Source organism: Peribacillus sp. B-H-3, assembly GCF_048572925.1.
GTDB lineage: Bacteria > Bacillota > Bacilli > Bacillales > DSM-1321 > Peribacillus.
In genome coordinates, this window is the sequence record NZ_CP183879.1 from 2,143,431 (window position 1) to 2,201,101 (window position 57,671).

The 57,671-nt window shown below is 37.7% G+C and carries 50 protein-coding genes and 8 pseudogenes (2 of these 58 cut by a window edge); 43 read left to right on the forward strand and 15 right to left on the reverse strand.

Going from position 1 to position 57,671, the window contains the following annotated elements; genetic code table 11:
* Both mutS and mutL read left to right on the forward strand, forming a co-directional pair.
* Positions 1-1,578: the 3' portion of a DNA mismatch repair protein MutS gene (mutS, locus tag ACN6MY_RS10575; RefSeq protein WP_419883892.1), read on the forward strand. Its footprint begins 1,032 nt before the window's first position; only the last 1,578 of its 2,610 coding nucleotides appear in the window; its start codon lies beyond the left edge, outside the window; it ends in the stop codon at positions 1,576-1,578.
* Between the two features lie 30 nt (positions 1,579-1,608).
* On the forward strand, positions 1,609-3,561 hold the full coding sequence (gene mutL, locus ACN6MY_RS10580) for a DNA mismatch repair endonuclease MutL (protein WP_419883893.1): 1,953 nt from the start codon (positions 1,609-1,611) through the stop codon (positions 3,559-3,561).
* Positions 3,562-3,657: 96 nt separating this feature from the next.
* Here mutL and ACN6MY_RS10585 read toward each other — a convergent pair whose 3' ends face one another.
* From ACN6MY_RS10585 to ACN6MY_RS10615, 7 genes and pseudogenes are all read right to left on the reverse strand, one after another.
* Positions 3,658-4,092, reverse strand: coding sequence for a S1 domain-containing RNA-binding protein (locus ACN6MY_RS10585; protein WP_071350681.1), 435 nt, complete (start codon positions 4,090-4,092; stop codon positions 3,658-3,660).
* Between the two features lie 905 nt (positions 4,093-4,997).
* Positions 4,998-6,404 carry a PQQ-dependent sugar dehydrogenase gene (locus tag ACN6MY_RS10590; protein WP_419884137.1) on the reverse strand — a complete coding sequence of 469 codons (1,407 nt, stop codon included), beginning with the start codon at positions 6,402-6,404 and terminating at the stop codon, positions 4,998-5,000.
* A gap of 217 nt (positions 6,405-6,621) precedes the next feature.
* Positions 6,622-7,209 carry a hypothetical protein gene (locus ACN6MY_RS10595; protein ID WP_419883894.1) on the reverse strand — a complete coding sequence of 196 codons (588 nt, stop codon included), beginning with the start codon at positions 7,207-7,209 and terminating at the stop codon, positions 6,622-6,624.
* Between the two features lie 2,108 nt (positions 7,210-9,317).
* Positions 9,318-9,498: pseudogene (locus tag ACN6MY_RS10600) on the reverse strand (IS110 family transposase); the annotation flags it as partial.
* 389 nt (positions 9,499-9,887) lie between these two features.
* Positions 9,888-10,904: a hypothetical protein gene (locus ACN6MY_RS10605; protein WP_419883895.1), complete on the reverse strand. Its 1,017-nt coding sequence runs from the start codon at positions 10,902-10,904 to the stop codon at positions 9,888-9,890.
* Positions 10,905-11,362: 458 nt separating this feature from the next.
* Complete coding sequence (locus ACN6MY_RS10610) at positions 11,363-11,860, reverse strand: GNAT family N-acetyltransferase (RefSeq protein ID WP_419881737.1); 498 nt, start codon at positions 11,858-11,860, stop codon at positions 11,363-11,365.
* Positions 11,861-12,006: 146 nt separating this feature from the next.
* The gene (locus ACN6MY_RS10615; protein ID WP_419881738.1) at positions 12,007-12,513 is read right to left on the reverse strand and encodes a MarR family winged helix-turn-helix transcriptional regulator; all 507 of its coding nucleotides are present in this window, start codon (positions 12,511-12,513) and stop codon (positions 12,007-12,009) included.
* A gap of 297 nt (positions 12,514-12,810) precedes the next feature.
* On the opposite strand from ACN6MY_RS10615, the pseudogene ACN6MY_RS10620 reads away from it, so the two are divergent.
* The 6 genes and pseudogenes from ACN6MY_RS10620 to ahpF all read left to right on the forward strand — a co-directional run.
* Positions 12,811-13,056 (forward strand): annotated as a pseudogene (locus ACN6MY_RS10620) (catalase-related domain-containing protein); the annotation flags it as partial.
* Positions 13,057-13,826: 770 nt separating this feature from the next.
* Positions 13,827-14,081: pseudogene (locus ACN6MY_RS10625) on the forward strand (group II intron reverse transcriptase/maturase); the annotation flags it as partial.
* Positions 14,082-14,547: 466 nt separating this feature from the next.
* Positions 14,548-14,832: a hypothetical protein gene (locus tag ACN6MY_RS10630; RefSeq protein ID WP_419883896.1), complete on the forward strand. Its 285-nt coding sequence runs from the start codon at positions 14,548-14,550 to the stop codon at positions 14,830-14,832.
* Between the two features lie 98 nt (positions 14,833-14,930).
* A complete protein-coding gene (locus ACN6MY_RS10635; protein ID WP_419884138.1) occupies positions 14,931-15,119 on the forward strand; it encodes a Ger(x)C family spore germination C-terminal domain-containing protein in 189 nt (62 codons plus the stop codon).
* 564 nt (positions 15,120-15,683) lie between these two features.
* Entirely contained in the window at positions 15,684-16,247 is a 564-nt protein-coding gene (gene ahpC / locus ACN6MY_RS10640; RefSeq protein ID WP_419883897.1) for an alkyl hydroperoxide reductase subunit C, read from the forward strand.
* 13 nt (positions 16,248-16,260) lie between these two features.
* Positions 16,261-17,789: pseudogene (gene ahpF, locus ACN6MY_RS10645) on the forward strand (alkyl hydroperoxide reductase subunit F).
* Between the two features lie 266 nt (positions 17,790-18,055).
* On the opposite strand, the pseudogene ACN6MY_RS10650 reads toward ahpF, so the two are convergent.
* Positions 18,056-18,255 (reverse strand): annotated as a pseudogene (locus tag ACN6MY_RS10650) (cell wall hydrolase); the annotation flags it as partial.
* Positions 18,256-18,734: 479 nt separating this feature from the next.
* Here ACN6MY_RS10650 and ACN6MY_RS10655 point away from each other — a divergent pair.
* The 7 genes from ACN6MY_RS10655 to ACN6MY_RS10685 all read left to right on the forward strand — a co-directional run bounded on the left by ACN6MY_RS10655 (position 18,735) and on the right by ACN6MY_RS10685 (position 26,877).
* Positions 18,735-19,772: an NAD(P)/FAD-dependent oxidoreductase gene (locus ACN6MY_RS10655; protein WP_419883898.1), complete on the forward strand. Its 1,038-nt coding sequence runs from the start codon at positions 18,735-18,737 to the stop codon at positions 19,770-19,772.
* A gap of 145 nt (positions 19,773-19,917) precedes the next feature.
* Positions 19,918-20,967: an iron-siderophore ABC transporter substrate-binding protein gene (locus ACN6MY_RS10660; RefSeq protein WP_419883899.1), complete on the forward strand. Its 1,050-nt coding sequence runs from the start codon at positions 19,918-19,920 to the stop codon at positions 20,965-20,967.
* A gap of 1 nt (position 20,968) precedes the next feature.
* Positions 20,969-22,003 carry a FecCD family ABC transporter permease gene (locus ACN6MY_RS10665; protein ID WP_419883900.1) on the forward strand — a complete coding sequence of 345 codons (1,035 nt, stop codon included), beginning with the start codon at positions 20,969-20,971 and terminating at the stop codon, positions 22,001-22,003.
* Positions 22,000-23,037, forward strand: coding sequence for a FecCD family ABC transporter permease (locus tag ACN6MY_RS10670; RefSeq protein ID WP_419883901.1), 1,038 nt, complete (start codon positions 22,000-22,002; stop codon positions 23,035-23,037). Before ACN6MY_RS10665 ends, ACN6MY_RS10670 begins: the two co-directional genes overlap by 4 nt.
* Positions 23,037-23,840: an ABC transporter ATP-binding protein gene (locus ACN6MY_RS10675; protein ID WP_419883902.1), complete on the forward strand. Its 804-nt coding sequence runs from the start codon at positions 23,037-23,039 to the stop codon at positions 23,838-23,840. Before ACN6MY_RS10670 ends, ACN6MY_RS10675 begins: the two co-directional genes overlap by 1 nt.
* Positions 23,841-23,902: 62 nt before the next feature.
* On the forward strand, positions 23,903-25,678 hold the full coding sequence (gene nagZ / locus ACN6MY_RS10680; protein ID WP_419883903.1) for a beta-N-acetylhexosaminidase: 1,776 nt from the start codon (positions 23,903-23,905) through the stop codon (positions 25,676-25,678).
* 392 nt (positions 25,679-26,070) lie between these two features.
* Positions 26,071-26,877: an aldo/keto reductase family protein gene (locus ACN6MY_RS10685; protein WP_419883904.1), complete on the forward strand. Its 807-nt coding sequence runs from the start codon at positions 26,071-26,073 to the stop codon at positions 26,875-26,877.
* Positions 26,878-27,862: 985 nt separating this feature from the next.
* Here ACN6MY_RS10685 and ACN6MY_RS10690 read toward each other — a convergent pair.
* On the reverse strand, positions 27,863-29,557 hold the full coding sequence (locus ACN6MY_RS10690) for a M3 family oligoendopeptidase (protein ID WP_419883905.1): 1,695 nt from the start codon (positions 29,555-29,557) through the stop codon (positions 27,863-27,865).
* Between the two features lie 198 nt (positions 29,558-29,755).
* On the opposite strand from ACN6MY_RS10690, the pseudogene ACN6MY_RS10695 reads away from it, so the two are divergent.
* The 4 genes and pseudogenes from ACN6MY_RS10695 to ACN6MY_RS10710 all read left to right on the forward strand — a co-directional run bounded on the left by ACN6MY_RS10695 (position 29,756) and on the right by ACN6MY_RS10710 (position 33,121).
* Positions 29,756-29,995 (forward strand): annotated as a pseudogene (locus ACN6MY_RS10695) (transposase).
* Between the two features lie 785 nt (positions 29,996-30,780).
* Positions 30,781-31,434 (forward strand): MOSC domain-containing protein, encoded by a 654-nt coding sequence (locus ACN6MY_RS10700; RefSeq protein WP_419883906.1) that lies wholly within the window; start codon positions 30,781-30,783, stop codon positions 31,432-31,434.
* Between the two features lie 337 nt (positions 31,435-31,771).
* Complete coding sequence (locus ACN6MY_RS10705) at positions 31,772-32,149, forward strand: VOC family protein (RefSeq protein WP_419883907.1); 378 nt, start codon at positions 31,772-31,774, stop codon at positions 32,147-32,149.
* A gap of 696 nt (positions 32,150-32,845) precedes the next feature.
* Positions 32,846-33,121, forward strand: a complete 276-nt coding sequence (locus ACN6MY_RS10710; RefSeq protein WP_419883908.1) for a hypothetical protein — start codon at positions 32,846-32,848, stop codon at positions 33,119-33,121.
* A 44-nt stretch (positions 33,122-33,165) separates the two neighbouring features.
* Here the strand turns inward: ACN6MY_RS10710 and ACN6MY_RS10715 are convergent.
* The 3 genes and pseudogenes from ACN6MY_RS10715 to ACN6MY_RS10725 form a co-directional block, all read right to left on the reverse strand.
* Positions 33,166-33,591, reverse strand: a pseudogene (locus ACN6MY_RS10715) (IS1595 family transposase); the annotation flags it as partial.
* Positions 33,592-34,141: 550 nt separating this feature from the next.
* A pseudogene (locus ACN6MY_RS10720) lies at positions 34,142-34,623 on the reverse strand (DinB family protein).
* 408 nt (positions 34,624-35,031) lie between these two features.
* Complete coding sequence (locus ACN6MY_RS10725; protein ID WP_419883909.1) at positions 35,032-35,379, reverse strand: hypothetical protein; 348 nt, start codon at positions 35,377-35,379, stop codon at positions 35,032-35,034.
* Between the two features lie 219 nt (positions 35,380-35,598).
* On the opposite strand from ACN6MY_RS10725, the gene ACN6MY_RS10730 reads away from it, so the two are divergent.
* From ACN6MY_RS10730 to spoVK, 6 genes are all read left to right on the forward strand, one after another.
* On the forward strand, positions 35,599-35,823 hold the full coding sequence (locus ACN6MY_RS10730; protein WP_419883910.1) for a hypothetical protein: 225 nt from the start codon (positions 35,599-35,601) through the stop codon (positions 35,821-35,823).
* Positions 35,824-35,891: 68 nt separating this feature from the next.
* On the forward strand, positions 35,892-36,428 hold the full coding sequence (locus tag ACN6MY_RS10735; protein ID WP_419883911.1) for a hypothetical protein: 537 nt from the start codon (positions 35,892-35,894) through the stop codon (positions 36,426-36,428).
* Positions 36,429-36,529: 101 nt separating this feature from the next.
* Positions 36,530-36,724, forward strand: a complete 195-nt coding sequence (locus tag ACN6MY_RS10740; protein WP_419883912.1) for a hypothetical protein — start codon at positions 36,530-36,532, stop codon at positions 36,722-36,724.
* A 766-nt stretch (positions 36,725-37,490) separates the two neighbouring features.
* Positions 37,491-38,444: a tRNA (adenosine(37)-N6)-dimethylallyltransferase MiaA gene (miaA, locus tag ACN6MY_RS10745; protein WP_419883913.1), complete on the forward strand. Its 954-nt coding sequence runs from the start codon at positions 37,491-37,493 to the stop codon at positions 38,442-38,444.
* Positions 38,445-38,476: 32 nt separating this feature from the next.
* Entirely contained in the window at positions 38,477-38,710 is a 234-nt protein-coding gene (gene hfq, locus ACN6MY_RS10750) for an RNA chaperone Hfq (RefSeq protein WP_071350667.1), read from the forward strand.
* Between the two features lie 399 nt (positions 38,711-39,109).
* On the forward strand, positions 39,110-40,063 hold the full coding sequence (gene spoVK, locus ACN6MY_RS10755; RefSeq protein WP_419883914.1) for a stage V sporulation protein K: 954 nt from the start codon (positions 39,110-39,112) through the stop codon (positions 40,061-40,063).
* Between the two features lie 298 nt (positions 40,064-40,361).
* Here the strand turns inward: spoVK and ACN6MY_RS10760 are convergent, their stop codons facing one another.
* Positions 40,362-40,973, reverse strand: a complete 612-nt coding sequence (locus ACN6MY_RS10760) for a trimeric intracellular cation channel family protein (RefSeq protein WP_419883915.1) — start codon at positions 40,971-40,973, stop codon at positions 40,362-40,364.
* Between the two features lie 223 nt (positions 40,974-41,196).
* Between ACN6MY_RS10760 and hflX the strand changes: the two genes are divergently transcribed.
* The 9 genes from hflX (at position 41,197) to ACN6MY_RS10805 (ending at position 48,844) form a co-directional block, all read left to right on the forward strand.
* The gene (hflX, locus tag ACN6MY_RS10765; RefSeq protein ID WP_419883916.1) at positions 41,197-42,450 is read left to right on the forward strand and encodes a GTPase HflX; all 1,254 of its coding nucleotides are present in this window, start codon (positions 41,197-41,199) and stop codon (positions 42,448-42,450) included.
* A gap of 12 nt (positions 42,451-42,462) precedes the next feature.
* The gene (locus tag ACN6MY_RS10770; protein ID WP_419883917.1) at positions 42,463-43,737 is read left to right on the forward strand and encodes an aminotransferase class I/II-fold pyridoxal phosphate-dependent enzyme; all 1,275 of its coding nucleotides are present in this window, start codon (positions 42,463-42,465) and stop codon (positions 43,735-43,737) included.
* Between the two features lie 184 nt (positions 43,738-43,921).
* Positions 43,922-44,326, forward strand: a complete 405-nt coding sequence (locus ACN6MY_RS10775; protein ID WP_419883918.1) for a MerR family transcriptional regulator — start codon at positions 43,922-43,924, stop codon at positions 44,324-44,326.
* Positions 44,327-44,370: 44 nt separating this feature from the next.
* Positions 44,371-45,705, forward strand: coding sequence for a type I glutamate--ammonia ligase (glnA, locus tag ACN6MY_RS10780; RefSeq protein WP_419883919.1), 1,335 nt, complete (start codon positions 44,371-44,373; stop codon positions 45,703-45,705).
* 823 nt (positions 45,706-46,528) lie between these two features.
* Positions 46,529-46,795, forward strand: a complete 267-nt coding sequence (locus tag ACN6MY_RS10785) for a spore gernimation protein GerQ (RefSeq protein ID WP_419883920.1) — start codon at positions 46,529-46,531, stop codon at positions 46,793-46,795.
* Positions 46,792-47,160 carry a spore coat protein gene (locus ACN6MY_RS10790; RefSeq protein ID WP_419883921.1) on the forward strand — a complete coding sequence of 123 codons (369 nt, stop codon included), beginning with the start codon at positions 46,792-46,794 and terminating at the stop codon, positions 47,158-47,160. The genes ACN6MY_RS10785 and ACN6MY_RS10790 overlap by 4 nt, the downstream gene beginning before the upstream one ends.
* Positions 47,161-47,178: 18 nt before the next feature.
* Positions 47,179-48,315 (forward strand): zinc-dependent alcohol dehydrogenase, encoded by a 1,137-nt coding sequence (locus ACN6MY_RS10795; RefSeq protein ID WP_419883922.1) that lies wholly within the window; start codon positions 47,179-47,181, stop codon positions 48,313-48,315.
* 17 nt (positions 48,316-48,332) lie between these two features.
* A complete protein-coding gene (locus ACN6MY_RS10800; protein WP_071350657.1) occupies positions 48,333-48,548 on the forward strand; it encodes a hypothetical protein in 216 nt (71 codons plus the stop codon).
* Entirely contained in the window at positions 48,545-48,844 is a 300-nt protein-coding gene (locus tag ACN6MY_RS10805) for a spore coat protein (protein ID WP_419883923.1), read from the forward strand. The genes ACN6MY_RS10800 and ACN6MY_RS10805 overlap by 4 nt, the downstream gene beginning before the upstream one ends.
* Before the next feature lie 46 nt (positions 48,845-48,890).
* On the opposite strand, the gene ACN6MY_RS10810 is transcribed toward ACN6MY_RS10805, so the two are convergent.
* Positions 48,891-49,985 carry an L-dopachrome tautomerase-related protein gene (locus ACN6MY_RS10810; protein ID WP_419883924.1) on the reverse strand — a complete coding sequence of 365 codons (1,095 nt, stop codon included), beginning with the start codon at positions 49,983-49,985 and terminating at the stop codon, positions 48,891-48,893.
* A 149-nt stretch (positions 49,986-50,134) separates the two neighbouring features.
* On the opposite strand from ACN6MY_RS10810, the gene ACN6MY_RS10815 reads away from it, so the two are divergent.
* The 7 genes from ACN6MY_RS10815 to ACN6MY_RS10845 all read left to right on the forward strand — a co-directional run bounded on the left by ACN6MY_RS10815 (position 50,135) and on the right by ACN6MY_RS10845 (position 56,022).
* Positions 50,135-51,631, forward strand: coding sequence for a spore germination protein (locus tag ACN6MY_RS10815; protein ID WP_419883925.1), 1,497 nt, complete (start codon positions 50,135-50,137; stop codon positions 51,629-51,631).
* Positions 51,628-52,749: a GerAB/ArcD/ProY family transporter gene (locus ACN6MY_RS10820; RefSeq protein WP_419883926.1), complete on the forward strand. Its 1,122-nt coding sequence runs from the start codon at positions 51,628-51,630 to the stop codon at positions 52,747-52,749. Before ACN6MY_RS10815 ends, ACN6MY_RS10820 begins: the two co-directional genes overlap by 4 nt.
* The gene (locus ACN6MY_RS10825; RefSeq protein ID WP_419883927.1) at positions 52,750-53,814 is read left to right on the forward strand and encodes a Ger(x)C family spore germination protein; all 1,065 of its coding nucleotides are present in this window, start codon (positions 52,750-52,752) and stop codon (positions 53,812-53,814) included.
* A gap of 277 nt (positions 53,815-54,091) precedes the next feature.
* The gene (locus ACN6MY_RS10830; protein ID WP_419883928.1) at positions 54,092-54,379 is read left to right on the forward strand and encodes a hypothetical protein; all 288 of its coding nucleotides are present in this window, start codon (positions 54,092-54,094) and stop codon (positions 54,377-54,379) included.
* Between the two features lie 56 nt (positions 54,380-54,435).
* Positions 54,436-54,687 (forward strand): histidine kinase dimerization/phospho-acceptor domain-containing protein, encoded by a 252-nt coding sequence (locus ACN6MY_RS10835; RefSeq protein WP_419883929.1) that lies wholly within the window; start codon positions 54,436-54,438, stop codon positions 54,685-54,687.
* A gap of 768 nt (positions 54,688-55,455) precedes the next feature.
* Positions 55,456-55,596: an FbpB family small basic protein gene (locus ACN6MY_RS10840; protein ID WP_419883930.1), complete on the forward strand. Its 141-nt coding sequence runs from the start codon at positions 55,456-55,458 to the stop codon at positions 55,594-55,596.
* A 36-nt stretch (positions 55,597-55,632) separates the two neighbouring features.
* A complete protein-coding gene (locus ACN6MY_RS10845; protein ID WP_419883931.1) occupies positions 55,633-56,022 on the forward strand; it encodes a sporulation protein in 390 nt (129 codons plus the stop codon).
* Between the two features lie 263 nt (positions 56,023-56,285).
* Here ACN6MY_RS10845 and lexA read toward each other — a convergent pair whose 3' ends face one another.
* Positions 56,286-56,909 carry a transcriptional repressor LexA gene (lexA, locus tag ACN6MY_RS10850; protein WP_071350650.1) on the reverse strand — a complete coding sequence of 208 codons (624 nt, stop codon included), beginning with the start codon at positions 56,907-56,909 and terminating at the stop codon, positions 56,286-56,288.
* Positions 56,910-57,065: 156 nt separating this feature from the next.
* Between lexA and yneA the strand changes: the two genes are divergently transcribed.
* Both yneA and ACN6MY_RS10860 read left to right on the forward strand, forming a co-directional pair.
* Complete coding sequence (yneA, locus tag ACN6MY_RS10855) at positions 57,066-57,377, forward strand: cell division suppressor protein YneA (protein WP_419883932.1); 312 nt, start codon at positions 57,066-57,068, stop codon at positions 57,375-57,377.
* A gap of 16 nt (positions 57,378-57,393) precedes the next feature.
* Positions 57,394-57,671, forward strand: the 5' end (the start) of a protein-coding gene (locus tag ACN6MY_RS10860) for a YneB family resolvase-like protein (RefSeq protein WP_419883933.1). Its footprint extends 376 nt past the window's final position; 278 of the gene's 654 nt are visible here — the first part of the coding sequence; it begins with the start codon at positions 57,394-57,396; its stop codon lies off the right edge, out of view.

The following is a 57,671-nucleotide window of genomic DNA, read 5'->3' on the forward strand; positions in this document are numbered from 1 at the left end:
CGGGTAGCTTTTGGAAATGTTAATGCCAGGGACTTAATACAGCTGAAACGCTCTTTAATGCAGCTTCCTGCCTTGAAGGAAATTCTATCTTCCCTGAAGAACGTGGATATGAAGCTTCTTTCTGAAAAGCTTGATCCATGTGAAGATGTCACAAGTTTGCTTCAAAAGTCTCTTGCGGAAAATCCGCCTCTTTCTGTAAAGGAAGGAAACATTATACAAGACGGATATCACGGGGAGCTTGATGAATACCGGGATGCCAGCCGCAACGGGAAAACCTGGATTGCAAGCCTTGAACGGGAAGAGCGTGAAAGGACAGGGATCAGGTCTCTTAAAATTGGATATAATCGTGTTTTTGGCTATTATATAGAAGTGACAAGAGCTAACTTGCACCTGCTTGAAGAAGGAAGATATGAACGCAAACAGACACTGACAAACGCAGAGCGTTTCATCACACCAGAGCTTAAAGAGAAGGAAGCGCTGATTCTGCAGGCGGAAGAAAAAAGCACGGGCCTTGAATATGACTTATTTCTTCAAATCAGGGAAGAAATCAAATCACACATTCCGCGGCTGCAGGCAATAGCTAAAAAGGTAAGTGAACTTGATGTTCTGCAATGCTTTGCAACCATTAGCGAAGAAAGGCACTACGTAAAGCCGGATTTTTCACAGGACAGGACCATCATGATCAAGGACGGCCGCCATCCTGTAGTAGAAAAAGTACTTCAATCCCAGGAGTACGTACCGAATGATTGCCGCATGAATTCAGAAAGAGAATTATTGCTGATCACTGGCCCTAACATGTCAGGTAAGAGCACATATATGCGGCAGATTGCTTTAACATCCATATTGGCTCAGATTGGCTGCTTTGTTTCAGCGAGTGAAGCAACATTGCCTATATTTGATAAAGTCTTTACCCGGATTGGAGCAGCAGATGACTTAATTTCAGGGCAGAGCACCTTCATGGTCGAAATGCTTGAAGCTAAAAACGCAATAAACAATGCGACAGAAAACAGTTTGATATTATTTGATGAAATAGGCCGGGGAACCTCTACCTATGACGGTATGGCTCTTGCACAGGCAATCATTGAACATATTCATGATAAAATTGGCGCAAAAACACTATTTTCAACGCATTACCATGAATTGACGGTACTGTCGAAAGAACTCGGACGTCTTGAGAATATCCATGTCAGCGCAGTGGAGCAAAACGGACATGTGGTATTCCTTCATAAAATAAAAGAAGGGTCTGCAGATAAAAGCTACGGCATCCATGTGGCGAAGCTGGCAGAACTGCCACCTTCTCTTATCCAGCGGGCAAATGAAATTTTAGAGAAGCTCGAAAAAGAATCTTTTATTGAAAAAAATAAGGATAATCCTGAGGCAGAAACCGTGCATGAAGCAAGCTCTATAGAAAGTGATGCCCAGCTATCCTTTTTTACAGCTGAAACAGCAGCTGTAAAAAAGTCAGCTTCCCCCAAAGAGAAAAACGTCCTTGAAGAATTAAAAGGACTAAACCTTCTTGAAATGACGCCGCTTGAAGCATTAAATGAGATGTACAGGCTCCAAAAAAAATTAAAATAACAGGAATAATAAAGAAACGAGGCGAGTGTTATGGGCAAAATATTGCAGCTTGACGAAGCATTATCAAATAAAATAGCTGCAGGAGAAGTTGTAGAGCGTCCTGCATCTGTAGTAAAAGAGCTTGCAGAGAATGCAATTGACGCCAATAGCTCCATCGTGGAAATAGAATTAGAAGAGGCAGGACTGGCTAAAATCAGGATCATTGATAATGGTGACGGAATCCTGCCTGATGATGTGGAAAAGGCGTTCAGGCGCCATGCAACAAGCAAAATAAAGGATGAAAATGATTTATTCAGGATACGGACACTTGGATTCAGGGGAGAAGCACTGCCGAGCATTGCCTCTGTTTCTCATTTTGAATTAAAAAGCAGCACAGGAGAAGGTCCGGGAACACGAATTTTCCTAGAGGGCGGGTCTGTCAGGGAGCTAGAAGCTTCTTCAAGCAGAAAAGGTACAGATATCACTGTATCAAGCTTATTTTATAATACACCTGCACGCTTAAAATATATGAAAACCATTCATACTGAACTAGGTAATATTACCGATGTTGTGAATCGGCTGGCATTATCTCATCCGGAGGTATCTTTCAAGCTGACACACAATGAAAAAAAACTCCTGCATACAACCGGTAATGGAGATGTCCGCCAGGTGCTTGCCAGTATCTACGGCATGAATATCGCAAAGAAAATGATCCCTGTTGAAGGAAGCTCTCTCGATTTCAAAATTTCAGGCTATGTGGCCCTCCCGGAAATTACCAGGGCTTCGAGAAACTATATATCTACGATGATCAACGGCAGATTCATTAAAAACTATGCATTGGCCAAGTCCATAATGAACGGCTATCATACCCTTTTGCCAATAGGCCGATTTCCTATTGTTCTATTATCAATAGAAATGGACCCCATTCTTGTTGATGTAAATGTCCACCCATCAAAAATGGAGGTGCGGCTGAGTAAGGAAGCTGAATTGGATCAGCTGGTTACCGATATGATTAAGGGTGTATTTAAAAAGGTATCTTTAATTCCAAGCGGCTTTGTTCCTCCTAAAAAGGAAAAACCAGTTTCAGAGCAAACTTCACTGGATTTGGAGCATGCCGTACAGCAGGGAAAACAAGTGCTCCAGGAGGCAAAAAAACAGTCGGAGCTTTTAAAGGAAGCGCTTGTTAAAGAACAACCAAGCGAGCACTCTTTTTCCGGCTTTACAGGCATTGAGGAATTAAATGAACAAATCCATCGCGACGAAGATCCCAGCGGATACTCCGGGGAATTGTCTTCCTTCCGCGAAGATCAAACTCGAGTCATTGAGGCTGAAAAACCGGATGAGCATATTTTCCAGACGGCCGAGGCATTTATGACAACAACAATGGAACAGGAAGAATATGTATACCAGGAAACAGCAGAACGGGTGCCTCCTATGTATCCAATTGGCCAGATGCATGGCACATATATCTTTGCACAAAATGAAAAAGGCCTCTACATTATTGACCAGCATGCTGCCCAGGAGAGAATCAAATATGAGTATTTCTCCGAAAAGGTGGGCACTGTTGAAAAAGAGCTGCAAGACATGCTCATACCAATAACTCTTGAATACTCAACAGATGAGTGCATCCGGATCAATGAGAATAAGGAAGAACTGGAAAAGGTAGGAGTCTTTTTGGAGGAGTTCGGCTACAACTCTTACATCGTCCGTGCTCACCCTCAGTGGTTTCCGAAAGGAAATGAAAAAGGAATCATGGAGGAAATGATCGAACAGCTGCTTTCCATGAAGAAAGTGGATGTTAAAATGCTAAGGGAAGCAGCAGCCATTCTCATGAGCTGCAAAGGCTCCATTAAAGCGAACCGCCATTTGCGCAATGATGAAATACAAGCCCTGCTTGACCAGCTGCGAAAGACGGCGGATCCTTTCACATGCCCGCACGGAAGGCCGATTATTATTCAATACTCGATTTATGATATGGAAAAGATGTTTAAAAGGGTTATGTGAAAAAATTTAGAAAAAACAAAGAAGGCAAGCCTGGCATAAACCAGGCTTGCCTTTATCTATAGGTGATGCTATAGGATTTGCTGGAAAGAGCAGCAGTTATCCGCGTCTTCCGCCTCTTCCGCCACGTTTTGTCTCAGTGTTGCGTTTGAGGGAGGATAGATTTTCTTCACTGGTTTTTAAAAAACGGGCCATTTTATCTTCGAAATTTTCTTTTGGCTTGAAATTTCCTTTTGAACGGCTATCAGGTCTTGCCTGGCGAGGCGGACGCTGTGAATAAGATGGCTTTTGCCCTTCAGGCCTGTCAATTGCCTTTTTGATGGAAAGAGCAATTTTTCCTTCTTTTTCACTAATAACTTTTACTTCAATCAGGTCGCCCACTTTTAGGTGATCATTTACATCTTTAACATAGCTGTCTGCTACCTCGCTGATATGAACAAGTCCGGTCGATCCTCCCGGAAGTTCAATAAATGCTCCAAAATTAGTGATTCCTGTAACTTTTCCTTGTACCTTGCTGCCTACTTCTACTGACATATAAATAATGTTCCCCCTCAATGATTTTAAAAACACTTAATTATAACAAACTATGTTAAAAAGAATCAACTATTGTAGGTTTTGTTCCGTTTTTTCTAAGAAAAAATTCAAAATCCGCACTTAGTCTACTAATTAACAGCAGTTTAACCAGTGGTGCTGACTTGTAAAGCGGCAATATTTGTTTGTACAATAGTTCATTGAATTTTTAGTGGTTCTGTTAATGCTTAAGATGATTTTGCCTTAGTGATTGAAGCGGGAGGTGCGTGAGCCTTAAGATCTTTGCTTAGGCAGGAATCCTGAACTAATGAGGAACGATTCTCGTATTCAGCTTGGCATAGTGACAATCGGCCTGATTTGACTTCTAATTTCATTTAAATCAATTATATGATCGGTTACCAAACGCATATATTCGTTCTTATGGAAGGCGGCTTTTAGGCCAACTACTCAGCAGAAGAAGCGGTTTAATTAAGCGATTCAGGCGGAGTGGAATTGATGGGTGATTCTTCTTGTGGTGCTTTGATTTAGTCAGCGCATTAACAGGTGAGATATATGCTTTACAGCTATATTTATGCAGAAGCATGATGATGGTTTTGAGGCACTTTTTCGTAAGAAGAGAAAGGCATTCTTCTGGTATTAAAACATTATTGCGCAAATGGTGAGCAACTGTCATTACACATATAATCACTTTATTAAGGGCTGGTGAGGGGCTCTTTTTATTTGCATCGTCAAATTATAAAAGAATACTGCTTACACTAGAGTGTGGGGCCGGGTATACAAGCCCGATCCCTAAAATAAAAAGTCAGCCATAAAATGCATAGAATGATTAGGAAAATACTATTTAAAGGAGAGTTGAGCCTTTAGTCCAGCTGCTTTTAGAGCCTGTTACAGCAATAAAACAATTTTAATTATGGAACAATTTCAAAAATAGTTCCTTGGTTATAATCAGTCACTTTCATAGATCCATACACTCCTAAATATAGTTTCGTTTGATTCAAATTCGTTCCCAGACTAACATAATACGCTGATTGAGAACCAAAATCATAATCGGTTTCAATAACACTAAAATCATTTAATTTACCATCTGTTCTTACTCTGCTATAAGCTAAAACACCTCTCACTGAGGCTTGGGATTCTCCGTGCCGGGCAAGATCGGTAAACACAACGCTCCCAGTTAAAGCGGGGATTTCATTCCCCATATAAGGCTGGACTCCTGTAAGTGCAGTTCCTCCAAACTTGTCAGGCCGGGAATCTTTGTGGAAATAACTGGTTAAAGGCTGAAGGCGCATTACTGAAATTTTTGCTGCTTCATCGTAATAAGCAATTGTTATCTCATTCAAATTTGGACTTTCAGAGCAGCCCCTTATGATCGAAGTAGGAAAGGCGCCTTCCCATCCCCGCCAGCCAAAGTTAATTAATCCTTCCTGGTCAGGTGAATATTTAGAAGTTTGAATAAGCTGAGTAACCGGCAGCGATTTATTATGAACGAATGAAAAAATCGATTCTGTGGAATCCTGGCCGACATTTCCTGCATATTTGATATACTGATTATAAAACCTTTGAAATGAAATGCCAGGTATATTTCGAACGCCTTTGGCAATTACGGTGAGCGTTTCCTGAACAGCTTTGGGAAGTTCAGTAAAGCGCGTGACTGCTGGTGGGTTATTGATAAATGTATTCTTATATACATCAATTTCGATTATTTTACCAGCAATTTCATTATCATTCTGGCTTAAATTAAATGGATCAAAGCCTGATCCGCCATCTCCGGTTGTTAATACAAGTTGTCCTGTTTCAGGTGAAAAGTTTAAGCTATTGACACCATTATGATTTAAAAAGGGTCTTCTTAAGTTAAGTAATGTTCGTCGTTTCTGAGGGTGACCGTTTGTCGGTAGAATCCATTCTTCAACGGTATCGATATGATCATATCGAGTTTCTCTGTTTATCCACCTAAGGTTTAAAGTTCCGGAATCACACGGGTTAGGCTTGAAGCGTTCAGAAAGAGCTCCTGGACCCTGTGTTCCAGTAAGGGAATAATGCAGATAAAACAGACCGTTATAATAAAATTGGGGATGAAATGCGAGCCCGAGCAGCCCCCGCTCATCATATCCGCCAGAAGCACCTAGTTTTATGATACGCGGACGAATATCTAAGAAAGTCTTTATTACACCGTTGGCTATGCAAAAGATCTCTCCTGCCTGGGTTGCAATAAATAATGTTTCAACTGAGTCACCTGGAAGTATAGTTGTTTTCAAAACAGTGGGTAAATTTATCTTACTTACAATGGGCCGTAAACTAACCTTAGTTTTTAGCAACAAACTCTACACTCCTTTTTACTTAAAAGAATATGATTAGAACTGTTTCATTCAGTACAAAATTTAGTGCGGGGAGTCTGATACCCAAACAGCGGACTTATAGAGATAAAGAGATTGTCTATCGACGGCTTTTTTTGAATAAATAGAGCAATACTTAAAAACATTGCACAAAAAACGGGGGGCTTGATCGGAGGCCTGGTATCGGTAATGACATGAATCATTTGTTATGTTTTTTAGCCGGTAGGTAAATCATCAATCGGTTTAGTATGAATAGGCCGAATTCTGCCCACGCCCAGCAATATAAAAAACTTGAAACCAATATTACTAGGATTGCTTCGTAGTTGAGTATTGTAACAGCGGGACCAAGTATAGGGAATTTAAATAAGCAAATAAGAATCAGAATACCGCATAGTAACGATACTGCAGAAAAAGACACTCTAAGGAATCTTTGTTTAAAAACTTTGAATGTTAATCCAAGTGTAATTCCCAGCAGTCCAGTAGTGAAAGTGAAGACTATTAGTTCACTAGGCTGCAAAAGCAGCAGTAACAAGATAGCCGAAAAATATGAGAGAAAACCATGTTTTATTGAAATTACAATTGAAATGAAAATGGGTAATGTAGCAAATGGACTTATACCATATCCTATCCCCGGAAAAAAACCGCCAGCAGATTGAAATATTGCTGCAAAACAGCTGAAAACAGATGCGATGATGAGTATCCTGATGGGCGATGAATTATTTTGGACAAAAGAAAAGCGGTTAATTTCTAGTTGCGGCCTGAACCAGTAACGTACAGTCCAAAACATTTCACTCGCCCCTTCAACTTTACTCTTTATCTATCCTTACTTATATACGCCATTGAAGCCTTATTATGCAATAAAATGGCATAGCTGAATTAAGATAAAAAGAAGACGGCAAATATCGTTCAATCGATTGATTGCAGAATAGGACGTTTGCAATAGGAGTGATTCACGAGCTTTGCATGAGGTGAAACATGGCAATAATGTTGTGATGGTGGCTAAACGTAAAATAAGCGGAACTTCCGGAGAAGGGAATAATGACGGATAACCTTTCAATAAAAAGGCTAAAGCAATTCGATTATCAGCTTTAGAGGGGTTTGCAAGGCTTTAGAATGTGCACCTGCAGATCGTTTTTTGGAGAACATAGAAAACAAGGCTCCCTATTTTTATAGATTGTCCATTCATAAATAGGATTTTTACATATTGTAATAATAAATTATATTGAAAGAAAGGTAATTATATGGGAGAAAAAAATGATTTTAATTTATCTTCGTCATATCCTTCATAGTGCTGCTTTGAACCCTTTATAAGCCCTAGCCCCATTACTTCATTTAATCCTGTTCCACAATATCCCAAAATTGATAAAACAGCATTTATTAGTCAGTTTTCCAGTGTCATAGGAGGGGTAACTATTAAAAATAATGTTTATGTAACCCCAAATGTAAGTATACGCGCAGATGAGGGAACCCCATTTTATATAGGTTCAAATACTAATCTCCAGGATGGAGTAATTTTACATGGGTTATTGAATAAAAAGATTACGTCTGGAGGAAAAAAGTACTCCATATTTATTGGCAATGACGTGTCCATAGCCCATCGTGCTATTAATGGATTATGAAAGAAGTTTAATTAAACGGCCTTATACGGAAAGCCTGGAAAAAATGAAGATTTGGCTGAATAAAAAATAACAATTGCAGGAGCAGAATTACCGGAGGGCGGCTATTTATAGCTGCCCTCTTCGGCGTCTTGAAATTGAGGACCCGTCTTTTATTGTATGAGAAGCCCTATATCCAGATGAAAAACAAAGATTGTCGTATTAAGAAAAGGATTGTTTCTTTAATATAATCTGGAAATAATTTTTTAAAATGAAAAGATGTTGTTTGCTTCTTTACCTTCTTCTTCCCTGCCTCCCTCGTTGCTTTAATTTGAGGATTAAATCATGGTCACTTTTCCACTTTTCCTTGTTTTTTAGATAAGTAGAGAGAAGAGGGGGGAGGTGCTTCCTTAATGTATATTTTCCTAGAATGTTGGAGATATTGGGTAATACCTATTTGAAGTGAGGAAGGATGAAAGATAATGACGAATAAAAAACAGAATAAAGCTGTATCGGAGAAATTAAAAAAGGCCGTCACCCAAGCTAAAAAAGCAGGGGTGAAGCTGGTCTCTGTAAAGGTTAGATAATAATTAAAACTAGTCTATTTTAGACTAGTTTTAATTATTTGCATGGATTTTAGGGAAAAAATGATGCTTCCTACGTAAATTTCAATCTTAAAAATATCTTTGGTTCTGTAATGCAGATTTACGAAGTTGAAGAAAGGCAAATAGATGCTTATGAAAATACATGCTTATAAATAGGTAAATCATAAACTGTATATATTTTATGATTTACCTCGATAGAATAAATATTAGTCATCCCAGACATTAATTAATGAATTAATAAAATGTCTACATTTAAGAGTTGATAATTTAAGTTTTATAATTTACTTTGTTAGATTTTAATAGTGAAAAATAAGTAAAAGTAAGGAAGAACGTGTTAATTGTTAATGAATACTTTTAAGTTCGTGTCCCAAATTTAATTACACCACAGTTGAAATGTTCAGAAGTCGTAAAAAAAGACCTCATTAAGAGAACTTGCCCCAGTTACTAAAATGAATTTGTCATTCATTTTTGGTATTAAAAATTGGACAACTTTAATGCTGAAAACAGCCACCTCCATAAGGGTGTTGCCTGTGGCCGACTCGTTCTTCAACTAAACTAGCTAATAGGAGTCAAGAACTTTTATTAAAGTATATTTTCTTCCGTGTTATACTTTTTGAAGACACACCAAATAACCCTTCAAATACCAATTGGAAAGTTTTTCATAAGCTGCTTTTTTCTTGTTCATTAAGCCAAGTCTAGGAATTGCATATAATCCAGTGTAAAAGCTTATTGACACAAGTATCATCGCTACTTTTGAAGGCTTTCCTTCATTTCGTTTTCGATCATAATACTCTTTTAGCTTCTTGTTCCTGGAGCTTCTTATACCGCATAATACGGCATATACAAAGCGTGCCGTAAACGGCTAGAACCTCTTTTGATGGCTTTGAAGTGACTGTGAAAACGAAAAATAACCAGTAAAAACAAATATGTTTAATTATAAGAGCCGAGGAGATACATTTCCTTTGCTCTTTTTACTTTCACTTGGGAACAGCATAATCTTAAGTGATCGGTGACAATAAAGTTGTTTAATTTCAGTGCTATAAACTCTCATAACACCGTCCGTAAATATGGGCGGTGTTAAATAAAGTTGTTTAATTTTCATGTAAAACACTTTTTCTATACCAAAAATAAAACAAAAAAGTCGTTTAAATCTAAAGGTTATACAACAATCGCGCCCGATAATGGAATAACTAAATACGGCTTAGACCCTATAATTCCTAAATTTTTTCACTAACGCCTCCTTCTCTAAGCAAGTTGATGGACTACTAGGATAATTTTGTATGTATTTTATTTAAATCATTTTTTGTAACTTTCTTCAATTTTTCTTTTCGCTCCATCTCCACTTTTTCTTCTAGGATTTTTAATATAGCCTCTCTAAGAGTATCATAATGCAAATTACATTCTGTTTCACTTAACTGATGAACACTTTTACTTAAGATAGCGTAAATAAAAGGATTTATTTCAGCCAAGTAAGTAGGAACAAAACCCTTTTCGTGTAATATTTTTACTTTATCTTGAGTCTTAGCTTCATTGAATGCTTGTTCATCTATATTATTTTCAGGTTTGGCTTGTTCAAATTGTTCAAAAATCAATTTCTCGAAAATCCTACGCAAATATAGAAAGGCTCCCACACCCATATTATGTGTTTTTAAAATTTCGGCATTGGTTAATTCTTTAGTTACACTCTTGTCTTTTAGAACTTTCTTATATTCCTTTAAAGAATTATCAAAATCTAGAATTGACGGATATTGTCCAGTCTTCATTAAATAATTATCTTCAGACAATTGAAATATTACATAAAATTTATGTTTATCTTTTGAAGTACATTCTAAATTCATTTGCAGAACTCTATTTTCGTCAAATATTTGATCTATAAGCTCTTTAAATCTCTTTACAGAAAGCTTTGCTGCATCTTCATCATATTCCTCAAATTCATCTGACATGCTGAACATATACGAATAAGTTGTAAGTAATGATTCTGGAAGTTCATTTTCTAATTCATAACCCTTGTGAATGATTTGAAGTTCTCTTTTACAAAAAGGGCAATAGTAATAGAAATTTTTATCCTGTGTGACTAATGTTTTTAAGTATCTAACGTCTTTGTTTTCTAAAAAATGTATGTGGTTAACGATATTGGGTATAACATCTTCGTTGTAGTCTAAAATCTCCATATCCTCTGTTGTTTCAGCAGATGTATTAATTTTTCCTTTGTTATACAAAGGAAAGTCAAACAAAAGATAAGGACCTTTTCCAGCAAAATCACTTAACCGTTCATATTGCATATAAACACCGCCAAATTTATATAAAGTAAGTTAATTTTACCATAGAAAACTAAGTTCCTTCCAAAACGGATTCCCATTAATATAACTAAAAGTTGTAAGTTTGGTACACCGAAAAAGAATACATATTTCCCCTTTTGATTTAAATTGTTTTGTCGTTTTTTTATCCTCGAAAATGACGTTAGAAAGGGTTCTACAAACATTGTCTGGGAATTTTGTATACTTAGAGAAGTTTCAAACTAAAAAAGCCAATTCCTCAAATATTTTGTGGCTTTAAAACAAAGTTTGATTAATTTGAGGCTAATAACCTTGATAAACGAACAAAAGGAAAGAGCTTGTTTTGAAAAACGATTGATCAAAACAAGCCCTTAATATATTCAATTGAATCAGTCTTTTATAAAAAAGTTTGATCATTTCTGTGATTCTTATTCAATTAAAGCGCCCGATTACGGAATAAAGAATCATTTCATCCCTTTTCTTAATTTGACCATGTTATACCAGTTTACTCCACCATGTTTTGATTCAGACATACCATGGTTAACAAATCCAAACCTTTCATAAAAAGAAACTAATTCTTGTTTACATGTTAAAGTGATTCCTTCTCTTTCATTTTCTTCTACAAGCTCTTCCATTTTCTCAATTAAAATCTTTGCAATTCCTTGATTTCTAGCCTGTTTGGACACTGCTAACCCTAAAATACTCTGATATCCCCCTCTTTTCGGATTCTCTTTGATTTCCTTAAAAAGATTATCCGTTATATAAGGTTGATTAATAATAGGGCCATTAATATAACCAAGTATCTCCCCCTCCTTTTCTGCCACAATAAAGGTATCAGCTATCAACTGAATCCTCTCCACAAACGCTTCTTTTGTGGCAGCTTCTTCTATTGAAAAGCCTTCATTCTCAATTAATAACAGCTGTTCCAAATCTGTAGTTTGAACATTTCTTAAAGAAATCATCTTATTAACACCTTTCCTAACTGGATTGACCTAAAAACATTATTAGTAATGATTTTATGGGCTAAAACAAAAAATGTTTAGAACTTAAACATTAATAGTTTAGGTTCTAAACAATAATTTGTCAATAAAGCTTAATTTATGTATGATTACTTCTCATTTTTTTCTACATCACGCATATCCAACAACTCAGTATACTTTTGCATAACTTTATAAAAAACATTAATTTCTTCAGTAGTAAAACTATTACGCAATGTTTTATCAGCCCGAGTGAGTTCTTTAATATCATAATCCTTATGTGCTATACTTAGAAGTTTTCCCTTATCAGTAACATACAAATGTACGTTCTTGGCATTTCCAGCTTCTTTTTTTCGTATTATCAAATCTCGCTTTTCTAGTTTGGTAATAATCTGTGATACAGCACCTTTTGTACGATTCCACTCCAATGCTACCTCAGTAACAGTGATTCCTGGATTCTCTTCAATAAGAGTAAGAGTATGTACTTCAACCATATTAATGATTTCCCCTGTACCATAATCACGAGCTGTTTTTATATAATCATTGTAATTCATAACAAATTTATAGATAATATTCGCATTTGCATCTAACTCATGGTACTTAGCATTTGTTTGAATCACATTTTCAAAATGTTCCATTTCGCCTCAAAACCTTTCGACTATAGCAGTTCTGCATTGAAAATTCCTTCTTAAACCTGCTTGTACATTAAACACCTCAAAATTTTACAATACATTCTAAAGTATAACCTAAATATCTTGGTGTTGTTCCACAATCTGGCCCGATTGTTGAATAGCATAACTGACGTTTAGTTTTAAATGAATTTATTATTTTTCAAACGACTTTAATATGATTTAAACAACTTTATTATCACGAAACATTAAGGACTTATATGCGTTAAGGTGAGCCGTATCATAAGTAAATGAGATTCTTAAATAATTGCGGTATGTGACAAACGAATTCAGGATGCCATGATTGAGCACTTCACACAAGCCGATGAAGACTATGGCCGCCGTGTGCAGGAAGGTATCGAAATGAAAATGAAAGAAATATAAGAATCGAAGACGGAAAACAATATTCCAGGACGTGAAGCTGGCCAATCGAAATATGGCCAAGGTTCATTAGCTGCGAACGAAGCAACAGAAGATGCCGTAAAGAAAAGCCATGAAGCTGATCCTTATTGATTAATAGGTAAGAACCAAGAAGGCTGTCCAGAATGTCAGGGAAAACTGACTGACTGGCAGCCTTTTTGATGTTGAACATAAACATGAACTTATTATACAAGGTAAAATCTTTTATGATTATAAGTAGGCCTTTTAGTGCCCGTTAGCCAATGGAGGCTATAAAACAGAATGTAACCTACACAAGTTTGGGTGGCAGGGTAGGTTACGCACAATCCCCAATACATGCAAGTATTGGGGATTATTTGTGTGCCAGGCATTTTCATCAAATAGACGGTGAAAGTCCGTTATGGGCGTTGGGATATGTGAACCATTAGCCGAAGGCATGGGTGTCCATGGTGACGTGGAATCTGAAGGAAGCTCTAGGCAAACCCTCGGTCTGAGGTACACGAATCACATTCGAGGTTTCTGCTCCAGGACGAGTTTGCAAAACAAAACGAAGTCCTAAATATCCCCAGATGGAGCAGGAATAAATGTGGCAGATAGATGAGGGGAAAGTGGATGGACTTACCCTAGGAGGTCTCTTAGAAACCTTATTTTAAGAACTTGCTTAGCGATAAGTAACTGAACTAAGAGAAGTCAGCAGATGTTATAGTACCAATCCGCAGGATTGGAAAGGACGGAACGAAAGGAGCGACCACGTTAGAGCGATTTGCGAGGAAACAAAGACACAGCCAACTTATGACTTTATGACAGGAAGAACGTGCGGAAAACAGGATTCCTCCATAAAGTGTGGAGTTAACCTCGTGCAACCTTGAGAACGTGGGAACAATATGAAATCACAACTTACAATCATTGACCAAATTACGGACGAGGATAATCTGAACCAAGCTTTTAAGAAGGTTAAATGAAACAAAGGAGCAGCAGGAGTCGATGTGAAAGATATAGAAGCTACTCGCCTTTACTTAATAGAAAATGGAACAGACTTAATAAAGCTTATAAAAGAAGGAAAATACAAGCCTCAACCAGTAAGAAGAGTAGAAATCCCTAAACCAAGCGGAGGAAAGAGGCTTCTTGGTATCAAAACATAAAACTCTTGTTCTACAATCCTGCTCGTTTGCTGAATAAGCTACTGTAAATATAATACCATAAAAAGTAAATTTAACCTTGTCTTATGTTAAAAGCAACAATCTTTACGAAAAGAGCCTAATGTAAAGAGTATATTCATATCAAACCTTTATCCGCAGAAGTCATCAATTTTTTTACACTTTTCAACTCTACTTATTATGATTTACAAATAAAATTAATTTACCGCATTCCTGTAAATCGAAAAATTTGTGTTCCAGTAAGGCCAAATGAATTATCACTTAATATTTGAAAATCAGTATTGTGAATACTACATGTTTTTGAAATTGAAAACTCATGAATCTGTAGCAACTGAGAACAAGTGTACCATTTACCGAGTATATAATACATGTTGTTTAGCAACATAAAGGGTACTCTGCCCCTCAGTCAGAAATAGAAAAAAAAAGAAACATGAGCGAGGGAATCTCTGTGATAAGAAGCATCTTCATTCTTTTAATGATTGGTAGCCTCCTGTTGAGTGGGTGTACGAGTTATAAGGTATTAAATAGGACCGCGGTCATTGTGGGCATGGGGATTGACTTTGATTCCAAAAAGAATCTTTATGATGTGACATTTCAAATAATCGACCCTACTGAAAAATCAAAATCTGCTTCTGCTGGTAGGGCACTGCCGGTAATTGTTTTCAGTTCAAAGGGCAAAACAATAAGTGAAGCGGCAAGAAAATCTACAGAAAAAATTCTCCAGAGAAAATGAATACTCACATATTGCCGTCTTTTTTTTGAAAGAGATGAGAAAATCAGGGTGAATGTCCCAGTTTTGACTTTGAGTATGAAAAGATAATACAGCAAGGAATAGCGTTTGCTCAGCAGTATCAATGTGATGTATTCGGGTTTGGTGAGTCATTAAGGAAATCGGATTTAAGAAAATGGAAGGAGGTTCAAGGGAAATGGGCGGTGCTTTTTTCAAAAGCTGAGATACAGGTAAAGGTGGATTTGAAAATAGAGGGAACAGGAATGAGAGTGAAAAAATATCCATTCTAATATGAAAAATTGGATTATCCAATGTGATCAGTTCTGTACAGTTATTTCCTTGTATCGAGCAAGAATGTTGCGGAATTATCGGATGATAAATTTAGAGGCGATATATAACTCCTTTAGTTTTGTTGCTTTTCTCCTTGTGTGCTTAATTTGTGAGAGCATACTATTTAAACTAAATTTGATTTGACATGAAGGCTCTATAGAATCGTGTATGCCCTTTGTTTATTGAAAAACCTACATTCAAAATAAAATTCATTAATGATAAAATTAAAATTGGTCTTATACATTATTCTCATTTAGGCTCCTTAATGTTTTATATCTAAAAATGTTTTACCGTCAAAAGTAAATGTGAATGCTATACATTTAGAAGAATTACAGGCGTTTGAAGTAAACGACGGTGATTCTATACTGCAAAAACACTCATATTTCAGCTATTAAAAACTAAGTGCGTTAAATTAAGCAATCTAATTGACAACACAACAGATTTTATATAATAATGAATATCTAATTATAATTATTATAATCTAATTGATTATAAATATTAAAACATCTAGGAGGCAATTCACTATGTCATTAATTGGAACAGAAGTAAGACCATTCGCAGCAAAAGCTTTTCATAACGGAGATTTTATTGATGTTACGGAAGGTAACTTGAAAGGAAAATGGAGTGTAGTTTGCTTTTACCCTGCAGATTTTACATTCGTATGCCCTACTGAATTAGAAGACCTGCAAAACGAATATGCAACTCTGAAAGAACTTGGCGTGGAAGTATATTCCGTATCAACGGATACACACTTTACCCATAAAGCATGGCACGATCACTCAGAAGCTATCGGCAAAATTAAATATATTATGATCGGCGATCCTTCACAAAAGGTTTCCCGCAACTTCGATGTATTGAACGAAGAGGAAGGCCTTGCTGATCGCGGTACTTTTATCATCGATCCAGACGGCATCATTCAAACAGTTGAAATTAATGCAGACGGCATTGGCCGTGACGCAAGCACTCTTGTTAACAAGATTAAGGCAGCACAGTATGTCCGCAACAATCCGGGTGAAGTTTGTCCGGCTAAATGGCAAGAAGGAGATGCAACACTAAAGCCAAGCCTTGACCTTGTTGGAAAAATTTAAGGAGCTTAGATCAATGTTACTAGATGCAGATATAAAAGCACAGTTAGCCCAATATCTTGAATTGCTGGAAGGCATATCCTGCTAAAAGTCAACACTGGATCCGATGCGGTATCCAGCGACATGCTGGCCTTAGCAGATGAATTGGCTAATATGTCAAACAACATTAAAATAGAGAAAACACAGCTTGAGAGAACACCGAGCTTTAGCGTAAACCGTATTGGCGAAGACACTGGTGTTACCTTTGCTGGTATTCCTTTAGGACATGAATTTACTTCATTAGTGCTGGCACTGCTTCAAGTAAGCGGCAGACCCCCTAAGATTGATCAGAAGGTAATGGATCAAGTTAAAAACATTAAGGGCGAATATCACTTTGAATCGTATATCAGTCTGAGCTGCCACAACTGCCCTGATGTTGTACAGGCATTAAACTTAATGAGCATTCTCAATCCTGGCATTAGCCATACCATGATTGACGGTGCTGTATTTAAGGATGAAGTTGAAAGCAAAGACATCATGGCTGTGCCAACTGTTTTCCTGAATGGAGAATCATTCGGCAGCGGGCGTATGACGCTTGAGGAAATCCTTGCGAAGATGGGAAATGGCCCTGATGCAGGGGAGCTTGCTGATAAGGATCCATACGATGTGCTGGTTGTTGGAGGCGGTCCTGCCGGTGCTAGTGCAGCAATCTATGCAGCCCGCAAAGGCATTCGTACAGGCATTGTTGCTGAACGTTTTGGCGGTCAAGTTATGGACACCTTGGGCATTGAGAACTTTATAAGTACAAAATATACTGAAGGTCCTAAGCTTGTCGCAAGCCTTGAGGAACATGTTAAAGAGTATGGCATTGATATCTTGAATTTGCAGCGTGCGAAGCGGTTAGAAAAGAAGGATCTCGTCGAACTTGAACTAGAAAACGGCGCTGTCCTAAAGAGTAAAACCGTAATCCTTTCAACGGGTGCCCGCTGGCGTAAAGTTGGCGTACCAGGTGAAGAAGAGTTCAAGAATAAAGGTGTAGCATATTGTCCACATTGCGATGGTCCGCTTTTTGAAGGTAAGCATGTGGCAGTCATCGGCGGGGGGAATTCCGGCATTGAAGCGGCAATTGACCTTGCAGGCATCGTGAAACATGTAACTGTTCTTGAATTTATGCCAGAACTGAAGGCTGACGCCGTACTGCAAGAACGACTTTACAGCCTGCCTAATGTAACTGTTCTAAAAAATGTTCAAATAAAAGAGATTACCGGAACTGATAAAGTAAACGGTATTTCCTACATTGAGCGGGATACAGGAACCGTTCAGCGAGTTGAATTAGAAGGTGTGTTTGTACAGATTGGCCTTGTGCCAAATACCGACTGGCTAGGCGATGCCGTTGAACTCACTCGCTTCGGTGAAATTGTTGTTGATAAGCAAGGCGCTACAAACATAGATGGAGTGTTTGCTGCAGGCGACTGTACAGACAGTGCTTATAAGCAGATCATTATTTCGATGGGATCAGGTGCGACTGCAGCTTTAGGCGCATTCGATTACCTCATCCGCAATTAATTACATGTAAGAAATCCGGCTGCTATCTGATCGATAGCAGCCGGATTTTTTTTGCATTTTGTAAACCCAAGTAATGCTCTACATTAAATCAGTATTAATGTTAATAAAAAGTAAGGGAGAATTATATGGATCATAATACAAATTTTATAAGGCTAAAGAAAGGAGGAGTTAGAATAAAACAAAGATAAATTCAAAGGGAAGATAAAAAATTAAGGTCAAGTAGACTACAGATACTATATTAGAGGAGAATCTACGATGACTAAATTAACTGCTTCAAATGCATGAAGTTGAAACACCATTTCCCGGATAGTAAAAATCCCTTTAAATTCTAAACAATTTGCTTTTACCTGTTAATACCTACGTTTCCAACGAGTAACATACCCTGAATTCCTTCTCTCTCAGCTTCGTCCCTAAGCAATCTGGCCAAGATGTTAATATTTGCACCTGTAGCTTTAACAACTGACATGGCTTCACCTCCATTATATTTTTACATTTTATAATGCTGCTTTTTAGTTAGGAAAATTACCAATTTGTATGGATCATCAAGTAGCATATTTGTGATTACCTTACGATTAGTAAATATCCTTTGGGAAAAGGTATGTCAATGTAGCTGATATAAATAGCCAAAAGGCGTTTTGATGTTTTCATCTGCAGTTTTTGTATTCATAACATGTTCTATTTGTTGGATTTTCTTCATTATTTCAGATCTGAATTCTACTTATTCGCGTACAACGATGCTTTCAATTTCGTTATTTATCCCTGAGAGGTCTTCAGAAAATAGGTCGCTCTACGCATTGGAAAATCAAAATGATGCCAAAAATCCAATTATTTATAATTGTAATATTTGTTATAATTATCTTGAAATTGATTATCATTATCGTTATAATTTATATATTGAGAATCATTATCAGTGTGGAGATTATGTTGGTAATCAAGGAGGATAATATGGAATTATTTGATGTAACGATAGTTGGTGGAGGACCTGCAGGCCTTTATAGTGCTTTTTATAGTGGTTTACGAAATATGAAAACTAAAATTATAGAAGTACAATCTGTTCTAGGCGGCAAGGTGAATACTTATCCTGAGAAGGTTTTATGGGATGTTGGAGGGCTGCCGCCAATAAAAGCGCAACTATTTGTACAAAATTTAATCAATCAAGCAAACGCTTTTTTACCAACAATATGTTTAAATACTAAAGTGGAACAAGTCAAGAAACAAGGCGGAATTTTTGTCATAATAACGGAGTCGGGGGAAGTCCATTATTCAAAAACAATCATTGTAGCTGTAGGTGGAGGCATTTTAAGCCCGATTAAGCTTGACATTAAAGGCGCAGAAACATATGAAATAACGAACTTGCATTATACGATATTAGGATTGGAATGTTTCCGAAATAAAAAAGTCCTTGTATCAGGTGGTGGAAATGGAGCGATTGACTGGGCGGTAGAACTATTATCCGTTGCAAAAGAAGTTGTTGTTATTTATCGCAAGGAACAATTAAATGCTCATGAATCACAGGTAGAAAAACTAAAAGAACATGGTGCGCAAATTATACTTAATGCGGAACTTCAGACCCTTGTATCCAATGAAAATAAAACAGATATTGAACAGGTTATCATATCTCAAAATGGAGAGAATAATCAAATACAGGTTGATGAAGTTCTAATTTGTCATGGCTATAATCGTGAAGTGTCATTAACGTTTTCTGATGATATTCAGCCATTGCGAAAAAGTGATTACTATTTAGTTGGTCAAGGACAATGTAAAACATCGGTTCCGGGAATTTTTGGTGCGGGCGACATTATTTCTTATGACGACAAAGTGGGTTTGTTAATTGGTACTTTTCAAGATGCAGTGCTTGCGGTCAATAACGCTAAAATGTATATCGATCCTCAAGCAGACCCCTACGCAATGGTATCTTCGCATAATGATAAATTTAAAGAGAAGAATAAAGCGCTTTTTAAAGAAGTGCATTTTAATGCTTAATCCAGGTAGCCTATTAATAAAATAGTAATTGACGGCTTATAAAAATCAGCTTATATTGATAATGATAATCGTTATCAATATAGTGTGATGGAAATTTACAATATACTGATACATATCAAATAATAATAGACAGGTAGGGTTACATATGTTTATCAAAAAATCATATTTACTAATGGTAGTGCTAGCAATTATGGCTGTTTTTGCATTAGCAGGCTGTTCTAGCCAATCTTCAAAAGGTGAGAAAGAAGAAAAAGAGTCAGCAACTTCAAAAGATTCTAATTCAAAATATCCGATTAGGATAAAAAATGCTTTTGGCGAGACTGTTATTAAAAGCAAACCGAAAAGAATTGTTACCATTCAATGGGCAAACCAAGACGTTGCTTTAGCACTAGGTGTAGTACCTGTAGGATTCTCAGCTGCCAACTATGGTGTTCAAGATGATAGTGGTTTATTACCATGGACAAAAGAAAAATTAAATGAACTTGGAACAAAGGATCCTAACATTTTTCACGATACTGATGGGTTGGATTTTGAAGCGATCGCAGATGCAAAACCAGATGTAATTCTAGCTGCTTATTCAGGTATTACAGCGGAAGATTATGAAACATTATCGCAAATTGCACCAGTTGTTGCATATCCAACTGCACCATGGACAACAACATGGCGTGACCAGATTAAATATAACTCAATGGGCATGGGTATGGAAAAGGAAGGTAACAAACTCATTGCTGATACAGAAAACTTAATTCAAGATAAGATAAAAAAATATCCTGAAATTAAAGGTAAAAAAGCTGCATTCGCTATGTTTAATGCTAAAGATTTATCTAAATTTTACATTTATACACCAGCAGATCCACGTGGTGGCTTCCTTAAAGAGTTAGGTATGGAGTATCCGGCAAGCATAAAAAAACAAATTAAAGATCCAAATAGTTTCTATATCGAGTTAAGTGCTGAAAATGCAGATGCTCTTAATGATGTGGAAATGTTTATTGCATATGGTGATGATAATACATTAAAAGCACTTCAAACTGATCCGATTCTTGGGAAAGTACCTGCAATTAAAAATGGTTCAGTTGTAATTATTGAAGACAACACTCCGCTTGCAGCCGCTGGTACTCCAAGCCCATTATCGATTCAATATACAATTGATAAATACTTATCTTTAATCTCAGATGTTGCGAAAAAGCTGAAGTAAAATGAACAAGTTAACTATGACAGAAAAAAAGAAGCTGTATATTCCACGTAATTTTACAAGAGTTATCATATCTCTGATTATTTTACTTGGCTTGTGTATATTGGCTTCACTTGCATTTGGTTCTCGGATGATTGGCTGGGCAGATTTGATGGATGGTTTATTCCATCCATCAAATCAGTCCCTTGAAGCCAATGTTGTTAGACAAAGAATTCTAAGAACTATTTTTAGTATGATGTGTGGTGCTGCATTAGGTGTGTCAGGTGCTCTAATGCAATCTGTCACCCAAAATCCTATTGCGGATCCAAGTATATTAGGGGTGAATACAGGAGCCTCTTTATTTGTAGTTTGCGGGATAGCCTTTTTTAACATTAGTTCGGCAAATCAATATATTTGGCTTGCAATTTTGGGAGCATTTATTATCGCGATATTTGTATTTGGAATTGGTTCGATGGGGAGTGGCGGTGCTACGCCCCTTAAACTTGTTTTAGCAGGTGCTGCAACCAGTGCTATATTATCCTCATTAGTAGTAGCAGTAATGCTTCCTCGTTCAAATGTCATGGATCAATTTAGGTTTTGGCAGGTAGGCAGTGTTGGAGCAGGAAACTGGGACTCTATTAAAACATTTGTCCCATTTTTGATTATAGGCATATTAATCGCGATTTTTACTGGGCCGGCATTAAATGCACTCGCATTGGGGGATGATGTTGCAACAGGTCTTGGTGTACGGCCAAATTTGCTTCGAGGAGTAGCCATTTGTGGAGGCGTTATTTTATGTGGCGTAACGACTGCTTTAGCGGGTCCGATTGGATTTATTGGACTTTTGGCAACTCATGCTATACGTTTACTGATTGGATCAGATCTGCGTTTTTTAATTCCTTTGTCAGGCTTAGCAGGAGCCATTATCTTAACAACTTCTGATGTAGTTGGCAGATTAGTTGGAAGCCCTGGAGAACTTGAAGTAGGAATTATTACTGCATTTATTGGTGCGCCAATCCTCATATTACTCGCTAAGAAGTCGAAGGTGAGGTCTTTATGAGAAATCAATCTGTTGAAAGGAATTTTATTATTAAAGGCAGGCGCCAAAGAAGGAGGCGCTGGCTTTTTGTTACCTCATTACTAATCATTTTAACTATCATACTTTGCTGTGCCATGCTCTACTTTGGAAACACCATTTATCCAGTGAATGTGGTCTTGCGCTCATTAATGGGAGAAGAAATAGTAGGCGCTAATTTTGCAGTGAATATGATACGCTTGCCTCGAATGATTACGGGATTGTTTGCAGGATTTTCCTTTGGAGCAGCAGGTTATATTTTTCAAACAATGTTCCGAAATCCTTTAGCTAATCCGAATATACTAGGTATAACATCCGGCTCCAGTGTGGCCGCTGTATTCTGTATAACAGTATTACACTCAAGCAATACGGTTGTATCCGTTGCCTCTGTCATAGGGGGGATAACTACTGTAATTATTATGTATTTTTTATCTCGCGGCCGCACATTTTCGGTTGGTCGTATCATTATTATCGGGATTGGTATGCAAGCGATGTTGGATGCGGCGATTTCGTATTTAATCCTTAAAAGTGGCCAACAAGACATTGCTGGAGCGCTTAGATGGTTAAGCGGTAGTTTAAACGGTTCAAAAATGAGTGAAGTATCCCCTTTGATCATAGTTGTCGTGATATTCACTCCGATCTTGTTAATACTTGGTAAACAGTTAAGCATGTTGGAGTTGGGTGAACAAACGGCAACATCACTTGGGGTTCATACAGATAAAATGCGGATGATATTAATCGTTAGTTCCGTAATTATGATTGCCGTTGCTACAGCTACCACAGGCCCGATTGCCTTTATATCTTTTTTAGCTGGCCCGATTGCCAATCGATTAGTCGGTGTTAGTGCACAAAATATTCTCCCGGCAGGTTTTGTGGGTGCTATTATTGTATTATTTGCAGATATAATTGGACAATTTGCCTTTGAATATAGATATCCAGTGGGAGTTATCTCGGGTATATTCGGAGCACCCTATTTGATATATTTACTAATCCGAATGAACCGAAAAGGAGAATTGTAATGAGCAGCACACATGATTTTCGGATTCATAATCTTTATTCTGGGTATGACCATAAAACGATTATTCATGGAATTGACCTTGAAATTCCAAAGAATAAAATTAGTGTCATTATTGGAGCAAATGGTTGCGGAAAATCTACCCTACTGAAAACAATGGCCAAACTTATCAAGCCTACAGAAGGTGATGTCACGCTAAATGGGAAAGCGATAAACCAATACCCTCCCAAGCAATTGGCGCGTATTATGGGGCTTTTGCCTCAGTCACCTGTTATACCTGAGGGGATTACGGTAGCGGATTTAGTGGGCAGGGGAAGGTTTCCTCATCAATCATTATTTAGTGGATGGTCGAAAAAGGATTATGAAGCTGTTGAAGAAGCAATGGAGTTTATGAACATTATAGAATATGCGAATCATGATATTGAGGAGCTTTCCGGAGGTCAAAGACAACGCGTTTGGATTGCTATGGCACTTGCTCAGCAAACAGATATTTTATTTCTAGATGAACCTACGACTTTCTTAGATATTACATATCAATTGGAAATATTAGATTTGCTGACCAGTTTAAATCGTAAACACGGTACAACCATTGTGATGGTATTGCATGATATTAATTTATCAGCGCGTTATGCAGATCATCTTATTGCCGTTAAGAGTGGAAAGCTTGTAGCAAAAGGAAAACCCTCTGAAGTCCTTACAAGCGACCTGGTAAAAAGGGTTTTTGATTTGGATTGTGTTGTAATTTCAGATCCAATTTCAGATACTCCATTAATAATACCAAAAGGGCGTTATCACATTATAGATTAATTGTTAAGTAGAAGTAAGAGAATGACAAAGTATTTGGTGTTTAGGTAAAGGGGAAGAGGAGTATGAAAAGACAAAGAAATTCTCGAAATAAACTACTTATTTTTACGACTCTACTTTTAATAGTTGCGTTAATCATTGGCGTTTATTATGCAATCAAACTAATTCATAGCGAACAGGCGCCAGCTAAAGAGAGCCCAATTATAACTAATCCTTCCGGTAAAAAAATAGTGGATTCGAAGAAGGATCAGATTTCAAGTCTTGAGAAATTAGTAGAAGAAACTTTTTCCTTATCTAAGGAAGGTAAGGTTCCGAATATTCCCTTTGTTTCCGGTAAAACAGAATGGAAGGAAGTAAACAAAGAGTGGGGAAAATCAGACCATATTTCGAAAACTGCTAAAGGCAGGTATGAGGAATACAAAAATCATCATTCTACAATCGGCTATGCCGATCAGACTGTAAATGATATACGGTCATATGATTCCGAACTACAAAATATCTCTTTAAATGAAATTAAGAAAACGGGTGGAGAACCCGATGCCATTCGATACTATAAAGATTCAACGCATGACCAAATAATCCTTGTCTATCATGAAAACACTTCTACTGATTTATTATGGGTTTTACCAGTAAAAACAGAACAGGAGCCAAATCCTAAAGTTGACCATATTTCACTCTATACACAGATTGAAAAGAAACCAAATCAACAAGCACAAGTTGAAAAAAAACCGAATCAACTAGAAAATCAAACCATTTCAGAAGTGATTTCTAAAATGAGCTTAGAAGATAAAATTGGGCAAATGATTCTTGCTGGGATTTCCGGGACTACAATGGATGCAAACGCAAAAAAATTAATAAGCCAATTCCACGTCGGAGGAATTATTTCTTACGAAAATAATTTTGAAACCCCTGCACAAGCCGTTCAACTTGTGAATCAACTGAAAGCTGGAAATAGTTCGAGTCTACCGCTTTTATTAGGCGTTGACCAAGAGGGGGGACGTGTGACAAGATTGCCGGGTGGACTTGTTAACTTTCCTCCAAATAAACAGATTGGACAGGTAAATAATCCCGAGTTTTCTTATAAAGTGGGAACACTTTTAGGGCATGAATTAAAAGAATTTGGTTTAAATCTCGATTTTGCACCTGTTCTTGATATTAACAGCAATCCAAATAACCCAGTAATCGGGGATCGATCATTTGGGAACAATCCGGAAATCGTAAGTAAACTTGGGATTCAAACGATGAAAGGGATTCAGTCGCAAAACGTCATCCCTACAATTAAGCATTTTCCTGGACATGGAGATACATCGGTTGATTCCCACCTGGAACTCCCAATTGTAAATAAAAGCCTTAAGGAACTTAAAGAACTAGAGTTAATTCCGTTTGAACGTGCGATTGATCAAGGAGCAGATGTTGTGATGGTCGCCCATATCTTATTGCCTGAATTGGATAAAAACAATCCAGCGTCCATGTCAAAAGTTGTCATGACGAATCTTCTTAGAAAACAACTTAGTTTCACGGGAGTCATCATAACGGATGATATGACAATGGGGGCCATTACGGAACATTTTGATATTGGCAAAGCAGCGGTAGAATCTGTAAAGGCAGGAAGCGATATTATTTTAGTAGGACATGAATATAATAATGTTGTAAAGATTACCTCCTCTTTAAAAACTGCTGTTGAAAATGGGGAAATTTCCGAACAAAGATTAAATGAAAGTATAGAAAGAATTATTCAACTAAAAAGGAAATATAGCATTAACGATGCGAAAGTAGAAAATCCTAACATAAATGAAATAAATAACTCTATCAATAGTCTTCTGAATTATTATTTACAGTAATTATTAAATAGATTCGTGATTTAAAAGATTACTTATTCCGTATTGGAGTGTACTGGAGAAAGAGATGTTGAAAGAATACTATAGAAGCCTTGAGGCAAAATAAAAGATAAATGTGCTCTAGTTGAATAAGCTAACATTCGAAGAATAGGCTCGATTCCACTAAAATAGGAACCGAGCCTATATATAATTAAACCCACCAGCACCTTTTGTTGCCACATACACTCTGCACATGTTGAGTGCTGTGCGTTGCTGGAATTGAGTAAATAATTAGCAGAGGTTTCCGATAATCTATAATGGATTCTCGGACTGCCATCTGCTTTAGTCATATTGATTGATTCTTTTTTCTAGTAAAGGTAAGGTAAGTTAAGAAATACAGCATAGGAGGAATTAAGATGAAAAATTTTAAATTAAATAATGATGTTGAAATTCCAATTGTTGGTAGTGGCGCAAATACTTACGGTAAAGAGGGAAACCAATACTCAGGTGCCTTAAGAGGAGACACTCAAGAGATCGACTGGGCAATTGAAAATGGCTACCGTCATTTTGACATTGCTCAAGTTTATAACAATGAAGAAGTTCTCGGAAAAGGGTTACAAAAATCCTCTCTACCACGTGAAGATTTCTTTATCACTACAAAGTTAAATACATATGGAGGTTTCGGTGGTGCAGACTGGGTGCATGCTGAAATTGAAAAAAGTTTAGAGAAATTACAAACTGACTATATTGATTTATTCCTAATCCATTTCCCATGGGATAATAATGATGAAATTTTGGAGACTTGGAATATTTTAGAAGACTACTATAACCGCGGTGTGTTTAGAACAATAGGTGTTTCGAACTTTGAAAAAGAACATCTTGATTTAATTCTTGTAAATGGCAAAATTAAACCTGCTGTTAACCAGATTGAATCTCACATTGGAAAATGGAATGAAGAATTAATTGCTTATAATAAAGGTAATGATATCGCAACTGTAGCATGGTCTCCATTAGGCGGAATCGATGAAAATGCTAAGAAGGTTCTAGAAGAAATTGGTAACCAGTACGGAAAGACATACGCACAAGTTGTATTACGTTACCAAATTGAGCGTGATGTTATCGTCATTCCTAAGTCTCATAATAAAGATCGCCAAGCACAAAGTTTAGATATTTTTGACTTTGATCTAACAGCAAATGATCGTAAACGTATTGCCTCCCTTTAATTAAAGACAGATTTTAGCATTTCATTTTCGGGGTTTTGGAAGAATCCTCTAAAATGAAATGTTTTTTTATTTATTGAGTTAGCAACTTGGTTTTAGTCGGTAGTGTGTGCCCATTGAAAATAACAGGTTTAAAGAGGCCATTTCTTTGACATCTGATGCGTATAATAATAAGTAATGAAGATTTAAAACTATTGAGTAGGTTTAAAAAAGAAGCAAAATATAATGTTTTTAAACTGTCTAAAATCGGTGTTGGTTCATGTAGGAGTCGATATGTTCCCGCCTACCGATAGTGCCAAAAATGACATGGATATGTTTCCGAGAACGGACAGTTTTAAAGACATTCATTCTATCCTCTCAAGCCACGTGGATTGTGTCTCGAAGTTAGGACTGAAAAAATAATAGCAAAATTCACACAAAAGGAGTTCATTGGTGAACTCTTTTTGTGTTTGGTAATAGAATCAAATGATTAGTCACCTGAATTTTTGTTTAACAATCGAGTCCCCGATTGTGGAGTAACTTACTCAGATATTACGTTGTAGACTGAAACTGATCAAAAAATAATTATATGAGTGAGAAAGCCATTGGACTTCATCATAAACATTTGGAAAAAAATGAAATTGATAAGCTACCAAAAGGACCTGTTACAGAAGACAATCCCTTAACTATATCAAACATTATAACTAAAAAAGCCAATTCAATGAGGAGGGGAAGTTGTACCCAAATGTGTTTTTCTACGAAATTTAAGACTATTTATGGAAGAAGTGAAAGCAAAAACAAAAGAAAAAAACATGGAAGATCAAAATATTGAAACCCCATAGGCTAGGGACGCGACTTCATTCTTCTAGGGCAATTGAAAATATCGTAGCAGATCTTTTGACTGTAAAGAAAAAGGTACAACTGGAAAAAACCACCATTTGTACCTTTTTGCGCGGAAAACTTTCGATTGTCCTCTACTAAGAACTGTCACCGTGTTCCCACTCTGTTACTAAATGTCTTGAATGACTTTTTCTAGAAATTCACCCATTCGCTTAACGGTCGGCTCTGTAAAATCAAAATGGACCCCAGTTTCTTTATAAATAGCTGCGATGGATTGATTGTAGTCTGCACCTGCACCTTTTTTAAAGGATTCGACTGCTTGCTCTGGGTTGTTCCGATAATTTTCAAGTATTTGTAGAGCACCAAGCATCGAAATGGAGTATTCAATATTATAGAAAGGTACTTGGAAATAATGAAGGGTGCCTGCCCAGATCATCCCAATTTCATCCTCGAGCCCAGAAGTATCGACAGGATTTAAGCCATAGCGTTTTGAGATTTCAAAGAATTTTTCATCACGCTCTTTGGCAGTGTGTTGAGGATTCGTATACATCCAATGCTGGAAGAGGTCCTGTGACAATGGGCCAAATAACATTGTAAATGCCCGCCTCAACTCTTCACGCTGTGCGCTCTTAAAATCTTCTTCTTCTGGATAAAAACGATCTAGCTTGTCCAATAAGAGCAATTCCATCCCATGAGAATACAGTTCACCAACTTCCATTCGACGTTGGTAGCTTTCAATAGGACCGTGCTCGGAAAACTCGAGGTACTCATTCACCGCATGGCCCATTTCATGAATTAATGCGATAAGAGAGAAAAAGGATGGACTAAAGTTCGCAAAAACAAAGGTATCCCTTGAAACTGGTAAGGAGGTACAGAAACCACCTGGGCTTTTTCCTTTCCGATCTCCAAGATCTAGTAACCCATGCTCTCTCATGTAATCGAAACGGTCTGCAAAATATGGGTCAGTCTTTCCTAACATCTCAGAAACGCCATCCATAAGAGTAGACACCTCGGAATATGGTGAGTTTTTCATCAATTTGGCGGTGTTATCCCATGGGCGATAGGTATCGACACCAAGCTTGGTCTTAAAGACATCTGCGAGTCGATTCCAAGCTGGAATAATATGTTTCTCTACATTTTCATGAAAGTCATAACAATCTTGGATACTATACTCACGATTTTTGGCCACGAATATATAATCACGATAATTTTCAAAGCCTGCATTTAAAGCAATTTGATGGCGTAGTTGAATGAGCTCGTCCATGATCGCGTCCATATCGGGCTTAATTTGACGATGGGCTGACATCATTGCGTAATATGCTTTTTCTCGCACGGCTCTGTCTAAATGATCGAGTTGGGATTGGATAAACGGAAAAGGCTTTTCCTCCCCCTCCCATTCAACTGTTAGCCCCCCCATAATCTCACTATACTTAGTACAGAGCTCTTGCTCTTTTACAAATAATGGAATGTTTTCTTCTCTGAACAGTTTAACTTTGGACTCACGAACGCGTCGTATTAAGCCGTAACGGTTTCCATCTAATTGATGTATATAAGGAGAATCACAACATTTCTCATTCAGTTTTGCTTCATATTTCATTAATAGTGGTTGGATGATTTGCTGATCGTGAAGATAAGTTGACTTGATGTCAGCATCCTCTGTGTTTCGGTAGAAGTCGACTTCGTGACCTGTCATTACCTCCGAGATGTTATTCATTAAATCCTTTTCATCTTTCAACCACTTTTTTAGGTCAGATACGGATTCAATAGGAGCATCAAGTAAACTTCGAATTTGAGCTTCGAACCCTTCTACATCTTGAAAATCAATTAATTCTTTATAATAATTATGACTTACATCTTGTGTCATGGATAACTCTCCTTCCCATTTGAATTATTATAATTATCTCAATAATAATAATAATAATAATATAGTTTTCTAGTTATTAAATCTAGCTTTTTCAAAAGGATCAACAAAGGATCCTTTAATGGAAGATGATAGAATCTGCTTTTTTAACGGGATAAAGCTAAGTACCATATTGTATTTATTCCAAAGTATAGAAGGAAGATTGTATATGGGAAATTAAGAGGAGATATAGGTGCCATATTAAGAAGGTAGGTTATGTGATATAAAGGATGTAGAAATTATCGAAGCATATACAATGCCAGACTATATACACAGTGAGTTAAAATACACCCAAAAATGTCCGTATCGTATTTTATGGGATATTTAAAAGGTAAAAGCTCTTTAATGATTCACGATAGACATGAAAACTTAAAATATAATCATGGCAATCGTACAATTTAGGCAAAAGGCTATTATGTAAGTACGGTTGGCTTAAACGAAAAGACAATAGCAAAATATATTCGAGAGCAAGAAGTAGAGGATTGTTTGTGAGACAATATGAGCAAACGAGAATATGTTGATCCATTCAAAGATAGTAAACGGTTGACGGTCAATTTAGAGGTCCCTTTAGGGGCTTTGTTGGTAAAGTTCCCTTCTAGGGCGAAATTAAAACCGCCGGTTCTACCGGCGGATACTTACTTTAAGTTAATACGTATATAAGCCACTTTGAAAAACTCCAATGTTTAATAGAACCCTAATGCTGAATATTTTTTGAAGTGGTAGATTTAACTATTATAATAGTAATAGAACTATATACCTATATTAGAGAAAAAGGCAAATTCATTGAAAAAAGTCATTTAGAAGTGGGAACGCATGTTATTTCTTTGCCGGATAAATGAAATTATAAGTGCATTAGTTCAGAGAATAGTCCAGAATGTTTCCATGTGTTAAAATAAAATGCAAAAGAAAAGAGCCAAGTGAAAGGCTCTTTTTCACTTTAAACATTATGTATAAGCGTATAACCACCTGTAAGTCCCAAAATGATATAGCAGCTGAATTTATTATGTACGAACAAAAAGCCCATGTCAGAGTGTGTTTTCCCTTTAAATGGATTCTCCTATCTATCCCTTTATAGCAGCATTTATTTTGTTATTATTCAGTTTCAGGACCAATACACGTGAACTGGCGAATCTTAAATAAAAATGAAACTCTGCACATTGTTGAATTTTAATATAGGGAGTATTCAGATGGAGTTTTTAAAATATCAAGTCAAATCATTAAATATAGGAAAAGTCGAAACACTAACATATGGCAACAGAACATTTGAATCGGCCATCAGAAAGAAATCTGTCCAAGAACCCATTTTTTTAAGTAAAACAGGGTTAAGCAGTGATGAACAAGCCTATAAAGATCATGGCGGAGAGGATAAAGCCTTATGTTTATATCCTTATGATCACTATTCCTATTGGAGTGAGGTTTTTCATTTTAGTGATACAGCCTTATTTGGCGAAAATTTAACTGTAGAAGGATTAAAAGAGGTTAATGCTCATATAGGAGATATTTTTGCTTTTGGTGAAGCCGTTATTCAGGTTTCCGAACCAAGAAATCCCTGTTATAAACTCGCAGCAAAGTATCAGGTTTCGGATATGGTTATCCGAATGAGAGATACTGGCTATACCGGATTTCTTTTAAGAGTATTGAAAGAAGGGCTGGTCACACCAAACGATGATTTGGTACTCCTTGAACCACATCCAGGACAAGTTTCAGTATCCCTGGTTAATAACGTAAAATTTTTTGACAGGTTTAATAAAGAGAAACTTGAAAAAGTATTATCGGTTGATGCTTTATCTGAAAGTCTGCGTGCCACTTTATTGAAACAATTCAAATCCGAAACTACTTGATAAAAGCTTCGAACTAAATACTTCATTAAGGGCCGCCTTTTTTTGCACTATCAGATTATCACAACATCCAAGCCGGCTTATAGAATGGTGAAACAGAACCGCAATCCCTTTCCTATCTGTGAGCAGTTTCGTTTTGCATCATTATAGTTGCTTCCATAATGAACAGCTGATTTTAATATAAGATTTGAAAGTAGATTGATAAAAAATATAAGTTTCACCTGCACAAAAAAGAGTGGGATGGCGCTAAGGGTATGACGCGTTAACTTAGTTGAATATTGCTGAAATTAAATTGTGTAACATGATATAATATAAAGAAATTGGATAAGGAGGGAAATAAATGATTAATAAAGTCGGTAAAATAATGCTGTATGTAGATAACCAAGATGAAGCCGTGGATTTTTGGACGAAAAAAATAGGATTTATTGTAATTTCCGATGAAAATAATGGTCAGGGAATGAGATGGATTGAAATTGCTCCAAGAGATGCGGGAACAAGTATCGTTCTGCACAATAAGGAATTAATTGCTAAAATGTCGCCTGAATTAAATCTTGGTACACCATCTTTGATGTTTTTTGCGGAAAACCTCGAGCAATTACATAGTGACTTTTCAAATAAAAATATCATAGTTGGAGAAATTGTGAATATGCCTTCTGGCAGAGTATTTAACTTTGCAGATAGTGAAGAAAATTACTTTGCAGTAATGGAAAAAAGGTGAGTTGCCAATAAGTGAAAAGAGGCATCAAACCGTAATTACTTATTTTAAACGGCAATAATACAGTTTAAACACCATCCGTTATTAGATGGTGTTTATTAATGTTTTCTTTTCGTAAACTAATGAACTAAAAGCGTGCGAATGTTTAAAATTCAGATGCCCTGGGATATTATTTCCTTTAAGTAAACCTTCACAAAAACCTTTGTGTTAAGATGGGGGAAAGAATGTTACAGGAGGAGATTTTTCCAAGGATAAGAAAGGTTGAAGAGTTATAAGGTTACGGCTGTTAGCGGATGAAAGAATTATTCACAAAGAATTTTAAGCGTGGTAATCATAAGTATAGTAGCTGGTAAACTAGAAGAGAAACTGCGATACTAAAAAAGAACTCCAAACATTTACTGCGGTATTCTAGCTACAGATCGTTCAGCTTTACTAAAATTGAAAACTAAGAAAGAATCTGATTCGGAAATATGGCCTTACGCCTTCTTCATTAGATAATTGGGTGAGTCAAAGTGTGAAATACGGTTCAATCAAAGAAAATGACAAACTCTTTTTCAAAACTAAAGGCTGTTTTCTAAAGGATTGTTGCTTTTATAACTAACTTTGGTAATAATAATCTGCTTAATTAGTAATATAAAAAGTGTTGTTTGAAACTTTAATAATAGTGTTAGCGTCAAATGAATATGGTGGTGGAATTTTATGAAGCAAATAGTTTTAGCATTTTTTCTATTATTAATTTTGGTAATGAGTGGTTGTAACAACTTCTCGGAACCGAAAATTTCAGAAGAAGAAGCAAAATCAATTGCGTTAAAAGACCACACTAAACACATTGGTAAGGTTGAAATAATATCAGTTAGTCACAAGGGTAATGAGTATATTGTTAAATGGGAAAATAATGATAACTGCGAGAATGGAATTGACTATGTTAATGACCAAAATGGCGAAATAACCAAAGGTGAAATAACTATATGTTAGATTGATTTTATCACTTGAAATCGACCTTTTTTAGAAGTTGTTTTTTATGCACATCTAATCATTTCAACCGTTGTATGATTGGATTTTTGACACGCTGAAATAAGCATTTGCTCCACTCGATTTTCAAATGCCAATATCTTGCCAAGTTCAAGCCAACGGAACCAGTAGAGGTAAATATCCAAATATTTGTTGCCACCCCTTTAATAAACTCCATCCAACACTTCAAGCGATTATGGAAGTTATTGATGTGCTGAATGTGATCAATCCCTTTCTTTACACGCTGTTTCTGTCGCTCATTGACCGATTCGTATTGTACTTCCTTCATCTTGGCAAATTTTCTGTAATTCGTTGCTGTATCCGTACATAATAAAGCAGACGGGTGGAATATACGTACCTATCACAGTATCAATTTCCTCGGCTTTAACACGACCTGTTCCTGCTTTCCGGGCGATCACACTACCGTTTCTATCGTGCCGCTACAACGGCAGTTATTACTGTCTTAGGGACATTGTTAACCAAACACCTGATCCAATCATCTAAGCAATCCGCTGAGATGGAAAAGTACAGAAAGTATTTAAATGATTACATTCCACTTCATAATAAAATGACCAAATACCTAAGTGAAGCGGACCAGTCAATTTTAATAAGCAGCTGGTAAAATCTTGATAATGGTTTTTTAGATGGTGAAATTAAAAGATGATATTAACAACGTGAAAGAAGAATGAACTAAAAAAGATGCTACATATCCTAAAACCCAAGAACTAAAGAAAACTTTGTTAAATAATTAAGATATTTATGAAGGTGAATTGGCATTAATAGATACTAGCAGTCATGACACTGATGATAATGATTTTACTGAGGATAAAGAACTTAAATCAATGATAGAGAGCAATGCTGAACAAAGAGAACATCGATAAAATCTTGAAGTTCTATAAATAAATCTTTGTTTTAGTTTACATTGACCATCTCAGGAAGTGCAAAGAACCGACCTTATCAGTAAGATCGGTTTTTCTATATTAGTTAAACAAGGTCTGTATCAGGAGGATTGTAACCTAAATGACGAGCCATCGATACTATTTGTCCCTTATGATGAAATTCATGTGTTTCAGTATGAGTTAGAAGCCAAAGAGGAGTCGTACTCCATGGTTCTTTCTGCCACTTCACCTGGCTGGCTATTTTATCGAAATAGCGGGAATTAAATTCCTCTAAAAACTGTTGTACTACTTCATCTACTAACTCAAATCTCTCTCTAACTTTCTTTACATTGTAATGTTCGATTTCATTATCAGCAGTGAACTTAAAATCAGACTGTTTAAGAGCAAATCTCCCAAACCAGCTTAAGTAGCAGTCGGCCACATGAATGTGGGTTCTAATAATAGACGAGTGCCCGAAGTCCGGTACTGATTCATGCAGCTTATGCAACGGAATATCTTCTAAAACATAAATAATACTTGTCTTGTTGAACTGATAAAAGTGTATTGTTCCTTTAGAACATTTAACATTCAGATGCATCCTCTCTGTAACAATGAAACTAATTATTGTATTGTCTTTCTTTCTATGAAATATTTCTTTTCTTAATTAACTATTCATCACTTTAGCTTTATCGGAGACTATAATGGAGCAGTGAGGGATTATATATTTTACAAGATGGAATTAGCTTATTGATAACTGCTTTAATTTAGGCTGTTTTCGTAAACTTTGTTGCTATGAAACAAGGTGGTTGATTTCCGCTCCAGGATGCTCGCTTTCCGCGGGGCAGGCGGTGAGCCTCCTCGGCTGCGCCTGCGGGGTCTCACCTGTTCTGTTTATCCCGCAGGAGTCTCGCACCTTACGCTCCAATCAACCTGACTTGACAATCGGAACGCCTCACATAACAAATTAAAAAAACAACAATCTTTAAGAAAAGAGCCTTAATTTAAAGAGTAATTTTCAACTACTGTTATATCAAACCTGCCATCATGTTTGATTCCCTCAATTTCAACTAAAATGGTACCGCGAAAATCCTTAGTGAAATTCTCGAAAACATATTGTCTCTCCGTTATTTTCAACTTTTTATTATAGTGCATTAAAAAAAGTTGTGTTATGCCTTTGACATTCATGTTGTATAGAGCAATTTGTTTCCTTTCTCCAGGTTTTATTGTCTTAATTGAGGGGATTTTTCCCTTGTCCCCGTCAAAGGTAACGGAAATGTTCTCCAAGGTATGATTAGTATTGTTGTCTATATATATCAAAGGAAGCGTTTGGATACCGATAAACATAATTCCACCTACTTGTGATTTTTTATAGAGAATATCCAGATGACCATTAACGAAGTAACCGCCTATGGGAGTATCTTTCAGAAGTTGCTCTTTATCTACTAGTATGCAGCGAGAAATTTATTCACCTATATTGCACGGTTAAGGCAATTGCTTAAACAAATAAAAAGTGCATTTGATGATTTGATTCTCTAAAATATTATCTAAGGAGGATGGATGCTTTTGGAAAACTTAATCAAACAGCTTAAAAGTGAAAATAATAAAGACAAATTATCTAACATTTTGGAGGTTATTGAAAAAAAAGGCTTAGAAGACTGTACACATATTTTACCATTTCTCTCTGATAGACGATATCAAGTTAGACACAGCGCAATTAACACTTTAAGAAAGTGCAATGGATTAAAAACAGAAGAGGCGCTTATTGTAAGGTCATACCCATTTAATTAAATCGTTATTTCAATTATATGGTAAAATGTAATATAATAACAATTTTTTTGAAAATAGGAGGGGCCAGTTTGTCATTTTCACTTATTCTCCTAATGGGTCTGATGATAGTTTGCATGAATACTATTTTTAGAAATAATCTGCTGTTGAAAAATTCATTTACGGATAATGCCATTTGCCTGCTGAGCAGGCAAAGTTGGTTTCAAGGACCTTGGCTGAGCGGATTGTTTTTATTTGCCGTAAACGCACTGCTTTTCAGTTCAGCGGTTCTTCTTTTTTATTCTCTTATCTTCATTCAAATTCCTTATTTCCATATTGCTGTGATGGGGTTTGCCGTTTATGTGAGCATATTAGCCTGGTTTTCTATAGGTAAGTCATTTGATGGGACAAGGAGAAATCAATTAAAAATGGGGCTTATAGGCAGCAGCTTTTATGTCCTTGTTTCTGCACTGATTATTTATAAAGAGTGTCATTTAAAACCAGTATACCCAGGTGATGATACATTCATGGCAGTCATAGGTTTACTTGCTGCACTTATTGTATCAGCTGTTGCGTTTATCGTTTGCTTAGTCTTTACCGCCTTTTCGGGAAAAAGAGGGAATGTCTGATTTTAAACCGGAAAGGTATATGTTAAATGAAGCTGATACTGTCTGAAGAATACCGATAGTAAGACAGGGAGATACTATGAAAAAAACTAAGGGTGTAGAAAATGACACATATCAATCAGTATTTAAGTTCATTGGCTCATAATTATTTCCTGATTTCTATTGCCGCTGTTGTGTTTTTTACAATTAAGGCAATAGCGGCTTATTTATCATATCGCCACTACAATAAAAAGCTGAAGTTCATTCAGGACACACTGGAAGAATTGAACATCAAAGTAACAGAGGTGAAAAAAGATTAGACAAAATGAGAAAATGGTGAAATGTCTAAACTGGAGCCTATAGAGCTGGCTAAACAGATTAAGTGATATTTTAACTGATTTTCCCGCATAACAGCCTGGCTCCTATTATTCATTCTGTGATAAATGAATGAAGCACTTTCTGCATTTAACATTCATGAGTTTAGGTTCATTCTGCCAAGGAAGAAAAGCTATTCGATTAACCTTGACCCCGATAGAGAACTTGATAAACCAAGGTATTCTTTTCCTCCTTAATCTCACATTTGTATAAAACATCCAAGTTGGACAGCTATCTAATGTAAGATTTCAGCGGCATTACACCAATTATTGTTCCAGATTATTGTTTTAAACCTTCCTGTTTCATTTTATTTTGTTCGAATATACCTTTGAAACCAGAATAACCTGTCCGGATTTTTTACGCTTTACGCGGTGCTGCTTTCTTTATTTCTGTATGTATCAATTCAGCATTGATATGCCAATTTATATCGAGATCAACAATCAAATGAGGAGTTTTCATACATCCTCTACGTACCTCTCCCTGGGGAAAGTGTAGAGTGCCATTATTCAATTTACTACTATCGATAAACATCATATTTTGTCCTGTCAAGGTGATTTGCCGGATAAATGGTATGGGATATGTAAAAAGAACAATAAATAAAAATTTATTTTCAGGAATAAATCTTAAATTGATCATCCATAATGATTAGAAGTTTAACTGATGCGAAAATTATGGTAAGATAGGGAAAAATAAAATAAGGCAGTGACGGTGTTGGTACATGAAAAATCAAAGCTTATAGTGATCATTGGACCGACGGCGGTAGGCAAAACAAAATTAAGCATAGAACTTGCCCGCCGCTTTAATGGGGAAATAATCAGCGGTGACTCCATGCAAATTTATAAGAGTATGGATATTGGTACCGCCAAAATTACAGAGGAGGAAAAAGAGGGTATCCCGCACCATCTCCTCGATATCAAAGAACCTGAAGAACCTTTTAGTGCAGCTGATTTTCAAGAAATAGCTTCAGAAATAATTCGCGATATCCATAGTAGGGATAAAATACCAATTATTACAGGGGGGACTGGTTTATATATCCAGTCAGTACTGTATGACTACCAGTTTTCTGAGGCACCGCAAAATCCTGCTTACCGAAAAGAGCTTGAAGATGCAGCTGCCGAAAAAGGAAATGATTTTGTTTATGAAAAGCTCCTGGCAATAGATCCTGAAAGTGCCGAAAAAATACATCCAAACAATATACGGAGAGTAATCCGGGCTTTGGAAATTCATCAATGCACCGGCCAAACAATGAGTGATCAGTTAAAGAAACAGGAATTTGAACTGAAATATGATACAGCCATAATTGGTTTAATCATGGACCGTGAAAAGCTGTACAGCCGGATTAATGATAGAGTGGAAATGATGTTGGAGAATGGCCTTGAGGAAGAAGCTCGCCGCTTTTTCGATGACGGACTGAAAAACTGCCAATCCACTCAGGCAATCGGATATAAAGAGCTGTTTGGATATTTTGAAGGGACATGCACGCTGGAAGAAGCTGTAGATGCTTTAAAACAAAATTCAAGGCGCTATGCTAAACGGCAGCTTACTTGGTTCCGAAATAAAATGGATGTTGATTGGTTTGATATGACAGATCAGGAAAATCTGCCGAAAAAAATAGAGGAAATAACAGCATTTGTTGCAGGAAAGCTATCAATAAAAGCGAATTAATAAAAGATAGAGAGAAAAGAGGAGGATTTAACATGAAGCAATCCGTAAATATTCAGGATCAATTTTTAAACTCATTAAGAAAAGACGGTATCTTTGTTACCGTGTTTTTATTAAACGGATTCCAAATTAGAGGCCAAATAAAGGGATTTGATAACTTTACGGTACTATTCGAATCTGAAGGAAAGCAGCAATTAGTATTCAAGCACGCAATTTCCACATTTGCGCCACAGCGTAACGTTCAGATTGACTTTGAAGCTAAAGAATAATGACATAAAAAAGACAGGTTTTGTTACCTGTCTTTTTTTATGTCTAAGGATACTTTTTGGCAGATCAAATAATTTAATATTCACTGACACATTGTATGACTCCTCAAAAACCAATTGTTTTTCAAACAAAATATACTGTTATCAATCCCTAAAGAATATATATAAATGAAGGAAATATTTCTTGGGAAAGCGCAGGAAATGACATTCTCCTTAAAAACCCGTGTAAATCATGACAAAATATGTCGGAAATGCATTCATGTACATAAACAAAGAGAGAATATTGTCCGCTTTTGTCTTGAAAACATGAAATGCTACTTTGATTCCTCATTAATTTGAGCGAAGAGGGCATTGGAAATATGGCGGCAGAGGAAGAAAACGGTTTATAAAGAGGTGAAAGATTTGGATCAGCCTATCCGGATGAAAAATAACGGGCAAATAAATATTGTTTTAAGCGGTGAAAAGAGAAGAACTCAAATAAAAGAGCCGCCGGTCAGGGAAATACAGGAAAAGGATTTTCCGGTTCAGCATATTGCTTTAAAAGAGATTGAAGAAGAGATGGGCGCTCTTGTCGGCATGGAAGAAATGAAGCGGATGATTAAGGAAGTGTACGCCTGGATTTATGTGAACAAAAAGAGAGAAGAGCGGGGGCTGAAGGCTGGGCGGCAGGCACTTCATATGATGTTTAAGGGAAACCCCGGCACAGGGAAAACCACTGTGGCAAGGTTAATAGGAAAGCTTTTTCAAAAAATGGATGTGCTGAGCAAAGGGCATTTAATTGAAGCAGAGCGGGCAGATCTTGTTGGGGAATATATCGGGCATACTGCACAAAAAACCCGGGATTTAATTAAAAAGGCGCTGGGCGGGATTTTATTTATTGATGAAGCATATTCACTGGGGCGGGGCGGAGAAAAGGATTTTGGAAAAGAGGCAATTGATACTCTCGTAAAGCATATGGAAGACCGGCAGCATGAATTTATTTTAATCTTAGCAGGGTACTCAAGGGAAATGGATTACTTTCTAACCTTAAATCCTGGCCTTCATTCACGTTTTCCGCTCGTGGTGGATTTCCCGGATTATTCTGTGGATCAGCTGCTTGAAATTTCCCGGCTTATGCTCAGTGAAAGAGAATATATAATGAACGGTGATGCAGAACGCAAATTAAGGGAGCACCTCTATGTGATAAAATCCTACCGCAGCCTGACATCTTTTTCAAATGGAAGGTATATCCGCAATGTCCTGGAAAAATCAATCCGTGTCCAATCTATGAGACTTCTCATGGAAGACTCATATGAGCGCAATGATTTGCTGACATTGAGAAGCCAGGATTTGGTCTTTCCGGAGGATGAAGAATAAGGAAGGTCTTTGTAATGGCAAAAGGTATTTTCTGACCCGGGCAGCCAGAGCCTTCTGCACATTAATGAAACGAGGTTTCCGAGTGGGGCATCTAACATTTTCACGGCAGGAAAAATTGGATTAAGGAAATGACTCTTTATGTGATGATGTATGTGCTGTGCTGTTGATGAAAAACTTTGTTTACGCCTTTTTAATCACCATACTAAATAAGGTGCTTTCACTGTTGGATTAATCAGTCGAAAGCACCGTGCTCTGTGTGCGCCTCAAGAGAAATGCTTTTAGGGGAGCGGGGCGCCATTTATTTGGCAAGGGACTTCAGTTGTTTATTCGGCAGTTTCCATTTGTATATATACGAACATACTCTTAACAGGGTTACTAATATGAAAAGGGCATATAGCTGCCATGCACTTTGGGCAAATCCCATTCCGATAACTGCGCCGATCAAAATGGCCCATACTGCATAGATTTCTTCCTTGAATACAAGCGGTTTTCTCCCAGCGAGCAAGTCGCGTACAATTCCGCCCCCGCTGCCTGTAAGTACAGCAGCAACAATAACTGCGCTGATTGGGTGTTGCATCCGGACAGCGAAAAGTGCTCCCTGGATTGCAAATGCGGATAATCCGATTGCATCCGTTAAATTCCCCCATCTGTTCCAATGTTTAAGCAGATTTGAGGGAAACAGAAAAACGGCCGTTATTGTTAAAAAAGCGATGGTGAAGTACATGCTTTGATTCCACAGGGCAGAAACAGGAACACCGATCAATAAGTTACGGATCGCACCGCCTCCAAAAGCGGTCACTATCCCAAGGGTATAGACCCCCAAGATATCATATTCTTCTTCCATAGCGATTACAGCACCGCTAATTGCAAAAGCTATCGTGCCAATTATACTTAAAACTTCCCAAGTCATAGTAGTACCTCGATGTAATCTTCATAATTTTTTAGCCAAATAAGATTTTAGCATGTTCAGAAAGATTTACAATGCTTTTGGTGAATTTTTTCGTTCACAAGCGCACATTAAAATAGGATAAAAAAAACTTAACAAGTTGTTTTTCCAAGCAGTATGCTTGAATTTTGTGTTGATGTATTTTTTTGGTATGATGAAGAAAAGCAAAAAGGAAGAGGTGCCTCGCTTGGAAAAAAGAGAATATGAAAAGGTAATTTTAATAGGGTGCCAAACAAATGAGGATGATGACCGATATCACTATTCACTGGAGGAATTATCTTCATTAACAAAGACTGCAAATGGTGAAGTGCTGGCAATAGTCACTCAAAAAAGAGACCGCATTCATCCATCTACATATATAGGTAAGGGCAAAGTTGAAGAATTAGCAAATCTGGAAGAAGAAATGGAGCCCGATCTTTTTATTTTCAATGACGAATTATCTCCAAGTCAAATCCGGAATTTATCCAAAGAACTTCAAGCAAGAATCATAGACCGTACCCAGCTGATCCTGGATATCTTTGCACAAAGAGCCCGCTCTAAAGAAGGAAAGCTTCAGGTGGAGCTTGCACAGCTGCAATATCTGCTGCCAAGGCTTGCAGGCCAGGGTGTATCTTTGTCAAGACTCGGAGGGGGAATTGGGACAAGAGGGCCAGGGGAAACAAAACTTGAAAGCGATAGAAGACATATCAGAGGGAAAATTGATGATATCAAAAACCAGCTCAGTACAGTTGTGAAGCACAGGGAAAGATACCGTGAAAGAAGAAAACGCAATAAGGCTTTTCAGGCAGCGATTGTGGGCTACACCAATGCAGGAAAGTCCACCTTGTTCAACCGCCTGACAGAAGCGGGATCTTTTGAGGAGAATTTATTATTTGCCACACTTGATCCTATGACAAGAAAGGCAGTCCTTCCAAGCGGATTCAACATACTGATGACGGATACAGTCGGTTTCATTCAGGACCTGCCAACATCTTTAATCGCTGCATTCCGTTCTACACTTGAAGAAGTGAAAGAAGCGGATGTCCTGCTGCATGTAGTGGATTCATCAAGCCCGGACTATTTTAATCATGAAAAAACAGTAAATTATCTTCTTGCTGATTTAGAGGTTCATAATATCCCGCAGATTACCATTTATAATAAACGTGATCAGCAGCATCCTGATTTCATGCCGCTTTCCAAAGAAACATCATTGGTGATTAGCGCATTTGATCAAAATGATTTAAAATCAGTACTGTCATCCATTGAAGAAACCGTGATCGGCCAGATGGAGCCTTATCATGTTTACCTGCCTTCTAGCGAAGGAAGACTTTTATCACAGCTGAAGAATGAAAGTATCCTGCGCTCTCTTTTGTTTCATGAAGAAGACGAACAATATGAATGCAAAGGCTATAGCCTAAAAGACCATCCTTTGACCGGCCAGCTGGAGAAATATGCAAAATAAAGGAGAAACATCATGTATCAACATCTGAAAAACGGAAGCATCCTGCAAAACCTGGCAGATGAAATGGAAGGAAAAATAGCTCCCTTGAAGCATGAAGCGGCCAATAGAGCTGAATCCAATCAGTTTCGGGTGCTGCAAAGCTTTCAAAAGCACAAAGTAAGTGATTCTCATTTTATCCCTTCAACAGGATATGGATATGATGACGCGGGCAGAGACACACTTGAAGAAATATATGGAGAAGTTTTCGGAGGAGAAGCAGGGCTTGTAAGGCCACAGATCATCTCTGGAACACATGCTATTTCCATTTGTCTCTTCGGTGTTCTTAGGCCGGGAGACGAGCTTCTATATATTACCGGTAAACCTTACGATACTTTAGAGGAAATTGTGGGTATAAGGGGTAATGGAACTGGATCGCTGAAGGAATTTCATATCGAATATAATACTGTTCTTTTAAATGAAGAAGGTAAAGTGGATTATGAGGAAGTCAGGAAAGCAATAACTCCAAAAACCAAAATGATTGGAATTCAAAGGTCCAAGGGCTATGCTACAAGGCCCTCGTTCACTATCAGCGAAATCAAAGAAATGATTGATTTTGTTAAAAACATTAATCCAGATCTTGTGGTATTTGTAGATAACTGTTACGGGGAGTTTGTGGAAGAAATGGAGCCCTGCCATGTTGGAGCAGATTTGATGGCTGGTTCTCTTATCAAAAATCCCGGAGGCGGCCTTGCCAAGACTGGAGGGTATATTGTCGGGAAAAAGAAATGGGTGGAGGCCTGTTCTTACCGTCTTACCTCCCCTGGAATAGGTGCTGAGGCAGGAGCATCCTTATACAGCCTTCAGGAAATGTATCAGGGCTTCTTTCTTGCTCCCCATGTGGTTGAACAGGCTTTGACAGGGGCTATGTTTACCTCAGCGCTTCTTGAAAAACTGGGGATGAATACTTATCCTAAATGGGATGCCAAAAGGACGGACCTGATACAGTCTGTGCAATTTGATGATAAAGACAAAATGGTTGCCTTTTGCCAGGCTGTACAATTTGCTTCGCCTGTTAATTCCCATGTTACGCCATATCCCAGCTATATGCCAGGTTACGAAAATGATGTTATTATGGCTGCAGGCACCTTCATTCAGGGTGCAAGCATAGAACTATCTGCAGATGGTCCAATAAGGCCTCCTTATGTGGCTTATGTTCAGGGAGGACTAACATACTCACATGTGAAAATTGCTGTACTCACAGCTGCAGATTTCTTAATCGAAAAAAATCTGCTGAATATCGAAAAATAAATGAAGAAACATAATCCGGAATAAAAAGATTAAACATCGGCCCCTTGCCGGTGTTTAATCTTTTTAAGGAAAATACTTCGAAACATAATTTAAAACTCATGTTAGAAAACATAACATTTCTTTGACATTTTTTCTTACATATAATATGATATCTATATGAAGAATATCAAGGAGGATCCGAAATATGAGCGGCAACAGCATTCGGCGTTCTATGCCTCTATTTTCAATCGGAGTTGTCATGCAGCTGACGGAGTTGTCTGCGCGCCAAATTCGGTATTATGAAGAGCACCAATTAATCACTCCTGACAGAACAGAAGGAAACCGCCGTCTTTTTTCGCTAAATGATATCGACAGGCTCCTGGAAATTAAGGAACTATTAGAGCAAGGTGTCAATCTTGCAGGAATTAAAAAAATATTCGCAGTTAAAGAAGAAGCCCAGTTTCAAAAAGAAATGATCAATCAAGATGAAAAACCAAAGCGCGATTTAAGTGATGAAGAATTAAGGAAACTCCTTAGAGCAGAACTGACTCACGGCGGCAAATACCGCACAAGCCTCAGGCAAGGCGATATGTCCCGTTTTTTTCATTAATTTAAATAAATCTTACTTTATATGACTTGAGGAGGAATTTGACAATGGCAAAGTTTACACGTGAAGACATTAGCCGCTTGGCAAAAGAGGAAAATGTAAAATATATCCGTCTGCAATTTACGGATATATTGGGAACGATTAAAAATGTTGAAATTCCTGTCAGCCAATTAGAAAAAGCTCTGGACAATAAAATGATGTTTGATGGATCTTCTATCGAAGGATTTGTCCGTATTGAGGAATCTGACATGTACTTATATCCTGATTTGGATACATGGGTAATCTTCCCTTGGACATCTGAAAAAGGTAAAGTGGCACGCTTGATCTGTGATATTTATAATACAGATGGCACACCTTTTGAGGGTGATCCCCGTGCAAATCTAAAAAGAATTCTTGCTGAAGCAAGAGATTTAGGATTCACAAGCTTCAATCTTGGACCAGAACCGGAATTCTTCTTATTCAAACTCGATGCATCCGGCGAACCTACTCTGGAACTGAATGATAAAGGCGGATACTTTGATTTAGCGCCTACAGATCTTGGTGAAAATTGCCGTCGTGATATCGTGCTTGAGCTTGAAGAAATGGGCTTTGAAATTGAAGCTTCACACCATGAAGTGGCACCTGGACAGCATGAAATTGACTTCAAATATGCGGATGCCATTACTGCTTGCGACAACATCCAAACGTTCAAGCTTGTGGTAAAAACCATTGCACGCAAACACGGATTGCATGCAACCTTTATGCCTAAGCCTTTATTTGGTGTAAATGGATCTGGTATGCACTGCAACGTTTCTTTATTCAGAGAGAAAGAAAATGCTTTTTATGATAAAAGTGGAAAACTGGAGTTAAGTGAAACTGCAGAGCAATTTATAGCAGGAATCATCAAGCATGCTCCAAACTTTACTGCGGTAACCAACCCTACAGTAAATTCATTTAAGCGGCTTGTGCCTGGATATGAAGCACCATGTTATGTAGCGTGGTCAGCTAAAAACCGCAGTCCGCTAATCCGTATTCCAGCTTCTCGCGGAATCAGCACACGTGTTGAAGTAAGAAGTGTCGATCCGGCTGCAAACCCATACCTCGCACTGGCTGTACTTCTTAAAGCAGGCCTGGACGGTATTAAAAACCAATTAACACCGCCAGCCCCAGTAGACCGCAATATCTATGTGATGACAAAAGAAGAGCGTGAAGAAGTAGGGATCATCGACCTTCCAGCTACTCTTTATGCAGCACTTGAAAAGCTGAAAGAAGATGAAGTGATTTGTTCCGCTCTTGGTGAACACTTGCTTGAACATTTCATCGAAGCAAAAGAAATTGAATGGGATATGTTCCGCACTCAAGTGCACCCATGGGAACGCGAACAGTATATGAGCATGTATTAATACCTAAACCCCTTGACACCAATTTGTGTTAAGGGGTTTTTGTTTGTTGTTTTGGTGGTCAGTTTTATTGTCAAAATGCTAACTGACCACATTTTGACCACCAATATTTAATGGATTTAATTTATTTAACAAGCCAAACATAATTCACTTTAGTAATGCTAACAGATGTGTTAAGAGAATAAGTCATTCAAGAGAGCAATTTTTTGGTCTCTTATTCTTATTGGAGCCTGAATGGTCGATTAATTCATCATCACTCTTTCCAGTATAAAATTGGGCGCATCGTAATCAGAAGAGGATTAAAGGTCCATATGTACCGCAGCTGCAAATCGCAGTGGGCAATGGATACAGCTGAGGAGGATAGAACTTCATTAAAAGGCTCAATAATATAGTTCGAGTAAAGCCGTGCCGTATCAAAGCTTAGTCAGTCTTCTGGAGATTTCTGGGCTTGGATCCTTTTTCCTGATTCAATTTGGGAGTAATAGCTCCTGTCGATAAAAGCAGCGGATACGACTTCTCCCGGAAACATGTTTTTTTTCTATCGTAATTGTAATAACCATTTTCTCATTGTAACCACCTGAAACTTTTCATCTCTTTTTTCTATGATTATAAACCTGGATGAAATCAAAATAATACTAATAATGTGATTTAGTCAAAAAATGAAAAATTCACTTTATCTTTATGTTTCAGGAGATAAAGCGGTTTTTCAGGTTGAATTTACTCTCCTTATAAAAAATTGGTCTTTGTAAGAAATATTTTTAGCATACTTAATCCTATGTGTGGAACAATACAACTGTATTAAGGATAAAAAAGGAGGGAAATCAAAATGAGCCAACAAAAATTGGCTGCCCATGAGTCATTGGATTTACATGAGGCCATTAACTTTAAAACGCTTTGTATCGCCAAGTCTAAATTAATGCAAGGACTGGCCTTTGATGATGATCTTAGGAATTTAATGAAAAAAGATGTTACACAATCGATACAAGATCTGACTGAATTGCAGTCCATCTATGAAAGAGCACCTTTTCAAGCTCCTGTTCCTCAAAATCGCCCAACCCCCATCATTAATGGAAAGGAAGGAACCATTCATTGAATAATGATTATTTGGACCCGATAAACTCGCTGCATATGCCTGAACTAGCAGACACCACTTTTGCCATGGACTTTCTTCTTCGTGCCAAGGAAGGCGTTCGCAACATAGCTGTAGCATTAACCGAATCCGCATCACCTGATGTTCGAGCTGCATTAAGAAAACAATTGATGCAGGGCATTGCGATGCATCAGGAAATATCTGATTTGATGATTGAAAAAAAATGGTTCCATCCTTACGAACTAACAGAACAGTATCAATTGGATCAGCTTTCGGCCAACAATACGATTAAGATTGGCAAAATGAACCTGTTTCCCGTTGAAACCAATCGAAAGGGCATGTTCGATCGGACACCTGATGAACATTAACACTGGAGGTTATATAGTATGAAGGCGGTAACGTATCAAGGGATAAAAAATGTTGTTGTGAAAGAAGTGCCAGCCCCTAAGATTGAAAAACCAGATGACATGATTATCAAAGTAACCAGTACAGCGATATGTGGTTCTGATTTGCATTTAATTCATGGTATGATCCCTAACCTGCAAGAGAACTATGTCATTGGACATGAACCGATGGGAATCGTTGAAGAGGTTGGTCCTGAAGTGACTAAAGTAAAAAAGGGAGACCGCGTAATCATTCCATTTAACATCGCATGCGGTGAATGCCGTTTCTGTAAAGACAATTTGGAAAGTCAATGCGACAATTCAAATGATAATGGAGATATGGGAGCCTATTTCGGATATTCCGGAACAACTGGCGGTTACCCAGGCGGGCAAGCGGAATATTTGAGAGTTCCTTTTGCCAACTTTACTCATTTTAAAATCCCGGAGACCTGCGAGGAACCTGATGAAAAGTTAGCGGTTATTGCGGATGCGATGACCACTGGTTTTTGGAGTGTTGATAATGCGGGCGTAAAGGGCGGGGATACCGTTATCGTTTTGGGATGCGGTCCCGTGGGACTTTTTGCACAAAAGTTTTGCTGGCTAAAAGGGGCGAAGCGGGTGATTGCAGTCGATTATGTGAATTACCGCTTGCAGCATGCAAAACGGACAAACAAAGTTGAAATTGTGAACTTTGAAGATCATAAAAATTGTGGAGAATACTTGAAGGAAATCACTAAGGGCGGTGCGGATGTAGTCATTGATGCTGTTGGTATGGACGGAAAAATGACCGATATGGAGTTTCTTGCCAGCGGATTAAAACTTCACAGTGGTGCATTGGGTGCATTTATCATGGCGACCCAGGCCGTCCGAAAAGGTGGCAATATCCAGGTAACCGGCGTTTATGCGGGGAAATATAACGGTTTTCCATTTGGAGATATTATGAACCGCAATGTAAATATTCGCTCAGGACAAGCACCTGTTATTCACTATATGCCTTATATGTTTGAACTGGTTTCTACAGGAAAGATTGATCCGGGAGATGTGGTCAGCCATGTCCTGCCGCTCAGTGAAGCAAAGCGTGGCTATGAGATTTTTGACACCAAAACGGATGATTGTATAAAAGTCGTCTTGAAACCTTGAGGAAGGAGGATTGAAAAATGAACTATGCCTTACACGAAGTTCTTGAGGTTCAAGAAATGGCTGCTTTTAAAACAAATTGTTTAACCAAATCTAAAACAATGAAAGCGCTGGTTAGTGACTCAAGGCTAAAGGAAATTATGCAGCAAGACATTGATCTTTCCACCAGACAGTTAGAAGAATATACCTCTGTTTTATCTAATGCAAAGCAATCGTTAGGAGCTGAGTACAATTGAATTCAATCATTGAAAACTTAACAGGAATGGATGCACTTTCCGACCAGATTGTTGCGATGGACTTATTGATTGCGGCAAAAAGTGGAATTAGAAATTACGCCATGGCTGTTACGGAAGCCGGAACACCTGAAGTCAAAGAAATGTTAACTCGGCATCTGGATGAAGCTATTGAGATGCATGAACAAGTTTCCGGTTATATAGTGGAAAAGGGATGGTATCACGCTTGGGATACGAACGAGCAAATCCAATTGAACTTGACAAATATGAAGACTGCTTTGGATTTGCCAACACTATAGATCATGTAAGGAACAGTTTATCGAATAAACTGTTCCTTATTTATTGTCAGTATGCAGGAGCAGGCAATTCATCTATGTGTATGCGAAGCAAACTATACGGCTTTTCTCGCAGATCCCTTCCATAATGAAACCGGGCCTGCCGGTGTAATTGGTTCACAATAATATATAGGTATTGATCCGGACCAATCGAAAACGTATCCGGCCATAAAATCCGCGGGTCATGTGCAATGGTTTCCATGTTTCCGTTCGGCATGATCTTTCGTATGCTGTTGTTTTCATAATCCCCTGCATAGACGTTTCCTTTCGCTCCGGTGATCATTCCGTCAGATGCCCCTTTTTCTCCCCTATACTCCACACGGAAAAGTAAGTCCTTCTCCGGTATTGTTCTGTCTCTCAGGGCTTTTGTTGAAATGGAGAACAGATGACGGCTAGTTAATGGACAAAAAAATAATGTCTTACCATCTGCAGATATCGCGATACCATCAGACGCCAGTTGGAAGGGAGAAATGGAGCCGTCTATATTTCGGTTCATCAGTATGTTACCTTCTACTTTTGGCATAAGATAGGAATCGGGTGATGTAGGTGGGGTTCCACTTAACCGTCTGAATGCTTTTCCGGTATCTAAATCCACAACAATGATCCCTCCTGGGCCTTTGGAGGATGAATCTGTAATATAGGCATAACCGGCTTTTCCTACGCGAAAATCAAAGCGAACATCATTCAAATATGTGGTTGGCAGGATTACTTCTTCTGTAAAGGTATACACATTTCTGATTGTATTTGTTTTTAAATCAACAGCGACCAGTTTTGCCCCCCCTTTAATTGGTTCAGAAAAATTGGGTGCTGCTGTATCCAATACCCAAAGTGTTCCCCTTCCATCGGCCACTACACTTTGGACACTGATAAATGACATAGCATCGTTTGCCGGGTTAGCCAAATTTGTTTCTAAATTTGGATAGGGCTGCAATTGGTCCCCTGCAATTTCCGCCACCGTAAATTTTACGTCATCTCCCCATTTCGGAAAGCACACGAAAATACGCCCGGTTTCTGACTCGGTAACGCCTGTAGGCATAGCCCCATAAAATGAATGAACGAGTTCAAACTTACCGAAATATTTTTCCATTGGCAGCATAAAATTCATCCCCCTCATCCGATTTGAATGCAGTTTTTCTTGTGCTTGGCAAAAAACATTGACGGAACACTTGCTTATTCTTTGGTTAAAATCTATTCCCCTGAACATAATAAATGCAGAAGCTATTATTAAGGTATTCGGTCAGGTGGTATGTATTGATGTTCCGTAAAAAGAAAAGGGCAGCAGCCATTCAGAAAAAAAATGAAGAGAAGAACAGGATTACGCATGAAGATGTGACACTTGAATTATTAAAAAATGTAACAGCAAAAATGGATGATGCTGAAATCGAACAGAGGAAAACAAACAACGGTGCTTCTTTTTCGCTTGTTTACATACAAACGCTAATTGACAAGGAGAGACTGAACGAGGCGGTTATTCAGCCACTTCTCCTGACCAAGGATCAGCCGTTTATTCAGGGTATATCCACCTGTAGCGTTTTAAGAATCCATTCAATAGAAGAAGCCAAAGAACACATGATGTTTGGTGCTGTTCTCATCCATGATCAAGAGAATAATGAATGGTGGGAGGTAAAACTGGAGAATTCGCTCAGCCGAGCAATCGAAAATTCAGAAGTTGAGACAATAATGTACGGGCCAAAAGACAGCTTTACGGAAAGGATTGAGCAGAATATGTTCATGATTCGGCGGCGTCTGCCTGTTACTGAGCTAAAAGCAGAAAAATTCCAGGCAGGTTCGAATACCAAAACCCAGGTTCAGATGCTGTATATTGAAGGAATTGCCAATCCGGATATCGTCGAAATTGCACGGAAAAATATCTCTAAAGTTAACTTTGACTTGATTTTGGAGGCCTCCAATCTTTCCGCTTTTATGGAAGATCATACGCACAGTTTGTTTCCACAGTTTATGCAGACGGATCGGCCGGACTCATGCGCCTTTTCACTGGGGCTTGGCAAGATCATTATTTTGCTAAATGATACACCTTTTGCACTCATCGCCCCCATTACCTTTTTTCATCTGTTTCAATCTCCTGAAGATTATGTTCATCGCTGGGTGATTGCGAGTTTTTTACGGACCCTTCGTTATTTTAGTTTTTTTATAGCGATCACTTTGATTCCTCTTTATGTCGCATTAACCACTCATCATTATCAGATGATTCCGCTCCAGATTCTGTATGTACTCACGGAATCACGGACCAAACTGCCATTCACCCCATTTTGGGAATCAGTGATCATGTTGGTTATCATTGAAATTATTAAAGAAGCGAGTTTACGGATGCCGACAAAAACGAGTCAGACTATTGGAGTTATTGGTGGTATTGTTATCGGACAAGCTGCTGTCGAAGCGGGATTTGCCAGCAATGTGTTGATTGTTCTCGTGGGAATCTCGGCGATTGCATCATTTTTAGTGCCGAATTATTTAGTCACAAAAGCAACTACCGTTCTTCAATTTTTGATTCTTATTCTTGCATCATTTCTGGGGATCTTGGGGATTGCCTTTGGATTGATTCTTCTGCTCGCTCATCTGAATGGTCTTTCTTCCTTAAAACAGCCATTTTTTGCACCGGTTGCACCGCTTTACTGGAGAGATTGGAAAGATCTTTTTGTTCGCGCACCATTGCCATGGGCAAAGCTGCGGCCGGAATATTTGAAGACGGTGAAAAAATGGCGGGTTTCTAAAGGGGAGGGGAGCGAATGAGCAGCAGATTTCGCTTGTTTGATAGAACTGCTGTTATGGGAAGCGGTTATATCTTTGCCATGGTGAACCGGATGCAAATGCTGTACTATGTATTAATTTTGCCCAAACATTTGGTCCATCCTTATATGATGGTAGGGATCCTTGGAGTGGGTTTTCTTTCGCAGATCAATCTTTTGATTTTGTCCAAATATTTAACATCAAATTATTTTGTTCTAGGTTATCGTGGCTTTGTCCAACTATTTAGCGAAAAGCTTGTCCGATTCTTTGCACTTCTGGGTTTTTTTTTCATTTTAATTAAAGTGATCGTGACCACTTTGGGGTATGTCGAAATTGTCCACCAATTTATGTTTCCCTCGATGAAGACGAGCTGGCTTATTTTCTTCTTGATGGCATCCGGGTTTTATATCGCTTTTCAAGGGATGGAGAAAACGATTCGCTTGTCCATCATCGGTTTTCTTGCCACGATATGGGTGATTCTTGTCTATATTCCATATTTTTTGCCGCCGATTGCCGAAACTCATCATTTGTATCCGTTGGTGCCTGTGGCGAGTTCACTTCCTTCATGGTATGGACTGTTGATGATTTGGTCTGCCCTCTCTGGACCTGAGTATTTAGTTTGCCTCGGCCCCTGGATCGGCCCTAAGGAAAAGATTTTAAGGGGAATGAGTATAGGCAATGCACTGTCAGTCTTTGAATACCTTTTTCTGTTTGTGGCTTGTCTTCTATATTATGGTTCAACATACTTGGAGAAGATGAGTTTCCCGGTTGTGAACATGATCCGCTATCTGCAGTCACCCATTTTTGAAAGGGTGGATCTTATATTAATTTCTCTAAACATGATCTATTTTCTCTATTTGATTGCCCTTTTTTTATTATGTTTGTATGGAGCAATAAGAATCGTTTCAGGGAGAATAAACATCGAGACGAATCGCAAGGGCTTTTTAGGAAGTATTATTGCCGTTTTTATTTGTATGCTAGTCATTAATGGTTGGTACTGGAGGGAAGGACAGGAATTAAATGTATGGGTAACACTTCAGCTATGGCTGGGTGCAATAACCTACCTTTTGGTTCCTTCAGTACTTGCCATTGCAATGAAATGGAAAAGGGGGCAGTCTTAGATGAAGTCTTTTTTGTTCATCCTTTGTATCCTCCTCGTTTTATCAGGCTGTTCATCACCTTTTGTTGAAGACAATACTGTTGAGGAGATTGCTCCCGTCACGTTTTGGTCCCTGAATCAAGGTGAAGGAGGCAAAATGAAAATAACGACCCTCGTCCCTCCGGTTACTGATGAGAAAAAAAAGCTGTTTACACTGAATGTGGATTTATTAAAGCAGGGGAAAAAAGAATTTAACCTGAAGTTTTATCGGGAATTGAAGCTTGGCCAACTTCGCATGCTGATCATTAATGAAAAACTGGCAAAAAAAGAAATCATCTCGTTAATTGATACGATCCTCTCTGATCCTGATGTATCTCCGCGTCTTTTTCTTGTATTGGTCAGAGGAAGCTTTGAAGATTTTTTAGAAAGTGAAAGCAAAGTGGAGAAGAATCTGGATTACTCCCTTTACCGGATGTTCCGGCATTATGAAAGAAGAAATCAAGGGGAAATGAGCATCGTCAATTTGCATGAATTTATGGAAAAGGTCTACTCTCCTTATTCGGATCCAGTGCTTCCGTTATTTAAGGCAGACAAAGATAATTTTACGTATGAAGGAACTGCTTTATTTAATGAAAATAAGTATGTGGGTTCCTTTAACAAAAGGGAAGACCAAATGTTTCAGCTCATTGCCAATGACCACTATTTAAAGAATCTTCCCATCCCACATCTCAATGTTTCCTTGGGTCAGGTACGCTCAAAGGTTCATATGCAGGTCGATGATCAATTCAAAACGTTAACCATTCATGTTAAGCTAAAGGGAAGAATTGATGAATACCGAGGACACCGAAACATACTCAGTCGAACTGAAATGAATAGGTTGATCCACGATATCGAGTCTTATTTTCAACGGGAAACCGTGAGGCTTGTAAAGGAAACACAAAGGTTAAAGATAGAACCGCTGGAAGTGGGAGCCCATACGCTCTCTCCCTTGGTTCATCCAATGACACGAAGGGTATGGCTGGACAAATATGAAAAGATGAAGGTTCATGTGAAATACTCGGTGAAAATAGAACCGCTAAGTTTGTAATTTTAATAAGGTTTACACATAAAATTTTGGAGCAAAAGACAGATTAATCCAAAACGAGTAATCCACACGGAATTGATCTCGACTACCAAATTTCAGGTGCTTTTTAGGCGCTTTTTTTGATATACCCATTTATTATATGCTGGCTTAGAAATGACCATGATGAAATAGGTCTTTGGTATGATATGGATTAGACAACCAGAGAAGCAATTTTATAAGAGATTGAGAAAACGCTTACAAAGATAAAACCCTTAAAAACAGGCGTGGGGGAGGTGTACGCATGGGAGAGTATGTATCTAAGGTAAATTGTGAAGACAAGGTGATGATATTTATATTCAAAAAGAAACCAACAATTTGTCTATTCGTTTGCACAAGGGGTCTTGCTGGACCAAATCCATGGGACAAGGAGATTACCGGAAAAACCGTTTTTGACATGTATAAGGATGCTCCTGATCTGGCTCAAGTTATCATTGTGAGATGGGTTGGAATGGAGAGTATGTGGAATGCAAAATACACGGAAAAGAATACCTCACCCGTCTCCGGCCTGTGGCCAATCAAGGGTCAGTAGCTCAAGTGGTGGGGATATGTACGGACATAACACTGCAAAAAGAGCAGGAAAGAAAGTTGGCCCAAGCGAATGCGCGATTCGACTTTCTATCAAAAATGAGCCATGAGCTCCGGACGCCGCTGAATGACATACTGGGATTTGCCCAGATTTTAGAATTGGAAGAGGACTTGACGGGTACCCAGTATGATTTTGTACAGGAAATACTAAATGGAGGAAGACACTTGCTGGAGTTGGTTAATGAAGTACTGGATCTATCACGCATCGAAACGGGCAACTTGAAGATAGCCATTATGAAATTGAGCTTCTAACGGTTCTCCAGGAATGCGTTAAGATTGTTAATCCGATGGCCAAGAAGAAGAATATTACGATCGATGACAGCGTGATCATTCCAATACGACGATGGCGCTTTCGGTGTCAAGGTTTTTTTTGCCAAAATGGCATGGCTGTTATAATGTTAATAATTCGTGGGTCATCAATGTCTTTTTCTTGTGATGTAAAATAATGAAAATGTGACTGATAAATTTGATTTCTAAGAAATATACATTGATACATCCTTGAGCGTGCACAACTTAAAAGCACATAAACAGTATTCACTTTGGCTGCTGCGGGTTCTTTTTACAGCGCTGAACGGCTGGGCATGCTCGATTAAATACTCTAGCAGTATCAAAAACCTGATTTCTTAGAGATGCTGATTTAATAAACGTTTAAATCAGTAGTCTTAACTAAACATCCTGCCTATTTGGCAGAAATCTGATTATGACTGATTGAAAGAGAACTGTTATTCATTGGGTATGACATTGACATTAACTATTAAATATAGTAAACTTAAGATAATTAAATGAATCGTTCTCCTGAAGGGGAGTAGCTTTTACAGCAAAGTCGTCATTACGGAATTCATTCCCGGCTTTGCTGGCAGCTTGATGCTGTTAGCGAGACCTTTGCCAATTTGGTAAAGGTCTTTATTTATGAGAAAAAGCCTTTACCATTATAATGGTAAAGGCTTTTTCTGTTGTTAATAACTAAAACAGATTAAATCCTAAGGGTGACATTCAGAGAAATAAAAGAGGGGTGTCCAAATGAAAAAAAAGAAAATTTCCATGAGGGAATTAGTGGAAAAAAACAAAAGAGAACTTATGAAAGATAAAGTGTTGAAAGAAAAAATAGAAAAAAGAGTAGAGGATAAATACTTAAAATTAAATATCAATAAAGCGACATAAGACTTGTTAAAAAAACAAACAAAGGAATGGGTGTTCATGATCTTAAGAAAATATATGTCTATGTTAGGTATTGGTGCAGCAAATATTGATCTGGTATTAGAAAAAAACACATATATGATGGAAGAGCTGGTATATGGAGAATTTGTAATCAAAGGAGGCACGATAGAGCAGCAGCTCAAACGTATTGAATGCAGCTTTATCCAGGTTAGTAAAAATGAAAAAAAACAGAAAATCATTGAATCTTCGACCATTTTAACATCAAGAATAATAGAACCGGAAAGTATTCATAACCTTCCATTCATGTTTAAGCTTCCGGTCTCTATAGAACCCTCGGATCAAACAACATCTCACTTTTTCAGGACGAGGCTGATATTTGATGAAGGAATAGAAAGCAAGGATCAAGACGGAATCAAGATAATCGGTTAATCAAAATTAAAAATAATTTAATAGATTATTAACACTTGAAGCCATTTTAACAATACAGTGCAGGCACCACACGTCTCTTAAAGGCTGTGGTTTTTTTTTTGCTAATATAAATGCCAGGTAAATAACCTGAAATCTTCCAATATGCCATCAGGAAAATGATGTGCAGAAAAACTGGGGCAGGAAGTAATTATTTTAATAAAAAGGAAATTCTATCTATGAATATATCAGCATATATTAAAAAAAAGCGCAATAACATGCGCTCTTTAATGGATATTTCTATAAAGGCCAATGACTTTCCCCAGTATAGCTACATTTCTCAAAATGATAGGGTCCATCGAAGAATTTTCAGGCTGAAGACGGACAAAATCCTTTTCCTTAAAAAATCGTTTAACAGTGGCTTCGTTTTCTTCAGTCATAGCAACAACGATATCCCCGTTGTTTGCAGTGCTTTGCTGTTTAACGATAACGTAGTCGCCATCTAGTATTCCTGCTTCGATCATGCTTTCACCCATAATTTCAAGCATAAATACCTGTTCATCATGTGAGGCCATGCTTTCAGGAAGCGGAAAATATTCTTCAATATTTTCAACAGCTGTAATCGGCAATCCTGCTGTTACTTTTCCCAAGAGAGGAACGTTCACAACCTTGCTGCTTGGAATGCTGCTGCTTTCTTCCATTTCCAATATTTCAATAGCTCTTGGCTTAGTTGGGTCTCTGCGGATTAATCCCTTGCTTTCCAGGCGTGATAAGTGCCCGTGGACAGTCGAGCTGGATGCCAAACCGACTGCTTCGCCAATTTCCCGTACGGAAGGCGGATATCCTTTCTTGCGGACCTCATCTTTAATGAATTCTAAAATATCCTGCTGTCGTTTAGAAAGTTTTGTCATACGCACACCTCTTCTCAAAATCCTTTGTCTCATTATAACATGCTGTTTTAAGAGATACAAACATAAGTTCGAATTTTTGTTGACTAAAAACACATGTTCGTATTATACTGTTGATATAACCAGCGAACAAATATTCGATTTGAAGGGAAGATTGTTATGAGAAGCCTAGTCAAAAAGCATTCTTATACTTTATTATTAGCAGGTTTAGTTTTTGTTCTTTCATTAATTTATTCTATGAATCTTACTAACGATGGCAACCAATCCTATCAATCAGTAACTGTGCAATCGGGTGACACGCTATGGAAGATAGCTGATCAATATAAAACAAAAGATTTGACAAAAATTGAATTCATTGATTGGATAGAAAAACATAATGATATATACTCCAGCAGCCTTAAACCGGGGGACAATCTCATTATTCCAGTAACTAAAGGAGAACTTGTCAGTAACCTGGCAAGTGAACAATAAAAAAGGTTGGGTAAAAATGAATGCAATGATCTATTGCCGAGTCAGCACTGAAAAATCCTCACAGGAATCATCTCTTGCCAGGCAGGAAGAAGAATTATTAAAGCTGGCGGACAAATTAAATTTCGAAGTCTGTGCCACTATCAAAGAGCAAGCGAGCGGATATGAGCTGAATAGAGACGGGATTTTTGAAATTCTCGATTTAATTAAAGATAAGAAAGCAAATGCCTTATTGATACAAGATGAAACACGGCTCGGTAGAGGAAATGCAAAGATAGCTCTTTTTCATGTGCTTAT

What these genes read in the sequence shown, in the direction of transcription:
- ACN6MY_RS10795 (WP_419883922.1), top strand. Translation starts at nt 47,179, where the DNA reads ATGAAGGCGGTAACGTATCAAGGGATAAAAAATGTTGTTGTGAAAGAA.
- ACN6MY_RS10670 (WP_419883901.1), top strand. Translation starts at nt 22,000, where the DNA reads ATGAGAAATCAATCTGTTGAAAGGAATTTTATTATTAAAGGCAGGCGC.
- ACN6MY_RS10685 (WP_419883904.1), top strand. Translation starts at nt 26,071, where the DNA reads ATGAAAAATTTTAAATTAAATAATGATGTTGAAATTCCAATTGTTGGT.
- ACN6MY_RS10585 (WP_071350681.1), bottom strand. Translation starts at nt 4,092, where the DNA reads ATGTCAGTAGAAGTAGGCAGCAAGGTACAAGGAAAAGTTACAGGAATC.
- ACN6MY_RS10840 (WP_419883930.1), top strand. Translation starts at nt 55,456, where the DNA reads ATGAAAAAAAAGAAAATTTCCATGAGGGAATTAGTGGAAAAAAACAAA.
- ACN6MY_RS10595 (WP_419883894.1), bottom strand. Translation starts at nt 7,209, where the DNA reads ATGTTTTGGACTGTACGTTACTGGTTCAGGCCGCAACTAGAAATTAAC.
- hfq (WP_071350667.1), top strand. Translation starts at nt 38,477, where the DNA reads ATGAAGCAATCCGTAAATATTCAGGATCAATTTTTAAACTCATTAAGA.
- ACN6MY_RS10785 (WP_419883920.1), top strand. Translation starts at nt 46,529, where the DNA reads ATGAGCCAACAAAAATTGGCTGCCCATGAGTCATTGGATTTACATGAG.
- ACN6MY_RS10710 (WP_419883908.1), top strand. Translation starts at nt 32,846, where the DNA reads ATGAAGCAAATAGTTTTAGCATTTTTTCTATTATTAATTTTGGTAATG.
- ACN6MY_RS10810 (WP_419883924.1), bottom strand. Translation starts at nt 49,985, where the DNA reads ATGAATTTTATGCTGCCAATGGAAAAATATTTCGGTAAGTTTGAACTC.
- ACN6MY_RS10830 (WP_419883928.1), top strand. Translation starts at nt 54,092, where the DNA reads ATGGGAGAGTATGTATCTAAGGTAAATTGTGAAGACAAGGTGATGATA.
- ACN6MY_RS10675 (WP_419883902.1), top strand. Translation starts at nt 23,037, where the DNA reads ATGAGCAGCACACATGATTTTCGGATTCATAATCTTTATTCTGGGTAT.
- ACN6MY_RS10845 (WP_419883931.1), top strand. Translation starts at nt 55,633, where the DNA reads ATGATCTTAAGAAAATATATGTCTATGTTAGGTATTGGTGCAGCAAAT.
- ACN6MY_RS10690 (WP_419883905.1), bottom strand. Translation starts at nt 29,557, where the DNA reads ATGACACAAGATGTAAGTCATAATTATTATAAAGAATTAATTGATTTT.
- ahpC (WP_419883897.1), top strand. Translation starts at nt 15,684, where the DNA reads ATGTCATTAATTGGAACAGAAGTAAGACCATTCGCAGCAAAAGCTTTT.
- ACN6MY_RS10800 (WP_071350657.1), top strand. Translation starts at nt 48,333, where the DNA reads ATGAACTATGCCTTACACGAAGTTCTTGAGGTTCAAGAAATGGCTGCT.
- ACN6MY_RS10815 (WP_419883925.1), top strand. Translation starts at nt 50,135, where the DNA reads ATGTTCCGTAAAAAGAAAAGGGCAGCAGCCATTCAGAAAAAAAATGAA.
- ACN6MY_RS10610 (WP_419881737.1), bottom strand. Translation starts at nt 11,860, where the DNA reads ATGATTTCTTTAAGAAATGTTCAAACTACAGATTTGGAACAGCTGTTA.
- yneA (WP_419883932.1), top strand. Translation starts at nt 57,066, where the DNA reads ATGAGAAGCCTAGTCAAAAAGCATTCTTATACTTTATTATTAGCAGGT.
- ACN6MY_RS10665 (WP_419883900.1), top strand. Translation starts at nt 20,969, where the DNA reads ATGAACAAGTTAACTATGACAGAAAAAAAGAAGCTGTATATTCCACGT.
- ACN6MY_RS10655 (WP_419883898.1), top strand. Translation starts at nt 18,735, where the DNA reads ATGGAATTATTTGATGTAACGATAGTTGGTGGAGGACCTGCAGGCCTT.
- ACN6MY_RS10825 (WP_419883927.1), top strand. Translation starts at nt 52,750, where the DNA reads ATGAAGTCTTTTTTGTTCATCCTTTGTATCCTCCTCGTTTTATCAGGC.
- nagZ (WP_419883903.1), top strand. Translation starts at nt 23,903, where the DNA reads ATGAAAAGACAAAGAAATTCTCGAAATAAACTACTTATTTTTACGACT.
- ACN6MY_RS10770 (WP_419883917.1), top strand. Translation starts at nt 42,463, where the DNA reads ATGTATCAACATCTGAAAAACGGAAGCATCCTGCAAAACCTGGCAGAT.
- ACN6MY_RS10740 (WP_419883912.1), top strand. Translation starts at nt 36,530, where the DNA reads ATGACACATATCAATCAGTATTTAAGTTCATTGGCTCATAATTATTTC.
- ACN6MY_RS10705 (WP_419883907.1), top strand. Translation starts at nt 31,772, where the DNA reads ATGATTAATAAAGTCGGTAAAATAATGCTGTATGTAGATAACCAAGAT.
- mutL (WP_419883893.1), top strand. Translation starts at nt 1,609, where the DNA reads ATGGGCAAAATATTGCAGCTTGACGAAGCATTATCAAATAAAATAGCT.
- lexA (WP_071350650.1), bottom strand. Translation starts at nt 56,909, where the DNA reads ATGACAAAACTTTCTAAACGACAGCAGGATATTTTAGAATTCATTAAA.
- ACN6MY_RS10605 (WP_419883895.1), bottom strand. Translation starts at nt 10,904, where the DNA reads ATGCAATATGAACGGTTAAGTGATTTTGCTGGAAAAGGTCCTTATCTT.
- ACN6MY_RS10725 (WP_419883909.1), bottom strand. Translation starts at nt 35,379, where the DNA reads ATGTTTATCGGTATCCAAACGCTTCCTTTGATATATATAGACAACAAT.
- glnA (WP_419883919.1), top strand. Translation starts at nt 44,371, where the DNA reads ATGGCAAAGTTTACACGTGAAGACATTAGCCGCTTGGCAAAAGAGGAA.
- ACN6MY_RS10700 (WP_419883906.1), top strand. Translation starts at nt 30,781, where the DNA reads ATGGAGTTTTTAAAATATCAAGTCAAATCATTAAATATAGGAAAAGTC.
- ACN6MY_RS10820 (WP_419883926.1), top strand. Translation starts at nt 51,628, where the DNA reads ATGAGCAGCAGATTTCGCTTGTTTGATAGAACTGCTGTTATGGGAAGC.
- ACN6MY_RS10775 (WP_419883918.1), top strand. Translation starts at nt 43,922, where the DNA reads ATGAGCGGCAACAGCATTCGGCGTTCTATGCCTCTATTTTCAATCGGA.
- ACN6MY_RS10615 (WP_419881738.1), bottom strand. Translation starts at nt 12,513, where the DNA reads ATGGAACATTTTGAAAATGTGATTCAAACAAATGCTAAGTACCATGAG.
- ACN6MY_RS10760 (WP_419883915.1), bottom strand. Translation starts at nt 40,973, where the DNA reads ATGACTTGGGAAGTTTTAAGTATAATTGGCACGATAGCTTTTGCAATT.
- ACN6MY_RS10660 (WP_419883899.1), top strand. Translation starts at nt 19,918, where the DNA reads ATGTTTATCAAAAAATCATATTTACTAATGGTAGTGCTAGCAATTATG.